At 43.2% G+C, this 57,671-nt stretch carries 54 protein-coding genes, 3 tRNA genes and 2 pseudogenes (2 of these 59 cut by a window edge); 27 read left to right on the forward strand and 32 right to left on the reverse strand.

What is annotated here, in order from left to right:
• The 3 genes in view from ACZ5O6_RS09460 to yjgA are tightly spaced (at most 39 nt apart) and all read left to right on the forward strand, a layout consistent with a single transcriptional unit that may run on beyond the window.
• A protein-coding gene (locus ACZ5O6_RS09460) for an HPr family phosphocarrier protein (protein ID WP_447091804.1) crosses the window boundary here: on the forward strand, positions 1-253 show its 3' portion. It extends 17 nt beyond the left edge of the window; 253 of the gene's 270 nt are visible here — the last part of the coding sequence; its start codon lies beyond the left edge, outside the window; it ends in the stop codon at positions 251-253.
• 39 nt (positions 254-292) lie between these two features.
• Positions 293-1,660 (forward strand): magnesium transporter, encoded by a 1,368-nt coding sequence (gene mgtE, locus ACZ5O6_RS09465; protein WP_447091803.1) that lies wholly within the window; start codon positions 293-295, stop codon positions 1,658-1,660.
• Between the two features lie 25 nt (positions 1,661-1,685).
• Positions 1,686-2,252, forward strand: a complete 567-nt coding sequence (gene yjgA / locus ACZ5O6_RS09470) for a ribosome biogenesis factor YjgA (protein ID WP_447091802.1) — start codon at positions 1,686-1,688, stop codon at positions 2,250-2,252.
• Here the strand turns inward: yjgA and ACZ5O6_RS09475 are convergent.
• The 4 genes from ACZ5O6_RS09475 to ACZ5O6_RS09490 form a co-directional block, all read right to left on the reverse strand.
• Positions 2,249-6,337, reverse strand: coding sequence for a YhdP family phospholipid transporter (locus ACZ5O6_RS09475; protein ID WP_447091801.1), 4,089 nt, complete (start codon positions 6,335-6,337; stop codon positions 2,249-2,251). The two genes, yjgA and ACZ5O6_RS09475, sit on opposite strands and share 4 nt — an antisense overlap.
• 103 nt (positions 6,338-6,440) lie before the next feature.
• On the reverse strand, positions 6,441-6,911 hold the full coding sequence (gene mreD / locus ACZ5O6_RS09480) for a rod shape-determining protein MreD (RefSeq protein WP_447091800.1): 471 nt from the start codon (positions 6,909-6,911) through the stop codon (positions 6,441-6,443).
• Entirely contained in the window at positions 6,911-7,852 is a 942-nt protein-coding gene (mreC, locus tag ACZ5O6_RS09485; protein ID WP_447091799.1) for a rod shape-determining protein MreC, read from the reverse strand. Before mreC ends, mreD begins: the two co-directional genes overlap by 1 nt.
• 102 nt (positions 7,853-7,954) lie before the next feature.
• On the reverse strand, positions 7,955-8,986 hold the full coding sequence (locus ACZ5O6_RS09490) for a rod shape-determining protein (protein WP_447091913.1): 1,032 nt from the start codon (positions 8,984-8,986) through the stop codon (positions 7,955-7,957).
• 337 nt (positions 8,987-9,323) lie between these two features.
• Between ACZ5O6_RS09490 and gatC the strand changes: the two genes are divergently transcribed.
• From gatC to cysZ, 5 genes are all read left to right on the forward strand, one after another.
• A complete protein-coding gene (gene gatC, locus ACZ5O6_RS09495; protein WP_447091912.1) occupies positions 9,324-9,617 on the forward strand; it encodes an Asp-tRNA(Asn)/Glu-tRNA(Gln) amidotransferase subunit GatC in 294 nt (97 codons plus the stop codon).
• A gap of 71 nt (positions 9,618-9,688) precedes the next feature.
• Positions 9,689-11,152, forward strand: coding sequence for an Asp-tRNA(Asn)/Glu-tRNA(Gln) amidotransferase subunit GatA (gene gatA, locus ACZ5O6_RS09500; RefSeq protein WP_447091798.1), 1,464 nt, complete (start codon positions 9,689-9,691; stop codon positions 11,150-11,152).
• Between the two features lie 26 nt (positions 11,153-11,178).
• Complete coding sequence (gene gatB, locus ACZ5O6_RS09505; RefSeq protein WP_447091797.1) at positions 11,179-12,639, forward strand: Asp-tRNA(Asn)/Glu-tRNA(Gln) amidotransferase subunit GatB; 1,461 nt, start codon at positions 11,179-11,181, stop codon at positions 12,637-12,639.
• Between the two features lie 10 nt (positions 12,640-12,649).
• Positions 12,650-12,946: a PA4642 family protein gene (locus ACZ5O6_RS09510; RefSeq protein ID WP_447091796.1), complete on the forward strand. Its 297-nt coding sequence runs from the start codon at positions 12,650-12,652 to the stop codon at positions 12,944-12,946.
• Positions 12,947-12,976: 30 nt separating this feature from the next.
• The gene (cysZ, locus tag ACZ5O6_RS09515) at positions 12,977-13,768 is read left to right on the forward strand and encodes a sulfate transporter CysZ (RefSeq protein ID WP_447091795.1); all 792 of its coding nucleotides are present in this window, start codon (positions 12,977-12,979) and stop codon (positions 13,766-13,768) included.
• A 6-nt stretch (positions 13,769-13,774) separates the two neighbouring features.
• On the opposite strand, the gene ACZ5O6_RS09520 is transcribed toward cysZ, so the two are convergent.
• From ACZ5O6_RS09520 to ACZ5O6_RS09540, 5 genes are all read right to left on the reverse strand, one after another.
• A complete protein-coding gene (locus tag ACZ5O6_RS09520) occupies positions 13,775-14,575 on the reverse strand; it encodes an outer membrane lipoprotein-sorting protein (RefSeq protein ID WP_447091794.1) in 801 nt (266 codons plus the stop codon).
• Positions 14,576-14,622: 47 nt separating this feature from the next.
• A complete protein-coding gene (locus ACZ5O6_RS09525) occupies positions 14,623-15,810 on the reverse strand; it encodes a hypothetical protein (protein WP_447091793.1) in 1,188 nt (395 codons plus the stop codon).
• Between the two features lie 20 nt (positions 15,811-15,830).
• A complete protein-coding gene (locus ACZ5O6_RS09530) occupies positions 15,831-18,170 on the reverse strand; it encodes an efflux RND transporter permease subunit (RefSeq protein ID WP_447091792.1) in 2,340 nt (779 codons plus the stop codon).
• Positions 18,163-19,065 (reverse strand): hypothetical protein, encoded by a 903-nt coding sequence (locus ACZ5O6_RS09535; protein ID WP_447091791.1) that lies wholly within the window; start codon positions 19,063-19,065, stop codon positions 18,163-18,165. Before ACZ5O6_RS09535 ends, ACZ5O6_RS09530 begins: the two co-directional genes overlap by 8 nt.
• Positions 19,066-19,185: 120 nt before the next feature.
• Positions 19,186-20,592 (reverse strand): hypothetical protein, encoded by a 1,407-nt coding sequence (locus ACZ5O6_RS09540; protein WP_447091790.1) that lies wholly within the window; start codon positions 20,590-20,592, stop codon positions 19,186-19,188.
• A gap of 193 nt (positions 20,593-20,785) precedes the next feature.
• Here ACZ5O6_RS09540 and ACZ5O6_RS09545 point away from each other — a divergent pair, with 193 nt between their 5' ends.
• Together ACZ5O6_RS09545 and ACZ5O6_RS09550 are read left to right on the forward strand one after the other, a co-directional pair.
• Positions 20,786-21,010 carry a hypothetical protein gene (locus tag ACZ5O6_RS09545; RefSeq protein ID WP_447091789.1) on the forward strand — a complete coding sequence of 75 codons (225 nt, stop codon included), beginning with the start codon at positions 20,786-20,788 and terminating at the stop codon, positions 21,008-21,010.
• A 123-nt stretch (positions 21,011-21,133) separates the two neighbouring features.
• Positions 21,134-21,781 (forward strand): LysE family translocator, encoded by a 648-nt coding sequence (locus tag ACZ5O6_RS09550; protein ID WP_447091788.1) that lies wholly within the window; start codon positions 21,134-21,136, stop codon positions 21,779-21,781.
• 67 nt (positions 21,782-21,848) lie between these two features.
• Here the strand turns inward: ACZ5O6_RS09550 and ACZ5O6_RS09555 are convergent, their stop codons facing one another.
• The 8 genes from ACZ5O6_RS09555 to hemA all read right to left on the reverse strand — a co-directional run bounded on the left by ACZ5O6_RS09555 (position 21,849) and on the right by hemA (position 30,302).
• Positions 21,849-22,706 carry an Lcl C-terminal domain-containing protein gene (locus ACZ5O6_RS09555; protein WP_447091787.1) on the reverse strand — a complete coding sequence of 286 codons (858 nt, stop codon included), beginning with the start codon at positions 22,704-22,706 and terminating at the stop codon, positions 21,849-21,851.
• 39 nt (positions 22,707-22,745) lie between these two features.
• Entirely contained in the window at positions 22,746-24,038 is a 1,293-nt protein-coding gene (locus ACZ5O6_RS09560; RefSeq protein ID WP_447091786.1) for a response regulator, read from the reverse strand.
• A gap of 119 nt (positions 24,039-24,157) precedes the next feature.
• Positions 24,158-25,492: an ATP-dependent RNA helicase RhlB gene (gene rhlB / locus ACZ5O6_RS09565; protein WP_447091785.1), complete on the reverse strand. Its 1,335-nt coding sequence runs from the start codon at positions 25,490-25,492 to the stop codon at positions 24,158-24,160.
• Between the two features lie 100 nt (positions 25,493-25,592).
• Positions 25,593-25,913: a hypothetical protein gene (locus tag ACZ5O6_RS09570; protein WP_447091784.1), complete on the reverse strand. Its 321-nt coding sequence runs from the start codon at positions 25,911-25,913 to the stop codon at positions 25,593-25,595.
• Between the two features lie 144 nt (positions 25,914-26,057).
• On the reverse strand, positions 26,058-26,798 hold the full coding sequence (locus tag ACZ5O6_RS09575) for a HesA/MoeB/ThiF family protein (RefSeq protein ID WP_447091911.1): 741 nt from the start codon (positions 26,796-26,798) through the stop codon (positions 26,058-26,060).
• Complete coding sequence (prmC, locus tag ACZ5O6_RS09580; protein ID WP_447091783.1) at positions 26,791-27,657, reverse strand: peptide chain release factor N(5)-glutamine methyltransferase; 867 nt, start codon at positions 27,655-27,657, stop codon at positions 26,791-26,793. The genes ACZ5O6_RS09575 and prmC overlap by 8 nt, the downstream gene beginning before the upstream one ends.
• A gap of 13 nt (positions 27,658-27,670) precedes the next feature.
• Positions 27,671-28,753, reverse strand: a complete 1,083-nt coding sequence (gene prfA / locus ACZ5O6_RS09585; RefSeq protein ID WP_447091782.1) for a peptide chain release factor 1 — start codon at positions 28,751-28,753, stop codon at positions 27,671-27,673.
• A 127-nt stretch (positions 28,754-28,880) separates the two neighbouring features.
• Positions 28,881-30,302, reverse strand: coding sequence for a glutamyl-tRNA reductase (hemA, locus tag ACZ5O6_RS09590; protein WP_447091910.1), 1,422 nt, complete (start codon positions 30,300-30,302; stop codon positions 28,881-28,883).
• Between the two features lie 155 nt (positions 30,303-30,457).
• Between hemA and ACZ5O6_RS09595 the strand changes: the two genes are divergently transcribed.
• The 11 genes and pseudogenes from ACZ5O6_RS09595 to ACZ5O6_RS09645 all read left to right on the forward strand — a co-directional run bounded on the left by ACZ5O6_RS09595 (position 30,458) and on the right by ACZ5O6_RS09645 (position 39,369).
• Positions 30,458-32,269: a tetratricopeptide repeat protein gene (locus ACZ5O6_RS09595; protein WP_447091781.1), complete on the forward strand. Its 1,812-nt coding sequence runs from the start codon at positions 30,458-30,460 to the stop codon at positions 32,267-32,269.
• A 41-nt stretch (positions 32,270-32,310) separates the two neighbouring features.
• Positions 32,311-33,012, forward strand: coding sequence for a lipoprotein insertase outer membrane protein LolB (gene lolB, locus ACZ5O6_RS09600; protein ID WP_447091780.1), 702 nt, complete (start codon positions 32,311-32,313; stop codon positions 33,010-33,012).
• 1 nt (position 33,013) lies between these two features.
• Complete coding sequence (gene ispE, locus ACZ5O6_RS09605) at positions 33,014-33,889, forward strand: 4-(cytidine 5'-diphospho)-2-C-methyl-D-erythritol kinase (RefSeq protein WP_447091779.1); 876 nt, start codon at positions 33,014-33,016, stop codon at positions 33,887-33,889.
• A 26-nt stretch (positions 33,890-33,915) separates the two neighbouring features.
• Positions 33,916-33,990 (forward strand) — tRNA-Gln (locus ACZ5O6_RS09610).
• Positions 33,991-34,126: 136 nt separating this feature from the next.
• Entirely contained in the window at positions 34,127-35,056 is a 930-nt protein-coding gene (locus ACZ5O6_RS09615; RefSeq protein ID WP_447091909.1) for a ribose-phosphate pyrophosphokinase, read from the forward strand.
• Positions 35,057-35,195: 139 nt separating this feature from the next.
• Positions 35,196-35,840, forward strand: coding sequence for a 50S ribosomal protein L25/general stress protein Ctc (locus ACZ5O6_RS09620; protein WP_447091778.1), 645 nt, complete (start codon positions 35,196-35,198; stop codon positions 35,838-35,840).
• Positions 35,841-36,002: 162 nt separating this feature from the next.
• Entirely contained in the window at positions 36,003-36,590 is a 588-nt protein-coding gene (gene pth / locus ACZ5O6_RS09625) for an aminoacyl-tRNA hydrolase (protein WP_447091777.1), read from the forward strand.
• A gap of 109 nt (positions 36,591-36,699) precedes the next feature.
• Positions 36,700-37,791 carry a redox-regulated ATPase YchF gene (gene ychF / locus ACZ5O6_RS09630; RefSeq protein ID WP_447091776.1) on the forward strand — a complete coding sequence of 364 codons (1,092 nt, stop codon included), beginning with the start codon at positions 36,700-36,702 and terminating at the stop codon, positions 37,789-37,791.
• 679 nt (positions 37,792-38,470) lie between these two features.
• Positions 38,471-38,713: pseudogene (locus ACZ5O6_RS09635) on the forward strand (methyl-accepting chemotaxis protein); the annotation flags it as partial.
• A 105-nt stretch (positions 38,714-38,818) separates the two neighbouring features.
• Positions 38,819-39,136: a CZB domain-containing protein gene (locus ACZ5O6_RS09640; protein WP_464283555.1), complete on the forward strand. Its 318-nt coding sequence runs from the start codon at positions 38,819-38,821 to the stop codon at positions 39,134-39,136.
• 156 nt (positions 39,137-39,292) lie between these two features.
• Positions 39,293-39,369: transfer RNA gene (locus tag ACZ5O6_RS09645), tRNA-Met, on the forward strand.
• A 330-nt stretch (positions 39,370-39,699) separates the two neighbouring features.
• Here the strand turns inward: ACZ5O6_RS09645 and ACZ5O6_RS09650 are convergent.
• Positions 39,700-40,866 carry an ISL3 family transposase gene (locus tag ACZ5O6_RS09650; RefSeq protein WP_464283505.1) on the reverse strand — a complete coding sequence of 389 codons (1,167 nt, stop codon included), beginning with the start codon at positions 40,864-40,866 and terminating at the stop codon, positions 39,700-39,702.
• Positions 40,867-41,021: 155 nt separating this feature from the next.
• Positions 41,022-41,189, reverse strand: a complete 168-nt coding sequence (locus tag ACZ5O6_RS09655) for an alpha/beta fold hydrolase (protein ID WP_447091404.1) — start codon at positions 41,187-41,189, stop codon at positions 41,022-41,024.
• A gap of 228 nt (positions 41,190-41,417) precedes the next feature.
• Here ACZ5O6_RS09655 and ACZ5O6_RS09660 point away from each other — a divergent pair, with 228 nt between their 5' ends.
• Positions 41,418-42,371 carry a glutaminase gene (locus ACZ5O6_RS09660; RefSeq protein WP_447091403.1) on the forward strand — a complete coding sequence of 318 codons (954 nt, stop codon included), beginning with the start codon at positions 41,418-41,420 and terminating at the stop codon, positions 42,369-42,371.
• A gap of 25 nt (positions 42,372-42,396) precedes the next feature.
• Here ACZ5O6_RS09660 and ACZ5O6_RS09665 read toward each other — a convergent pair whose 3' ends face one another.
• Positions 42,397-42,606, reverse strand: coding sequence for a hypothetical protein (locus ACZ5O6_RS09665; protein WP_447091402.1), 210 nt, complete (start codon positions 42,604-42,606; stop codon positions 42,397-42,399).
• Positions 42,607-42,932: 326 nt separating this feature from the next.
• Here ACZ5O6_RS09665 and nhaD point away from each other — a divergent pair, with 326 nt between their 5' ends.
• Complete coding sequence (nhaD, locus tag ACZ5O6_RS09670) at positions 42,933-44,381, forward strand: sodium:proton antiporter NhaD (protein ID WP_447091401.1); 1,449 nt, start codon at positions 42,933-42,935, stop codon at positions 44,379-44,381.
• Positions 44,382-44,611: 230 nt separating this feature from the next.
• On the forward strand, positions 44,612-45,433 hold the full coding sequence (locus ACZ5O6_RS09675; protein ID WP_447091400.1) for an HDOD domain-containing protein: 822 nt from the start codon (positions 44,612-44,614) through the stop codon (positions 45,431-45,433).
• A 134-nt stretch (positions 45,434-45,567) separates the two neighbouring features.
• On the opposite strand, the gene ACZ5O6_RS09680 is transcribed toward ACZ5O6_RS09675, so the two are convergent.
• A complete protein-coding gene (locus ACZ5O6_RS09680) occupies positions 45,568-45,972 on the reverse strand; it encodes a hypothetical protein (RefSeq protein ID WP_464283506.1) in 405 nt (134 codons plus the stop codon).
• Between the two features lie 36 nt (positions 45,973-46,008).
• Positions 46,009-47,451, reverse strand: a complete 1,443-nt coding sequence (gene pyk / locus ACZ5O6_RS09685) for a pyruvate kinase (RefSeq protein WP_447091398.1) — start codon at positions 47,449-47,451, stop codon at positions 46,009-46,011.
• A 304-nt stretch (positions 47,452-47,755) separates the two neighbouring features.
• On the opposite strand from pyk, the gene ACZ5O6_RS09690 reads away from it, so the two are divergent.
• Together ACZ5O6_RS09690 and ACZ5O6_RS09695 are read left to right on the forward strand one after the other, a co-directional pair.
• Positions 47,756-49,054 (forward strand): aspartate aminotransferase type Ic, encoded by a 1,299-nt coding sequence (locus ACZ5O6_RS09690; protein ID WP_447091397.1) that lies wholly within the window; start codon positions 47,756-47,758, stop codon positions 49,052-49,054.
• A gap of 77 nt (positions 49,055-49,131) precedes the next feature.
• Positions 49,132-49,590: a hypothetical protein gene (locus ACZ5O6_RS09695; protein WP_447091396.1), complete on the forward strand. Its 459-nt coding sequence runs from the start codon at positions 49,132-49,134 to the stop codon at positions 49,588-49,590.
• Here the strand turns inward: ACZ5O6_RS09695 and ACZ5O6_RS09700 are convergent.
• The 6 genes from ACZ5O6_RS09700 to ACZ5O6_RS09725 form a co-directional block, all read right to left on the reverse strand.
• Entirely contained in the window at positions 49,578-50,504 is a 927-nt protein-coding gene (locus ACZ5O6_RS09700) for a TIGR01777 family oxidoreductase (RefSeq protein WP_447091395.1), read from the reverse strand. The genes ACZ5O6_RS09695 and ACZ5O6_RS09700 overlap by 13 nt on opposite strands.
• Positions 50,505-50,577: 73 nt before the next feature.
• A complete protein-coding gene (locus ACZ5O6_RS09705) occupies positions 50,578-51,375 on the reverse strand; it encodes an alpha/beta fold hydrolase (RefSeq protein ID WP_447091394.1) in 798 nt (265 codons plus the stop codon).
• Positions 51,375-51,725, reverse strand: coding sequence for a DUF1820 family protein (locus ACZ5O6_RS09710; RefSeq protein ID WP_447091393.1), 351 nt, complete (start codon positions 51,723-51,725; stop codon positions 51,375-51,377). Before ACZ5O6_RS09710 ends, ACZ5O6_RS09705 begins: the two co-directional genes overlap by 1 nt.
• A 67-nt stretch (positions 51,726-51,792) precedes the next feature.
• Complete coding sequence (locus tag ACZ5O6_RS09715) at positions 51,793-53,148, reverse strand: sensor histidine kinase (RefSeq protein WP_447091392.1); 1,356 nt, start codon at positions 53,146-53,148, stop codon at positions 51,793-51,795.
• On the reverse strand, positions 53,145-53,825 hold the full coding sequence (locus ACZ5O6_RS09720; protein ID WP_447091405.1) for a response regulator transcription factor: 681 nt from the start codon (positions 53,823-53,825) through the stop codon (positions 53,145-53,147). The genes ACZ5O6_RS09715 and ACZ5O6_RS09720 overlap by 4 nt, the downstream gene beginning before the upstream one ends.
• Positions 53,826-53,939: 114 nt before the next feature.
• On the reverse strand, positions 53,940-54,395 hold the full coding sequence (locus ACZ5O6_RS09725) for a Spy/CpxP family protein refolding chaperone (RefSeq protein WP_447091391.1): 456 nt from the start codon (positions 54,393-54,395) through the stop codon (positions 53,940-53,942).
• A gap of 290 nt (positions 54,396-54,685) precedes the next feature.
• On the opposite strand from ACZ5O6_RS09725, the gene ACZ5O6_RS09730 reads away from it, so the two are divergent.
• A tRNA-Arg gene (locus tag ACZ5O6_RS09730) sits at positions 54,686-54,762 on the forward strand.
• 44 nt (positions 54,763-54,806) lie between these two features.
• Here the strand turns inward: ACZ5O6_RS09730 and ACZ5O6_RS09735 are convergent.
• From ACZ5O6_RS09735 to ACZ5O6_RS09750, 4 genes and pseudogenes are all read right to left on the reverse strand, one after another.
• Positions 54,807-55,094: pseudogene (locus tag ACZ5O6_RS09735) on the reverse strand (integrase core domain-containing protein); the annotation flags it as partial.
• On the reverse strand, positions 55,058-55,603 hold the full coding sequence (locus ACZ5O6_RS09740) for a hypothetical protein (protein ID WP_447091390.1): 546 nt from the start codon (positions 55,601-55,603) through the stop codon (positions 55,058-55,060). The pseudogene ACZ5O6_RS09735 and the gene ACZ5O6_RS09740, both read right to left, overlap by 37 nt.
• A gap of 34 nt (positions 55,604-55,637) precedes the next feature.
• On the reverse strand, positions 55,638-56,783 hold the full coding sequence (locus tag ACZ5O6_RS09745) for a hypothetical protein (protein WP_447091389.1): 1,146 nt from the start codon (positions 56,781-56,783) through the stop codon (positions 55,638-55,640).
• A protein-coding gene (locus tag ACZ5O6_RS09750) for an alpha/beta hydrolase (RefSeq protein ID WP_447091388.1) crosses the window boundary here: on the reverse strand, positions 56,776-57,671 show its 3' portion. Its footprint extends 3,895 nt past the window's final position; only the last 896 of its 4,791 coding nucleotides appear in the window; its start codon lies beyond the right edge, outside the window; its stop codon occupies positions 56,776-56,778. The genes ACZ5O6_RS09745 and ACZ5O6_RS09750 overlap by 8 nt, the downstream gene beginning before the upstream one ends.

The following is a 57,671-nucleotide window of genomic DNA, read 5'->3' on the forward strand; positions in this document are numbered from 1 at the left end:
CATTATCATCAACAAACTTGGCCTACATGCGAGAGCAGCCGCTAAATTAACTGGTGTAGCATCACGCTTCAGTGCCTCAGTCACACTGACAGCTAATGGCAAAAACGTAGACTGTAAAAGCGTGATGTCACTTATGCTGCTGGCCGCTACCAAAGGAACAGAGATTGAAATTACTGCCGAAGGCAGCGACGAGAATCGTGCACTAGAAGCTGTCTGTCAGCTCATCAATAATCGCTTTGATGAAGACGAATAAAGACCGCGCTCATATCATTTACTGCAATATACCAACATTATGCATACGATTGACGAACAGAGTATAAACCAAACACAGGCACAGCTTAGTCTTGTTGCCCACGTGTTAGAAAACGATGGGGAAATGCGCTCCGTCAAACGTATGCTCAATGGGTTACGACCTATTGATATTTCTCGCTTGCTAGAGTCCTCCCCACCGACAACACGTAAAGTCATCTGGTCAATGGTCGAAGATGATGTTCGCGGAGAAATATTACAAGAAGTGCCCGATGAACTGACCGGGCAAATACTCAAAACCATGAACACTCAAGAGGTCGCGGATATTACCGAAGACCTCGACGTTGATGATGTAGCCGATATATTACAACAACTACCCGACCGCATTATCCAAGAAGTTCTAGAGGCGATGTCAGTACAAAATCGCTCTAGGGTTGAAACTGTCCTCTCTTATGAAGAAGACACTGCCGGCGGCTTGATGAACACAGATATCATCACCATTAAACCGCGCTTTACACTCGATGTTGTCGTACGTTATTTACGCCGCCACAGTGAAATTCCCAATTCAACGGATCAGCTCTTTGTTGTCAACCAAGACGATGTCTTTTTAGGCACTTTATCAATGAGCAAATTACTGACATCAGATCCAAATGTTAGTGTTCGTGAAATCATGCGGACAGATGTAGATGCCCTACCTGCCCACATGCCTGATAAGCAAGTAGCAACGCTTTTTGAAGAGAATGATTGGGTATCTGCAGCAGTCATAAACGACGAAGGGAAAATTGTTGGTAGAGTCACGATTGATGACGTTGTTGATGTCATTATCGAAGAAGCTGATCACTCAATTATGAGCCTTGCAGGCTTAGGTGATGACGAAGACACATTTGCGCCCCTAATTCGCACAACACCTAGACGAGCCATTTGGTTGGGCATTAACTTACTTACGGCAATACTCGCATCTTCTGTTATCAATATCTTTCAAGACACGATTGATAAAGTGGTCGCATTAGCGGTGCTCATGCCCATTGTTGCTAGTATGGGGGGTGTGGCTGGCAGTCAAACATTGACCGTTGTCATTCGCGGTATGGCACTAGGAAAAATCGTACCCACAAACCAAGAGTGGCTGTTGCGTAGAGAAATACTCTCTGGATTACTCAATGGACTATTGTGGGCAACCGTATTAGGCGCCGTCACCTCTTGGTGGTTTAACGATATCACCATGGCCTTTATTATCGCGGCAGCAACGGTTATTAACTTGATCACCGCAGCAGTTGGCGGAACACTATTACCTGACATTTTAAAAAAACTCGGCGCCGACCCTGCGCTATCAGGAGGTGTCGCGCTAACGACACTGACGGATGTTGTTGGTTTTATGTCGTTTCTTGGGCTAGCCACTATCTTTTACCTGTAATACCTCTGGAATCTCTGTACACGCTATGAATAATACACCAACAAATAATGAGCACGAACAAGGCGATGAAGAATATATCGAGAGTCGCACAGAGCAGAAAAAATCCATGCAACAATATGTTGATATTGGAAAGCAACTCCTCAATCTCAGCAATAAACAGCTCAGCGCTATACCTCTCAATAACGAAGTACTCGATGCCTTAGAGACGGCAAAAAAAATTAGCGTAGGCAATGCCTTAAAGCGGCAACTATCTTTTTTGGCAAAACTGATTCGTAAGAGTGATTATGAAAGTATTCAAGCAGCGCTTGATAGCATTCAATTAAAAGACAAACAGTATGATCTAATAACGCAAAAAACAGAACAATGGCGCGACCGATTATTAGAGGGTGAAGCTGGGGTTCTTAGCCAATTTATTGAAAAGTACGCTTGCGACGAACGCCAAAAATTAGGTCAAATAACTCGGCATGCGATCAAAGAAGCTAAAAAGCAGCAACAAGAAAAAGACACCAATGGAAAAATAAAAACACCGAGTAAATATAAAAAACAGTTATTCTCTTTACTAAGAACACATATTGCCAACCGGCCCTATTAATTCAGTCCTCGTTCATTGAGACTTGCATCACTGTCTATCGAGTCGTCAATATAAGGGTTATTGTCAAAAATATTAATGAACTCTAGCTTAGGTTCCGCCCAATTGCCCTTAACGGAATAAGTCAGGCTTGAGACTTTATCAACTTGCGATTTAAAGATTTTATTAATAATAAATACACCAACTGCTGCAGGTAAGCCTGCAACTAACGCCGTCGCAAAGGTTAAATTCCCCCCCACGGGCAATGTTGTCACCAGTACTGCGTCAATATTCTCTTCAGAAGAGTCTATCTTGCCAGCCATGGTAAACTCACTCGATGGCGCCTTCACAATTAAGGGCTGTTGAAAATAAATATTATTTCGATCAAAGAGTAAGCGTGCTGTTAGTTGATCGTAAGCCAGCCCCTTTTGGTAAAAGTCAGAGAAATCTAGACGCATCCTACGCGCCCAAGTATTGAAATTAAACAAACCCAGCAACCGCAATATACCGCTGGCATTATTTCCTGCACCTTGACTAAAGATACCCTCACGTAATTCTACGTCCAGTGTGCCGCTCATTTTTTCAATAGCAAAGGTCGCAGGCGAACCTGCCCATGAAAGATCGGCATCAAAAGCCATCACTTGACTCGTTAATAATGCTGGCGCGCCCAAACGTGTAAACAATGCCTCAACATGTGTACCGGTTAACCGTCCACGAAATGTTGTACGTGCATTACTTTGCTGCCAAAGCAACGTTGCACCCTGCGATAGATCGTTACCATGCAAATTGATGCCCTGAGCTTTTGCATATAGTTCATTCACCTCAATACCTTCAGAGACTGGCTGCAACGAAAATCGCCATTGACCTAACGACTCTTCCCCGTAATACAGCTTATCAATAGACACATTGGTGAGCTTTAACCAAGACAGGTCAACACCGGCTAAAGGATCGATTATTTCCTTTGCGAGAAAATCAGATTGTGCAGCGGTATCAAGCACTTCTCTTTTTTCATCAGGCGCTTTTTTTGGAATAGTCAGGTAACGAAAATACGCGTTATTGGGCACAAGAGGATCATCATGTACGGTTAACTCAGCGGCAAAAAGTTCATGAGACACATCGCTACGCCATTGTGCTTGAACTCTCTCACCCGACACACTCACATTATTCAATGTATGTTTTTCTGTCAATAATGCACCCATAGAAACATCATAAAGCAAGCGCATTGCATCAGTAGGCGACGAGTATTTCTCAATATCAACAATCTCTTGCAAATCATCTTTGACCGCAAGCCATTGCTCAACATCTAATTGATCCACTTTTGCGGAAACAACAAACACATTATCCGCTACCGGCGCCGACAACGTATCATTAACCAGTAAAAAACCCGACGCAGTATTAGCCTTTTTATGCTGCTGGGAAAACTTGGCGTTAAGTGTATTCCCTAATGTCACTCTATACTCCGATGAATCTACAGATTGATTAACATTAATGGTCAATGCGTCTTTTACCTGTTTAGCTTTGTTAAACGGTTTTGGCAAATCAACTAAAATACCTTCCAGTGTAGAAGTCATTGTGAATGCTAGTTGATCGGAGACCGGCTGCGATAGCTTGTCACCATCATTAAACGGCATCGTCAACGATAACTGGTAAGGTGCTCGCCCAGAAAATCGCTGAGAACCAGAGCCATTTAGCCATTGTAAAATGGCATTAGGCGATGCGACCCCTTCGCCGGTAAGCACCAATTGCCTACTGGTATCCGCCTCTGATGTTTGTAGCTTCACCTGTAGAGGCTCATTAAGGACTTGCATCGCCAATTCGGAAGACGAGACTCCTGTCAAATTCGAATACGACAACGCACCTTCTACTTGAGACAATCCTATATTGGGCAATGATGACAAGCCCACGTTAATATCATTAGTCAAAAAATTAACAACGATAGATTGCTCATAGGCATTTGAATTTTCGACTGCAGTATTTTCAGATTTTCTTACCGTGCTTTTTTCCGACTCTACGATCGGTATCCAAACATCAATCAGCGTTTCTATATCACCGGCCACACTAACATCATCTAATAAGCCATCAAACCTTTCTCGCAATGGCGTTTCGGTAAGTAGCCGTAACCCAGATTGGGCAGAAAGGCGTGTGGCGCTGCGCACATTTAATTGACGCTGCCCATCACCGGGCCATGCAATCGATAATGAATCAACCGTTTCATCAAATAGTTGCGCATCTTTTGTATTAACAACAATTGACTGATTATCAACGAGTAAATGACCGTCTATCCCTGTTAACGATGGCCAATCTTGACTATATTCCATATCGGTATTTTGCATATCAACGGCTAACTGAAAGCTGCGTGTATTACTATCACCCGAAAACCCACCACGATAAACAAAACCTGCCTGACTGACTTCTCCCGCTTTAATACTATTCCTTAACCAAGCTCTTACATTTTCAGGAACTTTATTGGGTGTTAATAAAGCGTGATAATCCGCTTTGCTATTCACCAACCCCACGCTTAAGGAAAAATCACTTTTACGCGGCCCGTCATCCAGTGGAATATTTAATAGAAATTCACCACTGGCACGCCCAAAGTTAGCAAGCCCACTGAGAACATTACTATTAATCCACAAATCGCGACGAATAGTGTCAATGTCCCACGCCACTTGCCCCAGCAATTCATCAAACACTATCGGCTCATCATAAATTTTTGCGGGCCAAAACCCTACATTTTTTGACTCGATATTGATTACACCCGTTAAACCCTGCGCTCTCACATATCCGGTGATGTTCGACAATGCAGGAATATTATCGAATGCATCAATAGAAAAATTATCCGCTTCAAATTGCCAAACCGATTGCAAAAAATCTTGAGGATCAACATCAATTTGAACCGAATGAATACGACCCTTAGGGGACAAAAGCGCCAATACTCGAGAAGCATCATGAGAGAGTACAATATATTTTTTTGCAAATACCGATAATGATTGCAGATCTAGTTGCTCTACTTTTATCACGGCATCATGAGCACTTTTTGTTATCACCACATCGCTCAATAATGCCTGCCCATCTACGGTTGGTTGATCAACACGTATTGTTATATCGCCTGCACGATTAACGTCCCCTCCAACCAGTATGGACAACGGTATTGAACGCTTACCCACAAAATGATCACTACTTAACAATGCCTTACTAGACGCTATAACTTTCAATCTATCATTCGATAAAAAATCTAACCATACCTGACCACTAAAAGTACTTTGCAGAAAGGATTTATCTTGTCGGATAGAAGCGGCCAATCTGTTCGGTAAAAAAGCAGAAAATAAATCTGCAAGGTCATCAAACAATATATCTGAGAAAGAAACGTGAACCGTTGCCTTAGCTTTGTCAGTCTCATCACTAACATGTAAGTTAGCATTACGTTCAAACACTAACTCTACCGAGGGATTTTCGTTAATGACTAATTCAGCCGTAAGCCGTTGAAAATGACTATTTTCAGAATTTTCTGTATGAATGCGAGGCAATAATAGAGAAGTTTCATCACTATTTAATGGCGCTATATTAATGCGCACATTTTCTATCTCGACATCAGGAATATAATCTGACCAACGAAGAAAATCGCTGTAAGGTAACGAGTCACGATCATTAGATGACAACAAAAAGCCAGCAAAAAGCCACTGTTTTTGATGGTTCTGCTGAATGTAAACATCCGCATCACGCAATGATAGCTTTTCCCATGCCCACTCACGATTAATAATACTCGCGATCAGGTCGATCTGTATCTCTGCGTACCGCACATTCAAAAAAGACTGACTGTTATTTTGTGTGTCTAAGGCACTGACCACCGTATTTGCGCCACGCAATGTGATATCTTCAACGATAAAATGAGGGCTAAGACCTACCCACTGCGCCTGCAAACGGCCAATAGAAAGATTGGCATTCAGATGAGTACTGATTGTTTTTTCAATAGAGGGAAGTCCATGGTGCGCATAAGATGTCAATAAACGTGCGGCCTGCAAAAAAACAGCCAAGCATACAATAACAATAGCGACTATAAAAAATAGTCGACCTAAAAAAAATCTCAGTTTATAGGGTATTGCTTGAGACATAAAAATTTAACTATCGTTATACATCCGCATGGTGTTTTTATTGAGAACAGTTGAGCACGGCTTTGTCCTAAAGCACACCCATACACATTGTCAGAATAAGGCTCTAGCTTGGTAAGCGAAAACGAATTCTTATTTTTCTCAACACAACAACAATGAACGGGAATAATATGGCTGTGGCAGCAGCAGTTCCCAAAGAAACGATGGTATCAATATTCCTTCCCATAAGCCCCATCACCCAGTTTGAAAACAATTGATAAATACCGACTAAAATCAAGGCCCACATAGCTTGCTTCCACAGGGCGTAACTTCTCATACGCTGGTAAGACAGATGCGCAATATAAGCGACCACAATAAGCCCCAAAGTACTTTGCCCTAAAGCATTTAACAATATGATGTCTGTGATCATACCGCACACCCACGCGGAGAACACGCCAAAATATTCAGGGGAATATGTCGCCCAGTAAATAACTAACAAGGCGATAAACTCTGGGCGCCACGCTCGTGCATCAAAAGGCAGTGGCAGTATCGAAAGCAACAACGCCAAGATAAAGGAAGCAATAATAAGCCAACGCATTATTCACTGCCCGCTGATGTGGTGATTACTGGCTCACCGCCACTATGCTCGCTGTTATCAGTCATGTGGCTTTCCACTAAGGAAGATGTAACCACGCCCTCCTCTGGTTGAACTCTGTCAGCAGGAAATACGAGTAACACATGGCGACTACGATTCAATTGTGCCGTCGGTGTCGCAATCACTCGAACAAAAGACTCACCGGGATCCCGGTCAATTTCACTGACCGTCGCGACGGGGTAACCAGCGGGAAACCGCCCACCCAAACCAGAGCTCACCAGCAAGTCACCTTTTTCAATATCCATAGAACTTGGCACATAGCGCAAGCGTAATCGATATAAGTCACCGATACCTTCGATCACTGTGCGCACATTATTTCTAATTAACTGAACCGGTATCGCATGCGCATCATCGGTAATAAACAACACTTCAGAGGTATAAAGCGTAACCGCAACAATTTGCCCCACTAGACCGTACGCATCTAGCACTGCCTGACCAATATAGGCGCCATGTTGCGACCCTTTATTAATAATCACCTTATGCACTTTGGGATCAGGAGATATCCCTAATAATTCAGCAACAACAACATTATCATCCAGCAGCTGAGAAGAACCCATTAAGCCACGCAAACGATTAGCTTCATTAGAGATTGCTGCCATTTTTTGCAAACGAGCTTCTTGCAACAAAACCTGTCGGCGCAAACGCGCATTATCTTCTTCTAGAGTTTGACGGGAAGTAAAAGTGTCATCAAACCAAATACCCAATTGATTTGGCACATTTCCTATCCAATAAAAAGGAACAGCAATGTTATTCAGGTAGTAACGAGCATGAGAAAGGTAATCTGTATAACGGCCGACCGCTAACAGAATAAAAGTGATCAATACGAAAAGTACTAAACGAGAAAAATAGGAGGGGCCTTTGCTAAATAACGGTTTAATAATCAATCTCCACCTAGAAGCCCGTTAAGTAACAGGCTTCTTATGAACCATTTTTATAAGAACTCAAATACCCTCTAAACAACAAACAGGGCTAAAGCTCAAAAACACTTAAAACTCTAAAAAGTCCATTGTTCTATCGTCCATCCACTCCATCGCAACACCGCCACCGCGCGCAACACACGTTAGGGGGTCATCCGCAACAATGACTGGCAAACCGGTTTCTTCAGCTAGCAACAGATCTAAATCACGTAATAACGCACCTCCGCCCGTCAACACCATACCACTTTCAGCAATATCAGAGGCTAATTCTGGAGGAGACTGCTCCAATGCACTTTTCACCGCTTGAACAATACCAGCCAATGCTTCTTGAAGCGCCTCTAGCACTTCACCACTGCTTAGCGTAAAACTACGTGGCACACCTTCAGCAAGATTACGACCGCGCACATCAATGTCGCGTGACTCACTACCCACAAAAGCACAGCCAACTTCTTGTTTAATGCGTTCAGCCGTAGCATCTCCGATCACGCTACCATAATGACGACGCACATAATTGACGATAGCCTCATCAAAACGGTCGCCACCAATACGAACAGAGTCAGAATAAACGACCCCATTAAGAGAAATAACCGCAATCTCTGTAGTGCCGCCACCAATATCAACCACCATTGAACCACTTGCTTCTGATACTTTTAAACCCGCACCAATAGCGGCCGCGCGAGGCTCTTCAATAAGGCGCACTTCACGAGCACCTGCACCTAGCACTGACTCGCGAATAGCGCGCTTCTCCACCTCAGTAGACAAGCAAGGAACGCAGACCAATACCCGTGGGCTAGGCTGAAACCAGCTATTTTCATGGACTTTACGCATAAAGTGTTGCAGCATTTTTTCAGTCACTTGGAAGTCAGCAATAACCCCATCTTTTAAAGGGCGAATCGCCGTAATATTACCTGGGGTTCTACCTAACATACGCTTAGCTTCTACACCAACCGCTTGCACTTGCTTTTGGCCATTATGTGTACGAATAGCAACAACCGAAGGCTCATTAAGAATAATGCCTTTTTCACGAACATAAATAAGCGTATTAGCAGTACCTAGATCTATAGACAGATCATTAGAAAACAAACCTCTGAGGCGTTTCATTTTAAACATGGATTTTCTTCACCTAAATGTAGCCAATGGCTAATGTATACGAATAAATAGACGTTAATTGGGAATACAAAAACATTAACGTAAAATTTTTATTTTGATTGTAGATATAATCGGTCAATGATACGCGACTGTCATCACGACATCAATTTTGAGAGAGTAATTTGACACGAATTACCCCTAAGAACCGCCTGAACAAACTTCACTCCGATAAAATCGCTATTTTAGCAGCCCGAAGCAGAAAACTAATATAAAATACCCCCCAGCTTTGAATACTAAAGCCGTATTTAGCGAAAACCTCAAACGACAATCAACGTCAGCATATAACGGGATGGAAAATACAGTGAAGCACGATGACATCACCGCACTCGCGCACCTAGCCAGAATTAATATAAATGATGACCTTATTGATAATGTCACCGACAATATCAATAATATTTTAGGGCTTGTTGACCAATTACAACAAGCCAATACTGACGGTGTGGAGCCGATGTCTCACCCTCTTGATGCGACCCAACGTCTACGACAAGATAACGTCACCGAAAAAGACCAACGAGAAGCATTGCAAGCCAATGCCCCCGCAACAGAATCGGGCCTTTTTCTTGTTCCTCAAGTTATAGAATAATTGCCGAAACACCATCAAGAAACAAATAGCTCGCACAGGCATCATTACGGATTTTTAAGAGATACACACTCATGCACCATTACACCATTGCTGAACTCACTGTCGGTTTACGTGACCGCGAATTTTCTAGCGTTGAGTTAACACAACACTATCTCGATCGCATTAAACAATACGATACATCATTCAACAGCTATATTACGGTCAATCATGAGCATGCCTTAAAACAGGCAGCGCAGGCTGATCAACAACGAGCGAACGGCAATGCCGGTGATCTTTGTGGCATCCCTATTGCCCATAAGGATTTATTTTGTACCGAAGGCACATTAACTAGCTGTGGCTCCAAAATGCTGAGCAACTTTGTACCCCCTTACAGTGCGACCATCGTTGAAAATTTAGCCCATGCTGGCAGCGTGAGCTTAGGCAAAACGAACATGGATGAGTTTGCAATGGGCTCCTCCAACGAGTCTAGTTTTTATGGCGCAAGTAAAAACCCCTGGAATACCGATTGTGTTCCCGGTGGCTCGTCAGGCGGTTCAGCCGCCGCCGTCGCCGCACAATTGGCCGCTGCCACCACTGGAAGCGATACGGGTGGCTCTATACGTCAACCAGCTAGCTTTTGTGGCCTCACCGGATTAAAGCCAACCTACGGCCGCGTTTCTCGCTGGGGCATGGTTGCCTATGCCTCAAGCCTGGATCAAGCGGGCCCAATAACACGAACCGCTGAAGATGCCGCCATAATGCTTAATGCAATGGCCGGCTACGACGCCAAAGACTCTACATCTGTTGACATTGAAAAACCCGATTATACCGCTCATTTAAATGACTCACTTCAAGGCTTGCGCATCGGCGTTCCAGAAGAATATTTTCAAGAAGGCCTAGATAACGAAGTCGCAACACTCATCAATGCCGCTCTTGCTGAGTATGAAAAGCTCGGAGCTAGCCTACATCCGATTTCATTACCGCACACACAGCTCGCGATTCCAGCGTACTACGTCATAGCCCCTGCCGAAGCATCTGCGAACCTATCGCGTTTTGACGGTGTGCGTTACGGCCATCGCTGCGATGCGCCAAAAGATTTAATGGACTTGTATAAACGCTCACGAGAAGAAGGATTTGGCGATGAAGTTAAACGCCGAATACTCGTCGGAGCCTACGCCTTATCAGCGGGTTATTACGATGCTTATTACCGTAAAGCCCAACAGGTGCGCCGCCTCATTAAGCAAGATTTTGTCAATGCTTTCGATACAGTTGATGTTATTGCCGGGCCTGTTGCACCTAACCCCGCCTTTGGTTTAGGCGAAAAATCAAGCGACCCGGTTTCTATGTACCTAGAAGATATTTACACACTCCCAACAAACTTAGCTGGCTTGTGTGGCATATCAATCCCTTGTGGTGTTGCAAGCAACAATAAACCGGTTGGTTTACAACTTACTGGTAATTATTTTGCTGAAGCCAAACTACTGAACGCCGCGCATCAATTCCAACAGCATACTGATCACCATAAAAAAACTGCGCCAAGCATTAATGATCAATAATTAGATAACGAGACTGAGAAATTATTATGGAATGGGAAACCGTTATCGGCTTAGAAGTTCACGTACAACTAGCCACAAAAACAAAAATTTTTTCCGGCGCTAGCACACAATTTGGTGCAGCACCTAACACCCAAGCATGCGCCATCGATCTTGCCATGCCAGGCACCTTACCCGTCGCTAACGAGCAAGCATTTCGTTATGCCATTATGTTCGGTCTCGCCATTGATGCGGAAATCGGTAAACGCTCCGTCTTTGAGCGCAAAAACTATTTTTATCCCGACTTACCTAAAGGCTATCAAACCACACAATTAGATGAACCTATCGTAGGCGCCGGCACCATTGAAATTGCACTGAATGACGGCTCGACCAAGTCTATCCGTATTCACCATGCACATTTAGAAGAAGATGCTGGCAAATCATTACATGAAGGCGATTTTGAACAAGGCATGTCAGGGATCGATTTAAACCGTGCAGGCACGCCGCTGATAGAAATTGTTTCTGAGCCAGACATTAGCAACGCAGAAGAAGCCGTAGCATTTGCCAAAAAGCTGCACTCACTCGTTACCGCTCTTGGCATTTGTGATGGAGAAATGTCACAGGGCTCAATGCGATTTGATGTCAACATCTCCGTACGCTTAAAAGGCGACGATACGCTTGGTACACGCACAGAAACCAAAAACTTAAACTCGTTTAAGTTTATGGAAGAAGCCATCGCCCTGGAAGTAGAACGACAAATTGATGTACTTGAAGATGGCGGAGTGATTCGCCAAGAAACTCGTCTGTACAATGCAGACACTAAAACTGCTCGCGCCATGCGTAGTAAGGAAGAGGCAAATGATTACCGCTATTTCCCTTGCCCAGATTTACTGCCCGTTGAGCTAGACGATGAATACATAGAAAGCATACGTCAAGCAATGCCAGAACTCCCTGCGACACGGTGCCAACGTTTTATAGAGAGCTACCAACTCTCTGCATACGACGCTAACATCCTGAGCGACAACACACATGTCGCCTATTTCTTTGAAGAAACCGTTAAGCAATGCTCTGACCCAAAACTTGCTGCCAACTGGATTATGGGGGAGCTAAGCGCACATTTAAACAACGAAGAAAAAAACATAAAAGAAAGCCCTATAACACCACAGCAATTGGCCAACTTAATTGAGCGCATTAAAGACAATACCATCTCAAGCAAAATTGCCAAGCAAGTATTTGAGGCCTTATGGAAAGGCGAAGGCAATAGCGCCGATCAAATCATCGAACAAAAAGGCTTGAAACAAGTATCGGACAGCGGCGCCCTAGAAAGCATGGTAGACGATGTAATCGCCAACAGCAGTGCCCAGATAGAGAACTACAAAAAGGCCGATGTAGAAAAACGCCCTAAAATGCTAGGTTACTTTGTTGGACAAATCATGAAAGCTTCCAAAGGGCAAGCCAACCCCAAAATGATCAACGACATTTTAGTTAAAAAATTGAACGACTTATTATAAAGGTAAAGACATGACGCTTAAGAAAGACAAACAAAAAGTACTCGGTGAATTTTTTGATGACGAACGCATCCGGTCATTTTTTATCTACGAATCGGATGACACAGAATATGCAGACTTCCATTTACTTGAAAAAGCCTATCGCGGGATGATCGCAGAAAACTTTTCTACCTTCACCACCTTCTTTTTAGAAGCCAAGAAAGATATTAACGCCGTTAACCAATACGGAGAGACTTTTTTACAGACTATAAAAGAGCACAAACAAAGCGAAGATTATATAACCGCACTACAGAAAGCTGGCGCACATTAAGCACACTCTTCAACGGCAGAATAAAAAACAATGTCCATTAACGCTAAAGAAAATACAATAAGCTCTGGCTTTTATTACTTAACACGTGGCGCCACATTATTAACAACAAAAGGGATGAAACGCTTTGTACTCATTCCCTTTGTGGCCAATTGCATTGTTTTTATTATTTTAACATTTTCGTTAATTAGCCACTTTGCCAGCCTGCAAACTTGGTTCGCAGACTTATTTCCCGCCTGGTCTTGGATATCTTATCTTGTCGCATTTTTAACGGGCCTATTTATATTTTTTGTTTTACTGATATACGGCTATAGCTTTACTCTGCTAACCAACATTATTGCCGCACCCTTTTATGGCCGACTCGCTGAGAAAATAGAAGTGCATTTATGCGGTGAAAGCCTGCCAGAAGAAAGTATTAGCAGCATGATTTTTCGTACATTACGGCGGGAAATGGTTAAGTTATTTTACTTTATTACGCGCGGCTTCTTAGTCATGATTGGTTTGTTTTTATTGTCATTTATCCCTGTAGCCAATTTTTTTGTTCCCCTACTCGCACTACTCTGGGGAACATGGGTAATGACGCTTCAGTATATTGACTACCCTGCGGACAACCACCAAATGCCTTTTAGTGCTTTACGTGAACGGTTAAAACAGCAACGATTTTCATCCATTGGTTTTGGTGGTGTTATTATGCTGGCAAGCATGATCCCCGTCATCAATATTTTTATTATGCCTATCGCCGTTGCTGGGGGCACTTTATTTTGGATTAATGAACTACGCCAACAAGCCATCGAAACTAAAATAATAAACCATGACAGCCAATAAAAATGTTTAGCGTAAACGTTTCAGCGCATTGCGATTAAAGTCTCGATCCGTCAGTCCTTTTCGAAATACATAGTCTTCCCACGCCAATACAGTATTTTTTCCCGTTTGATGATTATCCATAAACATCATCGAAGGGTACCAGTAAACACCTAGGTATTGCTCAAAATCGCTTGAAGTAAGTGTCTTTAAGTGTCGATCTTTACGGTCATAAAACTCTACTTTAACCGGCTGCCTATAGTCTTTATCTAACCACTTAACTAACCGCTTATAACCAGAATATTTGTAAGTGGGGTACTGCTCAATAACATCGGTTAGCCGACCATCAATCGCCTCCTCTTTTAACCAACGATAAGTATACTTTTCTGTTTCTGGCGATGTTAAATCCTCATAGGCAAATTCACTCCCCAAAAAAGGGCCCGATTTATTATTCGAGCTAATGCGCTTAATCCGCTTAATTGCAGAGAGGTACAACCATTGATCGTCTGCTTTTAATGTATGTGTATGGCTAAGTAACGCCGTACCACGAATATCGCCCGGGCTATCAAAAACAATAATAGACTTGTCACCATCACCCTCCACTTCCTTCGTTAGCATACGCATGGTAAATACGTTTTCTTCACCTTGCTTATTGCGCAACGTTAACCGCAACTTTGCTTCAAAATCTTGCCATCCTTGATTAAAAGCATTCTCTTCTTGCGTTAACCGTAAACCCTTTTCTTCTGGTGTCTCCCCGATAACCAGCCCTGAATACACCAAGCCAACAACAATACTTAGCACCTTAATTAGCCACCCACGATAACTACACACGATAAACTCCTCGGTAAAAATAATTTTTCATAGTGCGATTATGATTTTTAAAAATAGTGAGACAATGTTATTTCTATATGATCATCTTGACTCACATCGTACCCCGAATCACCCACACGCTGCCCATTAAAAAAGCGGGCGTCAAATACTAACGACCAATCATCCGCAATGCGCTGACTGGATTCAATACTAAAAATGGTTCCATTGTTGTTAAGATCATAGACAAAGCCCGCTAAAATCGCCGTTGACTTTGCATCGCGCAAACCAAAGCGCACACCAAAGCCAATATCTTGATCAAAGGTACGAGAGTTTTCTCCTCGGCTATCCGCGTGATACTCACTCAGTAAGCTAATATCCATCGTGCCACTCCCGTTATCGGGCAAGGTATATTCAAACCCACCACCGGCTGCCGTATACGATTCTGTAGAACTATCACGATAAATGCCTTCAAACTTCCACAGGATATGTTCTTTAGTCACCTGAACATCAATACCCAACTGATCAATCAGCTCATAAAACGGCACCGTCACAGGATTATTACTAGCATCAACCTCGTCTAATAAATCAGGAGAACGATCAGTACCCTTGAAGTAAGACAAGCCCACATCCCAGTCACCAAAGTAATGAGAATACCGTAAAGCATAATCGATGTTTTTTTCTTCATCGGAGGATTCATAACGCACACGATCTTCATTCACAAAAGGCTGATTACGCAAACGCCCTTTAGGTCCTGCATAGTTGCGTTCACGAAAATAGGGCATCACAAAAAAATCGACCGTACCCCAGTCTTGAATAGCCGCAATATTAATCATCGGCTGCCCTAACTTATCTTCTGTATCGATATTATCTACAAGGTCGGTTTGATTAATAATATCCACTAGGTGCTGAAACTCCGTTACTCCCCAAAACACTTTGCGTAAACCAATACGTACATCCCAATTATCGTAAGCGGTCTCCCAACTAAGCTCTCGAATATCAATATGCGTACGTTCATTATCATTTTGATCGACACGACCAAACCCTACAAAGGCAAAAGATGAACGACCGTTATTCCAACGATGACGATACTCCGGCTGCACATAAACTGAAATATTTTCATTGCGATGCTGCTGTGAATCTAAGGGGGTCTCAAAATAAAATCGCCCTTCTATACCTGCCTGCCCTTCCCAGTAAGATAGCGCACCAGTAGAAAACAACCCCGTTATAAAAACGACCAGCCAGCGAAATAACGACATATACTGTGCAACCACCACGACTAGACTCTTTTCAGTTTCATTAACACCGCAGGCAAAAACAGCAAGTCCACTAATAGTGCAATGGTAATCACAATGGCCGTTAGCAAACCCATACCAGAATTAAGCTCGAAACCTGAACTCGCTAGTACTAAAAAACCTGCAACGAGCACAATCGTCGTCGTCACTAACGCGTTACCCACCGTTTTATAAGCATAGCGAATCGCATCCTCAACCGAATGGGTTAATACACGCCTAGCATGATGATACTTCGTCAAAAAGTGTACCGTATCATCCACGACAATACCCAATGTCATTGCTGAAGCCGTAGACAACGCCAACCCCACCTCGCCCACTAACAACCCCCACAAACCAAAACCCATCGCAGCAGGAATTAAATTAGGCAGCAAGCTAACAATACCTAATGGTATCGATTTAAATGCGGCCATTAGCACCAATGAGATCAACACCAAAGCCACCGTTGTACCTAATAGCATACTCACGATATTACGCTGACCAATATAGGAAAACATCATCACCGTACCAGTACCGACACTCGAAGAAACATCTGGCGAATAATTTTTGAGCCATTGTTGAGCGCGCGACTCAAACGCAAGTACGGCACCTGTCGATAGTGTTTTAATTGTCACCAGCAAACGTACCGATGATTTATCAACATTAATTTGATTATTTAAATCTAAGCCATAAGGCAAAGACATTTCATACAGTAAAATATATTGTGCCGCTAACTCTCGATCCGTAGGTAAACGATACATGGACTCATCATCGTCGAACATATTCTTGTTCAGTCGCTTAATGATATCTGTAACAGTATTAACGTGAATCACCTCTGGCTGTTCTCGCAACCATGTAGAAAAACTATCCACTTGCCGCAAAAAGTCCGGTGCATAAATACCATTCGTCTGACCCGATTCCATTGAATACTCTATATTATAAAACCCGGTCAGATTATCTAATACAAAATCGGTATCTTGGCGGAATTCTGATTGCTCATCAAAATAGTGTACAAAAACATCATTTAACTCATTTTTTGAAATCGATACGACAAGCATCACCGCAATAATGCCCACACCCCAAAATAGTTTTTGATAATGGCGAATAACACCTTCAGCCAATCGCACCATAGGAAATAGTGTGACACTAAACGGTTTACGACCACTAACCGGTAATACAGAAAGTAATGCGGGTAAAAAACTTAGGGAAAACAGTAAAGACAACATAACTCCCATCGCCACTAAATTACCTAAGTGCTGAAAAGGTGGAACATCTGACAAATTCATACTCAGAAAGCCAATCGCCGTGGTTGTACTCGCAATCGTGATCGGCTTGATATTTGCCGATAAACTATAGTGCAATGCCGCGTAGCGCTGCTGACTAGCCGTTTTTCCAGAATCAACGGCAGACTGAAAAGACTCATAATACTGTTCACGATAAGTTGTGAGTAAATGCACGCAATTGGCAATAGCAATTGCTAATATAATAATCGGGGCAGCCACCGACGGCGGCGTGAGAGGAAAGCCAATATAACCGCCCAACCCCATAGCGCCGGCGATAGAAAAAGCGATGACAAATAACGTACCCAACGTGCCCACTATGCCGCCAACAAGTACCGACAGCACCAACAACATAACCACAAAAGACAACGGTATTAGCGTATCAATATCCTTTTTTGTTGCTTCAACAAATGCATTATCCATCATCACGCCGCCTGTCAAATAGGCATCGAGAAATGGATAGTCAGATTCGACGTCACGCAATAACTGCTGGGCAAACGCAACCACTTCGGGCAACTCTTTCTCTTCATCAATTCTGGGAAGTAATATAGCGACATTGACCGCCGTTACTTTTCCATTTGGGGAGAGTAACTTATTTATCAAAAAAGGTTCGGCAAGTGCAATCTTTTTTATTCTGTCTCGCTCTAGATCATTAAGGCCACCAATAACATCACTTTCTGGAACAAGACTTTCGATAATTAAATCGCCTTCACTAGAGTAAGAGTGCTGAAAATTAGCAAGAGAGTCGACACGACTAGAATAAGGCATTTGCCATGCCCGCTCAGTAATATCACTTAATGCAGCAAGTACCTCTGCGGTAAACACATCACTGTCTTTAGAGGAAAAAACAAAGGTGACATTATCATTTTTAGCATATACCTTTTCCATTTTTTCCAGTGCAACTAACTGCGGATTTTCTTCACCAAAATAAACACGATGGTTATTACTAAATGCTAAATGCCCTGCACCATAAGCAGCCACTATTGTCATCGTTACACATAGCAGCATCACCCACCAACGATACCGTAGAACCCATGTTGCCCATTGCTGGTTTTTTTTCTCACACATGTTCCGCTCCATCGCGCACTTGCTGATTAACTTCTCGCTGCCACTGGCGAAATTCTCTTACATGATAGAAAGGGACTTTTTTAGAAAACACCTGACGATAGGATGAAAAAACAGGGGAAAGATGATTAATATGCTCTAATACAGGTTGCCCCTCACATCGCTTACTCCATTGCATAGAGAGCGTGGAAAAACCACCCAATAAACCTAACGCTGTATTAAATAGAACCGAGCGAATACTGACGTCTACTGTATGCAAAAAAGAAGTAACTACTGATGGCGCAATAGACGATAAACGATGGCGTATCCGCTGAACTGAACCACGTAACATCAAGTCATCTGCCATTCGCGAAAGTGACGTAGCGCCTCGCGGATTAATGCCGCAAAGCTTCGCAATACACATAACAAAATGAACGCAGTTGTGCTCGCAAAGATCAAAGGCCAAGCTACCATGCAAACGATTAAGTTGCATGTTTTCTATGGTGTTTTTTACTTTATAAAAATCATCACAGGTGATTTCGTGACGAACTGTTCGTAAGTTCCACCCTTTTTGGTAATGCTTTTCATATTTATCCGGGGACAATAACATCCCGGGCATACGCAACCCAGGTACTTCATCTGGCTCCACACGAGTACTTTCATCGGGATAAAAACCAACGCTATATACCTCACCCGTTGGCTCAACCAACCGCACCCATGCATGCCCATGATCTCGAGTTAAGCCTGGCTCAACACCTCTGCAGATAGATAATAATTCTAGGCAATAGCTATTAGAACGCTCGCTTTTATCTAAGATAAAACTTGGCGTTAAACACTCCCATTGAGAATTGGGGAAGATGCGAGCAGAAGAGTGACTCGCCAATCGACTAGCCTCTCGACTAACAACCACTTTAAACATCGATCGAACTCATTATTATTGTTGTTATAGCGATTATACTAACGCGGGCATTTCCATTATAAAAAAACCCGCGCTAATACTTTATAACCTATTATTTTTTATTTAAAAATAACAGAAACACTACACGGTTTCAGCAACTCTCTCTTCCTGAGCGGTACTAGTTGCGATTTTTGATAAGTAACTTGAATCATTCACTACTTGCAAGCCATTTTTAACAAACATATCGATAAAACTTTCATGTAAATCATAGTAGTGCTTAAATTGTTCACCATCCAAAATTTCTTTCTTGGTAATATCCTCTTCATCAAATCCGTGAGTACGTTGAAAATTAACAACATCGACCTGTGCATCTGCGTCATTCAAGCCAACGAGATAAGCACCCGGCGCAATTTCAACTTGTGTCGACGTAAAGCATGCGGCAGTAGAAATACAATCTTGCTGAATTTCGGGAGCAACACGGCCATTAGAAAACACCCACGCTTGATTATCAGGGAAGGCCAATAAATAAAAGGCTGACAACAATTCGAAATTATTTTCCGTATCAAAGTCAAAGCCCTCATCCATACGCTGATCTGTTTCCTCGGTTAAAATCGCATTCCACGCAGGCATTCCAATAATCATCGGTTGAACATGATCACCATAATGATCAAGTAATTTCTGTCCATGCATCACGACAGAAAGAATATCGGCTTCAGTGGTGGGCGAAAGTCCGATCATTGCACCTAACCCAGCCTGTAAACCTGCACGAATAGCAAATTCCTGAGACTGTAGACGATGTAAAAAGCCGACACTTTTATCCGTTTTCTTTTGTAATTTAAGGTTTTCATCAACACCCCAGGCTTTAGGGCCAGAAGGAATATGATAGTTATATAAATCTTCGTCGTATGTTTCCTGCCATGTCAAAACGCAATCTAATCCTACAGACTTTAAGCTGCTGTAATTATCTTCATACATAGGCACAAGACAAATAGATACGCGAGAAGTAGGATTAACTTTTGTCACTTCCGTTTTTAATGCATTAACTAAATCAGGTAAGTTTTCCTTGAGTAGTTTTAAGTCATCACCACCTGCAATTTCGAAATGAGAAAAGCCTTTTGTTGCTAATATTTTAGCCTGCTGACGGATCGCCTCGGTTGTAATCGAAAGTCTTGCCATATCTTTATTATCTGCACGCCATCCACAAAATTTACACGTACTCGCGCAGAATGAAGACACCTCAATAGGCACCATGGTTGCTACAGTGCTTCCAAAGGTACGTTTCCTTTGGGCTTTAGCCGCCGCAATAACTTTGTCGCGCAAAGTTTTATCGGGGGAGGTTCGCACTAAATGTAGCAAGGTTGCCGCATTTTCTGGCGAGAGACCTTTGAGGGGATCACGCGTAGCAAGAATACTATCTACTTTTTCACTTAATACAGACAGGTCGGAGACCTCTGACTGCTGCGATAAGAAAAGGTTTTTAGCATCGGAAAAAATGGAAAAATAAAAGGATTCTGAAATAGGATTAATTTCTGACATAGGTGTCGACATAACTGCAGCCTCAATTGTTATTATAAGTAGATAGCTTCAGGCATGAAAAACATTAACTTCAATATCATCCTAACTTATGAATAACGTACTCAGGCCCAGTACTAAACCATTAGAACGGCAATGGAAATAGTTGCTTTATTATTATTTTATGAAACCTCTGAATAAGTTTGAATGAAGTTTTCGGTGAGATAAAATGAGTGTATTTGAGACGAATATTGAAGGTAATAGCGAGCTATTGGCGAAATATTCAACGAAAAATACGCTTATTTTAGCCAGCGAAAAATCACGCATGACTTGTTCAGATGTTCCTTATATCCGCATGATGTTTTTTATGTTGAGAAAAGGCACTTCGACATTAACTGCGCTAATACGACAAGCCCAACAATTGATTAGAAATAATCATCAAAAACGGTGGTAGAATAGGAACACAAAAAGTAAGGGCTTGCAATATTTTTTATTTCAAAATGACGAGCTCCGCAAATTTATTATCATACTCTTTCGCTAAAAGAAAAATAATCACCTACAACTGAGATCATTTATTATGCTTTTAAGTCACTGGCTTACTTTTCTGGTGCTTACTCTATTAGCAACAGCATCACCTGGACCCAACTCTATTTTGGCGCTATCAAATGGTTTATATTATGGACACAAAAGAGCACTTTTAACGGTAGCCGGAAGTTTGCTGGGCTTATCTATATTATTAGCAGCCACGTTATTTGGTCTGCATACCCTATTACAAACATACCCTTTCTTACTTCCTATTATTACTACAGTAGGGATTTCTTACCTTATTTTTTTAGGTATTAGCAAGTATGTAAGCACACACACTAAAAAAGAAAATGAAAATAGATTCGCACCTAAACAGCATTTATCTAATGTCGCATTATTTAACGAGGGATTTTTAGTAGCTATAAGTAATCCAAAAATATTATTATTTTTTTCAGTATTCTTTACACCGTTCATTTCACCTCATGACTCCAAAGCATTGCAAATTGCTATCCTATCCGGAACTTTTTTTGTATGTGAAGCCCTGTGGCAAATCATATACAGTGGCTGTGGAAATCAACTCAATCGTTTTTTTCAACATCCGGTTCATTACGTTAGATTTAATAAAATAACCGGAATATTTTTTATTGGATCGGCATGCTTTATTACTTACACACTTATTGCAGAAGAATTTTTACGCTAACCCATCACGCACCAAAAATCATTGTTGAAATAGATGACAGCTTTAATCGCCAATAAGCGACAAGTCATCATTCAAGGTGAATTTCATCGTGCAACCATAAAGCATCGGTGACCAAACGGATGCGATAAGGGATACGCTTTTCACTGATGTAAGGAAAGCCATCCTTAAAATCAACAGCCCACGCTAACGACAATAAATTAGGCGTTTCTGTTCTAGACCAATAATAAGCAATTGCTGTATTTGGAAAAAAAGTGGTGTCTATATCGGGATAGTACTGATCTTGATGATCTAAATAACCAAGCTCATGGGCGTAAGGCAATCGCCACTGGCTAGAACCACAAATATTGGCATCATTAAATGCCTGATTATAATGGTAAGTATCACAATAAACGTCATAACATGTTCCGCCATCCGCTTTACCGCGCTTAGGATCATAAGGTAGGTCTATTGCCTCACTACCTGCCACTAGTGACAGCTCTTCTATTTCTTGAGCGCTCGGCTGAAACCAAGAATACGTGTGCTCATTATCCTGCCAACTACCATCACTGACTTTTACTTCCCATAACAAACCTGTCAGGTCGTCGTAGACACAACTCCACGACACCGACTCTTGCGGCAGCACACCCCCATCGTTATCAATTTTATAAAATCGGTTATCAACGGTTTTATCCGACAGCTCTGTCTCTGTCCAGAGTTTATAAGCTGATGCTGCTTGTTGCTGCTTCTCAGATAATTGAGAAGGTTGAGGAGGAGTGTCACTAAGGGTGATCGTAGTCGTTTCAACAGTCGACGGAGAACTTTCTAGAATTGGGGTGGGATCAGGCGTCGTCGGCGCTGCCTTCGAGAACAAGACGATGACTGAAACCAGCAATGCCATCAAGGCAAGAAAAGTAAACAATAGGAGGATATATCGTTTTTTAATCATAAAAATATCGTAGCGTAGAACAACGATAATGGTCAACGATTATTCAAAATCTTCATCATCCTCCTCATCTCCCATCACAATATCTTTACCCGCTTGCTTTGCACGACTAACACATTTCTCAGCGGTATCCACTTGATCACTCGTACGCGCACCCAATATATTTGATACACCCGCACTAAAGGTCAATGATAGTGGTTCACCACCAGCAGAGAAAGTTTCGGAGGCGACAATCCGCCTCACCTGATCTAGAAATGTTAATGCCTTATCATTCGACAAACCACTCATCAAGCAATAAAACTCTTTACCCGACGAACGCGCCAATAAAAAACGAGAGAGTGCTTTTTCGATTAACGTTGAGAACTGCTTTAATATATCGTCACCAATTTCTGGGCCGTATTCGTCGTTGACCGATCTAAAATCATCAATACTTAATATCGCCAATGCAAGCGGCGAATCATTTTTCTGAGACTTTTCCCGTAACAATTCACTTTGTTCAAAAAAGTAACGGCGACTATAAAGATTGGTCACATAATCTCTATTGGCAGAATCTTTAATTTGCGCAATAAGATCCAAAGACTCAATATTATGATTAATGCGACAATAAAACTCTTCTGGGTTAAAAGGCTTACTTAAAAAGTCATTGGCGCCGGTTTTAATCAGCTTTGCCGATAAGCCATTTTCACCCTCAGCAGACAAACCAATAATTACCAAATCAAATTTTTCATACTGGCAACGTAAATTTTTAACCAATTCAAAGCCGTCCATATTGGGCATATTGTAATCTGTGATTAGCAACTGAATATCGGGATGCTGCAAAATCACTTTAATCGCATCAATACCGTCAATCGCTTGGTAAATTTCAAATTGGTGACGCGATAATAAATTAACAATATGATTACGCATTGTTGTTGAATCTTCGACAACAAGTACTTTGATATTCTGATTTTTTTCTAATCGCTGGATCGCTTTAACAGCGTATTGATAAGAATACTTCCCTTCTTTCGTCACATAATCAACGATGCCCTTTGAAAGCAGCTTTTCTCGGCGAGCATTATCAATTGAACCCGTCAGTACAACCGTAGGAATTTTTTTGTCTAAAGTATAGTCGACAACTTCACCATCAGGCGCATCGGGCAAGTTTAAATCAACCAATGCGGCAAAAATATCTTGGCCATACTGCTCACACACTTCTCTTGCTTCAGCAAAGGTTTTGGCGAGCTTAATAACAAAATGTAGCTCTTGCTTCACAATATGCAAAAGGATTTTTGCGACGATGGGACTATCTTCGACAATTAGAATGGTGTTGGCGGTATTCTTGACTGAATTTTTCACTGCATTATCCCACGTTGCCTATTTTTGCTGACTCATTAATAGAGTGTAGTCAAAAATAAGCATTCAGTGAGAAATAAGGAAAAAAGTGCTACTACCTAGTAAGCTATCGCTACCGTAATTTACAGTAATGACTTTGGTGGCTGCTCACAATCCAGCTTCTTACCCAATAATTCTTCAATCGCAGGGAGTAAAAAGGCATCGTCTTCACAGGCAAAGCTAATAGACACCCCCAATTTGCCGGCTCGACCAGTACGCCCTATACGGTGTACATAGTCTTCGGGCTCTTCAGGAAGAGTGAAGTTAACCACGTGGCTAATATTATTAATATGAATCCCCCTGCCCGCGACATCGGTCGCCACCAGTATTTTAAGCTTGCCGGTTTTAAATCCATCTAATGTTTTAATACGTTTATTTTGAGCAACTTCTCCTGACAGTAGACCCGCAGAAAAGCCATGTTTTACTAGCTGCTCATGTAAGCGGCGACATTCGTCACGGCGATTAGCAAACACAATTAAGCTCTCAACATCATCTTGGCGCGCAAGGTTTGTCAACAATTTGTATTTTTCGTTGGCGGCAACCAGATAAACATGCTGCTCTACAGTATCTGTGGCGACGCTTTCAGGCTCGATCTCAACAGAGCATGGGTCAAGTGTCCATTGCTCCGCCAATCGCATGACATCATCGGTAAAAGTGGCAGAAAAGAATAATGTTTGGCGATTTTCTCTTCGTGGCGTCAAGCGAACAATACGCCTAACTTGAGGAATAAAACCCATATCCAACATGCGGTCAGCTTCATCTAACACCAAGATTTCCACTTGATCGAGGTGAACATCTTTATTACTCGCAAAATCGAGTAAACGGCCCGGTGTTGCCACTAGTATATCGACGAACTTATTACGTACTGCCTGCTGTTGCTTGGTGTAATCCATTCCACCAACTAGAGTATGCACCGTCAGATCAGTATATTTAACGAGTTGCTTAGCATCGTCAGCAATTTGCACAACGAGCTCACGAGTAGGTGCAATAATTAATGCGCGTGCTTCGCCGGCATAACGTTCATCTTCTATCGGGTTTTTCAGTAAATCATCCACAATAGCGGTGAGAAACGCCGCGGTTTTACCCGTGCCCGTTTGTGCTTTCCCAAGCATATCGTGACCATTTAGGGTATTAGGTAAGGATTGCGCCTGAATGGGTGAACAGTATTCGAAACCCAAATCGGCAATCGCATGCATTAATGGCAGTTCTAAACCTAAGTCATGGAAACGCGTTTTGCCCGACACCTCAGGAACGGCAAATTGACTAATATCCCAAGCAGGCTTTTTAGGCTTATTCGGCTTGCGAGAACGGTGATGTTTTTTATTATCAACGGTTTGCTCGGAAGGCTGTACCGTAGTGTCAGAAGAAGATGGCTGCTTAGCCGCTGAAGAGCTTTTATTAAAGAGCTTTTTAAACAAGCGAAATACCTAATTAAGAGTATGAGAAAGCGAGTATAACACGTGTCTAGATTCTACGAGGACGCTACATGAACCTATTACATTTTGCCCCACCGCTGCATCACTCTACTTTATCGTTATCAAGCATCTCCTCTATATAACGCTGTACATAACTTTTAGCACGATAGGTAGATGTAATGACGTATAGACACAAAATACTCACACCAACCACAATAGGTAATGCCACAGAAGAGAAGACGAACGCTAATACACCGCCAAAAACAATAATTAAACACATCGCGAAAAAAGCGTTATGTTGAAGGCGCCGCTGGCATGTCTCTGCTTTTTCAACGGTATCAACATTCTCACGAACCAATGTTTCGCGAGTAACCAAAAAGCCTTTTTCGCGTTTGCGAGCCACGCTATTAAACATATTCATCATTGAGCATCACCATAGCATTATTCGAATGAAGATTAGTTAGCGCCAATCTCATATAGCACAGCACTCAAAACAATGAGAAGTTCTTATGACTAACTAAGTGTAAAAATAACCATTTCGGCTATGCCGCTTTATATCGTTTCAATACTAAGAACACACTGTACAAGCTGGATCTTTCGGTAAGTTCAAGGTTCGCCACTGATGCGTTTTGGCGTCGAACAATAATAAACGCCCCACCATCGATTCTCCAATCCCAGCAATCCACTTCACTGTTTCCAACGCTTGCAAACTACCAACAACGCCGACTAATGGTGACAATACACCCGCTTCTGAACAAGTTAATGCGTCATTAACTTCACCACTATAAAGACATTGATAACAAGGAGATTGTGCATTGCTTGGATCAAATACGGATAACTGCCCTTCAAGGCGAATTGCGGCTCCCGTAACAAGCACCACCTGCTGACGCTGACACGATGCATTAATTGCGAGACGAGTCTCAAAGTTATCCGTACAATCGACCACCACATCATGCGTTTTCACCAGTGCATCCCAACTCTCGTTATCTACACGCTGCACAATCGCATCGACGCTAACACTCGTGTTCAATGCCCGCACTGATCGCTGAGCCGAGACTGCTTTATTGTGAGTAATATCTGACTGCCCGTGGATAATTTGCCGCTGTAAATTAGAGACATCCACATCATCAAAATCGACCAGTGATAAATGCCCCACACCTGATGCCGCCAAATAAAGCGCAACCGGGCTGCCCAAGCCGCCGAGACCAACAACTAACACACGGGCATTTTTTAAGCGTTCCTGCCCTTCAATATCAACATCGGGTAATAATATATGGCGGCTGTAACGCAGTAATTCATCGTCATTCATCATGGCTGCCGTTCCTAGCTCGCTGACCTATAGTGGCTCTAGGCTGCCCCGCTAAATCCTGAATCGTGCGACATTGAACATAGCCATTGCTTTCTAAAATCGATATAACACGACTTCCCTGCTGATAACCATGTTCAATCACAATCCAGCCATGCTCACTGAGAATAGACGCAGCCTGAGCAGCAATTTTTTCTATATCCGCAAGCCCATTATTTTTTGCCGTTAAAGCCGATGCAGGTTCATACCGAACATCGCCTTGGCAAAGATGCGGATCATTTTCAGCAATATAAGGAGGGTTACTAACAATCATATCTACATCAGTAGCCGTAATAGACGACAACCAATCTGAACAGATAACTGATACATTATCTAACTGGTGACGCACGCGATTGCGTTCGGCCAATTCACACACTGTTCGATTATTATCGACAGCAATAATTTTCCAAGCTGGCTTTTCACTCGCTAGAGCGAGGGCAATAGCGCCCGTTCCTGTACCTAAGTCGATAACGCTTCGGGGCTGCTCTGGCACATCATCAACAAATAATTCTAGTGCTGTTTCAACAATGATTTCAGTATCAGGGCGAGGAATCAACGTATCGTTACTCACCCATAAATTCAACGACCAGAATTCTTTTTCGCCAACAATATACGCGATGGGATCACCCTTGATTCGCTGCTGCATATATTCATCAAATTGATGTTGATGCGCTGGTGTCAACACTGATTCGGGCCATGTATATAAGTAGGTACGATCTTTATTAAGCACTGCAGCTAACAGCACTTCAGTATCCAAGCGCGCACTATCTGATACACCCGACAAAAATTTACTTTGTTGTAGATTTTCAGCAATGGTTTTCATAGAGAAAGATAACTTAAGATGATAATGCCGCCAGCTGATCCGCTTGGTGCTCATTAACCAAGGGCTGAATCACTTCATCTACTTCACCTTCCATCACTTCATTCAAACGATATAACGTAAGATTAATGCGATGATCGGTAACACGACCTTGCGGGTAATTATAAGTGCGTATACGCTCAGAACGATCACCACTACCGACTAAATTTTTTCGCTCATCAGCCATTTCTTTTGCAGCAACTTCATCTTGGGCACTTTGCAAACGCGCGGCCAATAAAGACATAGCACGCGCACGGTTTTTATGTTGCGAGCGCTCATCTTGGCACTCCACAACAACCCCTGTAGGTATATGCGTGAGGCGAATCGCTGAATCAGTTTTGTTCACGTGCTGTCCACCAGCACCACTTGCCCGAAAAGTATCAACGCGTAAATCCGCTTTATTAATCGCAATTTCTGCCTGCTCATCCGCTTCAGGCATAATCGCTACCGTACAAGCAGAGGTATGCACTCGCCCTTGCGACTCAGTTTCAGGTACACGCTGAACGCGATGCGCGCCAGATTCAAACTTTAATTGTGAATAAACGCCTTGCCCGACGATACGAGCGATGACCTCTTTATAACCACCCTGATCGCTACGGCTTTCACTGACAATCTCTACTTGCCATCGGCGCTTTTCAGCATATTTACTATACATTCTAAACAAGTCACCGACAAAAATAGCGGCTTCATCACCTCCAGTTCCCGCGCGAATTTCTAAAAATATATTTTTATGATCATTAGGATCTTTAGGTAATAATAATTTTTGCAACTCAAGCTCTAACGGCTCCCGTTCTTCTTCTGCCGATTTTAGTTCCTCCTGCCCCATCGCGCGCATATCAGGGTCGCTATCTTTTAACAGCACCGACGCTTCTTCTAAATTATCTAGCACTTGCCGATAGTCGTTATAACATTGCACGACAGGCTCAATTTCTGCATATTCTTGTGATAGCTCGCGAAAGCGGTTTTGATTAGCAATCGTATCTGGATCGCTTAATAATGCGCCCACTTCAACATAGCGCTCTTGCAATAAGTCGAGTTTTTCTAAAATAGATGATTTCATAAATTACAGTTCATGGTTGTTGCGTAACATAAATACATTGAAGCAGTGATATTATGCATTTAATAATTATAAAGCCTCTCCTTTCTGCTAGAGGCCTTTCTGTATTGCGTGGTTTTATTCTATATCGCTAGGGTGAATCAATACTTTTTCGTTGAGTCGCTTGTGCTTCATCAGCGATATTATTTAACGACTGGCTCCCTCGTTGATCATCCATTGCGACAATCGACACATCAGCAGAATGAGAACGGCTGTCGTCAACGGTAAATAATTTTTGCGTGAGCGAAAGCAACGCATGATCGCCTTCGGTACTCGCACGTTTTAATTGGTGCGTAGGAGCATGCAACAATTTATTCGTCAGGCTATTCGCCATTTGCGCCAGCACTTTGTCCGGCGATGCGCCATTGTGTAAATCACGCAAGGCCTTATCTAAGGTTTGATCACGTAAACCTTCGGCATACTGCCGATATGTTTTAATGGCCGACACTGAGTGGCGCACTCGCGCTTCTTGCATATAATCGGCTAAAAACTCATCGATCAATGCATGCGCCTCATTAGCCGCATGCTCTCGTGTTTGCTTGTTTTCATCAATCACTTCGCGCAAGTCATCAACCGTGTAAAGATACACATCGGCCAGATCACCTACTTCGCTCTCAATATCTCTAGGCACAGCAATGTCGACCATAAACATAGGTTTATGTCGACGCAGCTTTAACGCAGACTCAACCGCACCTTTACCTAAAATCGGCAACTGACTGGCTGTCGACGAAATCACAATATCTGCTTGCGCCAGCTGTTCAGGAATATCCGACAACAGCACCGCTTTTGCCCCAAACTCATCCGCTAAAATCTGAGCACGCGCCAATGTGCGATTAGCAAAAATCATCTGAGCAATACCTTGTTGGCGCAGATGCCGTGCCACCAAGTCAATCGTCTCACCCGCACCAATCAGTAGTGCCGTATCTTGCTTAAGATCGGAAAAGATATGCTGCGCTAAATTCACTGCTGCATAAGCAACCGACACAGGATTTTCCCCTATAGCCGTATTGGTACGCACTTTTTTAGCGACACCAAACACTTTTTGAAACACATTATGCAATTCACTTGATAGCGTGTTGGCTGTTTGTGCCACGGCATAACTTGATTTCATTTGACCCAATATTTGCGGCTCACCTAATACTAGCGAATCTAATCCACTAGCGACTCGCATCATATGTTTTACTGCATCACTACCTTGCGACACATAGTAACAATCACGTAGCAGCTCGCTATCAACCGTATGATAATCACCTAACCACTGTAACAAACATTCCCCCAATGCCGAGCTATCACCGTCTTTAATGGATTTTGACGAACCCCATTGATCGTCATGACCGGTTGAAATATATAGCTCTGTGCGATTGCATGTCGACATGATGGCCGCTTCGGTTGCCGGCGTACTGTTTATCAAATGCTGTAAAGCACGCTCTATCGTTTCGGGAGCAAAGGCCACACGCTCGCGCAACTCAATAGAGGCGCTGTCGTGATTAATACCGAAGACAAATAAAGGAATCATAAAATGTGCTAGAAAGTGAGTCTATTGCTGCTGAGTGTTCGTAATTAACTATCGTCGTGATCGATAGCGCGCATTGTAGCACGACAGGCACCACGAAAAATAACCCTTACCTGCCTCTTGGCTTGTCTGATCTGGCGGTTTACACTGACATTATGAATATTTTTTCTTCGGTAAAACGCGCATATTGCATCACACTCATTGTTTCTGCAGGACTTGCTGGCTGCAAGTCCTTGCCTAGCAAACCTCAAGCGTTACCAGACCCTCTCACTCCATCAACCAATAGCACGGCTTTACCCGCAAAGACGCCGCATGCTTCGGCTGCAAAGACAGCTCGCCTTCCTACCGACACTCTGTACTCGCTACTCGTTGCAGAAGTCGCGGCTTCTCGTCAGCAATACGATATTACTGTCGACAATTATACCGCTCAGGCCAAAACAACCGATGCATTACCGATTATTAAAAGAGCGGCAAGGATCACACAATTTTTGCGCACTCATGAGTCATCACTAGATATGGGGCTGCTCTGGTTAGAACAAGAGCCTAACAACAGCGAAGCATTAGCAACAGTCGCCAATGCATATATTGAATTACAACAACCCTTAAAAGCCATTGACCATATAGAGCGATTAATGGCCCAAAAGGCACAGGCGACAAACAATATTGAGAGGGTCAGCACGCCCAATATTGATGGTAGCGCGCTGATTGAAACACTGGCGAACCGCAATCGACAAGCAGATAAAAACACCATCGACACACTGGTATCACGCCTATTGCCACTCGCCAACAACTACCCTAATGCTGCCGGCGTCCATGTTGGTATCGGCTCACTCTATCAAGCAATGAATAATAGCGCCCTGGCACGCGAATGGATAGACAAGGCGCTCGCCATTGATAACACTCGCACCAGCACTATTTTACAAGATATCCGTTTACTACAACTTAGCCATCAAAATGAGGCCGCATTAAAGAAACTCAAAACGTATGTTGAACAGTCACCAGACAACCATCGCCTGCGCCTAGTCTATGCAAGACTGCTTTCTCAATCGGATCTCACTGGAGCTTACCAGCAGTTCACTATTTTGGCAGAGCAGTCACCTAATCAATTAGACATTCGCTTCTCTCGCGCGCTACTGGCAACAGAATTAGAAAAAATGACGGTAGCAAAACCGCTTTTTGAATCGTTACTCAACGTTAATTATCAACCCGATAACGTTAATTTTTACCTTGGTCACATTGCTGACTTTCAAGAACAAACGGATACTGCACTGGCCTACTATCTTGCGGTTAAACAAGGTGATCATTTTTTATCTGCACAGTACCGTGCAGCGAGTGTGTACCTAGAACAAAACAACATTAAACGTGCGCAACACCTATATACTACATTGCACGCACAGCACCCCGACAAAACGGAACAACTCTATGAAAACGAGGCCAGCCTGCTCGTTAAGTACAATGCTGACATCCCCGCAATGGCTCTCCTAAATAAAGCTATTGCTGCATTTCCAGATAACAGCAACCTGCGCTATGATCGCGCCACGCTTTATGAGCGCAAAGATCAAATAGCATTAATGGAACAAGACTTTCGACATGTGCTCGAAAAAGACCCCGATAACGTTGCTGCGCTAAACGGTCTAGGCTATCTACTCACTATTCGCACTTCACGCTACGACGAGGCCTATGCACTCATCAAAAAAGCACTGTCACTGAACTCAAATGACGCCGCCATCATTGACAGTATGGGCTGGGTCTTATTCAAAATGGGACGCACTAAAGAAGCGATTAGCTATTTACAAAAAGCCTACAAACAATACCCTAACCCCGAAGTTGCTGCTCATTTGGGCGAAGCATTATGGGCGAATAACGAGCAAGACGCCGCAAAAGCGATATGGCAAGAAAGTTTAGAGCAAAATCCCGACGCACAAGACATACCTGACACACTCAAACGACTAGGGATCACGTGGTAACACAAACACCAGTGACCGGCCTCCCTCTCAAAAGAATAATAATGATGAAAAAACCCATAACCACCGCCAGATATGTACTCGTCACGGGTCTTATCAGTTTATTATTGTTGAGCGCCTGCAGCACACCGCAATACTCTCCAACGCTCAACACGCCAGCGGCTGACGCGACAACGATTCCAGACTCATGGACATTGCACGCCAAGCTTGGCATTCGCAATGGCGAAGATAGCGGCTCGGTCACTTTACAGTGGCAGCAACAAAAAACCGCCTACCGCATTAGAGTCAGCGGGCCATTTGGACAAGGAAACGCTCTATTAATCGGAAATGAACAGTATATTTCGATTGAGCGCCCCGGCAAAGAAACAGTGCTGTCTTATCAACCAGAATTACTGATTAAAGAGACTTTTGGCTGGCACTTACCTATCCAGCAATTACGCTATTGGGTTTCTGGGCTGCCCGCACCCGATTCTCCCCTACCATCAAACGCTTCTCAGCTAACACTATCACCAAGCACCGATAACAATGAACAATTTAACAACGCCGGCCTACTTAGCCAACGTCAGCAATATGGGTGGACTTTAGATTATTCTCGCTATAAACCCGTTGCATCATTGGGCAACCAATTACTGGCACATAAAATACGCGCACAGCAAACATCTGCAACACTGACGCTGATTGTTAAAGAGTGGGATTTCAACAATCACTCGGCTCTTCCCCCTGTAAAAACAACGACACCACCATAACATGACCACATTGACACTACCTTCGCCGGCCAAGCTCAACCTGTTTCTTCATATCACAGGTCAACGTGCCGACGGCTATCACGACCTGCAAACGGTTTTCCAATTACTTGATTATAGCGACAGCATTAGCTTTACCTTAAGAAGCGACAATAGGTTTGTGCTTCATCACGATATCCCTGATGTAAACGATGAAGACAATTTAATCATCAAAGCGGCGCATCGATTAAAGCAACATATAGAACAGCACTCTCCGCCCGAACAGTTACCAGTAACGACTTACGGCGTTGACATCACCCTTGAAAAACATCTACCCATCGGCGGCGGTTTAGGCGGCGGCAGCTCGAATGCAGCGACCACTCTGCTGGCACTTAACCATTTATGGCAGGCTCAGCTTCCCATCGACACATTAGCGCACCTAGGGCTAGACCTAGGTGCGGATGTCCCCGTCTTTGTGCATGGCTACTCAGCTTGGGCAGAAGGCGTCGGTGAAAACTTGCGCCCTATTGAATTGCCAGAACAGTGGCACCTTGTTATTAAGCCTAACTGTCATGTCTCTACCGCCGAAATTTTTTCAAATCAGGAATTGACAAGAGACACCGCCGCCATTACAGTAGCGGCCTTCTTCGAACAGGGTGGTCATAACGATTGCGAAAGCGTTGTTTGTCAGCATTATCCTGATGTGAAAAAAGCACTTATGTGGTTGAATAATCACGAAAATGCTCGACTCACGGGAACAGGTGCGTGTGTGTTTGCTAGCTTCGCGACGAAAGCGCAAGCAGAAGCAATATTAAACAACACACCAACCGAATGGGAATGTTTTATAGCCAAAGGCATAAATCAATCTCCACTTCACCATCGGCTCCGTGATTCTCTTTAGAAGAAGAGGCGGAGAAGACAAGTTATTGGGGTGTAGCCAAGTGGTAAGGCAGCGGGTTTTGATCCCGCCATGCGGAGGTTCGAGTCCTCCCACCCCAGCCATATTCTTTCACTGTTGTTAATACCTATATCGTGGCATTGTTAGCCATTAGCTAGCAACAGTGAAGCATGACAACATATCCATTCATTCATCTACACCGATGGCCGGTGATCAAAAGGTATTCTTGTGGCTGACTTCATGGTTTTTACTGGGAACGCAAACCCAACACTGGCACAAAACATCGTCGATAAACTTGGTATGACGCTTGGCAAAGCCAACGTGTCACAGTTTTCAGATGGCGAAATTGCCGTAGAAATTCAAGAAAATGTACGTGGTCGCGACGTATTCGTTGTGCAATCAACCAGTAGCCCCACGCACAAGAATTTAATGGAGCTATTAATTATTGTTGATGCATTGCGCCGTGCCTCTGCAGGTCGCGTAACCGCTATCATCCCTTACTTTGGCTATGCTCGCCAAGATCGCCGCGTTCGCTCTGCACGCGTACCTATCACGGCTAAGCTGGTGGCAGACATGATGGTAGGCGTTGGTATTGATCGCGTACTCACATTAGATTTACACGCCGAGCAAATTCAAGGTTTCTTTGATGTACCCGTCGATAACATTTACGGCGCCCCCATCTTATTAGAAGATATTCGCCGTCAACAACACGAAAACCTCGTTGTTGTTTCACCCGATATCGGCGGTGTTGTTCGTGCACGCGCCGTCGCGAAAGAACTCAACATTGATCTTGCTATCATTGATAAACGTCGCCCTAAAGCCAATGTCGCCGAAGTCATGAACCTTATTGGTGAAGTTGAAGGTCGCACATGCCTATTAGTTGACGATATGGTTGATACCGCCGGCACCTTATGTAATGCCGCAGCTGCACTAAAAGAAAAAGGCGCAATCAAAGTTGTCGCTTACGCAACACACCCCGTATTATCCGGTAAGGCTATCGACAATCTTAATAACTCAGTAATGGATGAGCTGGTCGTCACTGACTCCATTCCACTCTCTGAAACTGCAAAAGCGTGCTCGCGCATTCGACAGCTTTCCCTAAAAGGTATGCTGTCTGAATCTATCCGCCGCTTAAGCAACGAAGAATCCCTTAGCGCTATGTTTAACTAACCTCGTTGTAACGTATTTAGGCAACATGCACTATGGAAGACCTGCGATGCTACAAAGCACGCATTAATCAATATTTATAACACTCAATATTCTGGTCGCGGATAGTTATAAATTAACCTACTCAACAGAGGACATCACAATGTCAAATGAAGACTTTGTATTGAATGCCGAGAGTCGCGAATTAACAGGGAAAGGTGCGAGCCGCCGCCTGCGTCGCGAATCAAGTAAAGTACCCGGCATTATTTACGGCGGTAGCAAAAAGCCACAAATGATCAGCCTTCTACAAAAAGATCTGGTCAAACATCTCGAAAATGAAGCGTTTTATTCGCATATCATTTCCGTTAATGTTGACGGTGCTGCTCAAGACGTTATCTTAAAAGATTTACAACGTCACCCCGCTAAGCCAACAATTTATCATGTTGATTTACTTCGTGTATCTAAAACGAAGAAATTCACTACACGCGTACCGCTTCACTTCATTAACGAAGAAAAGTCCAAAGGCGTTAAAGTACAAGGTGGCTTGGTATCTCACAGCATCTCTGAACTAGAAATTAGCTGTTTGCCTGCTGACTTACCAGAGTACATCGAAGTGGATCTGATTGATGTCGAAATCGGTCAAATCGTCCACATTTCAGATCTCGACTTACCTAAAGGTGTTGAATCAGTACAGCTAAGCCACGGTCACGACCATGACTTGCCTGTTGCCACGATCAACAAACCTAAAGGCGCATCTGCTGACGATGCAGATAGCGAAGAAAGCAGCGAAGACGCTGGCGAAGAATAATTCTTCTATCATTTTTGTTGCGGCTACATAGTTAGCCGCAACAAAAACCTCTCTTAGCACTCCTTTCTACGCTCAACATTATCTTCATCGCACTACCCTATCATTGACACAACACTCTATAATGCGCGTCCGATACTTCTGTGAACTATTCGAGCTAGCTTTATGAACACGCCCATTAAATTGATTGTTGGCCTAGGTAATCCAGGCAGTGAATACATCAATACACGACACAACGCTGGCGTTGATTTTGTCATTACTCTTGCACAGCAATACAACATTAGCCTCACACCAGACAGCAAATTTTTTGGCGCAGCCGGGCGCGGCGTGATAGAACAGCGTGACGTTCGCCTATTACTTCCAGCAACATTTATGAATCTTAGCGGCAAATCCGTTGCAGCACTGGCACAATTTTACAAAATCTCCCCCGATGAAATTCTTGTCGCTCACGACGAATTAGATCTTGCACCCGGTATCGCACGGCTTAAAATCGGTGGCGGACATGGAGGGCACAACGGCCTAAAAGATATTATTAGCCGTTTAGGCAACAATAAGAATTTTGCCCGCTTGCGCTTGGGTATTGATCACCCAGGCAACGCCAAACTCGTCAGCAATTATGTACTTAAAAAAGCCCCGAAAGCCGAATTTGAAAAAATAGAAGATAGTATTTATCAGGCATGCAAAGTAATGCCTCAAGTGCTTGCAGGCCAATGGAATGATGCGATGAAAACACTACACACCCCCGCGCAATAACACGCTATACCACGCCACCGCTTGCAGGCAGAAGACGAAACCGATAGCATACGCGCCTTTCGCACAACACTTATTCGATTACTTTTTAGCTATCCTACAGGACAACATCATGGGTTTTAATTGCGGTATTGTTGGTTTGCCCAACGTCGGAAAATCAACACTGTTTAATGCACTGACCAAAGCGGGCATTGGCGCAGAAAACTTTCCCTTTTGCACCATTGAACCTAATGCCGGCGTTGTTCCTGTTCCTGATCCCCGCATTGATAAACTCAGCGCCATCGTAAAACCTGAAAAGATTATTGCGACAACGATGGAATTTGTCGATATTGCTGGCCTTGTCGCGGGGGCATCAAAGGGTGAAGGCTTAGGCAACCAGTTTTTAGCCAACATTCGTGAAACCGATGCGATTGCACATGTCGTACGCTGCTTTGATGATGAAAACGTCGTACACGTAGAAGGAAAAATTAATCCTGCGAGCGATATTGATGTCATCAACACCGAGCTAGCGCTAGCAGACCTCGATAGTGTAGAAAAAGCGATTCAGCGCTTTGCAAAAGCCGCTAAAGGGCAAGATAAACACGCAATGGCAATGAAAGCATTGCTGGAAAAAATCCAACCACACCTTAATGAAGCATTGCCATTACGCTCATTTACACTAACCGATGATGAGCAACAACAATTAAAGAGCCTCAGCTTACTGACACTCAAACCCACTATGTATATTGCCAACGTGGATGAAGAAGGCTTTGACAACAACCCCTACCTCGACACCGTTAGATCTATTGCCGCGTCCGAGCAAGCAGTCGTTGTCGTTATCTGCAATAAATTAGAAGCTGAAATCTCTGAGTTAGATGACGATGAGCGAGACGAATTTCTAGCTGACTTAGGCATGGAAGAACCCGGCTTACACCGAGTCATTCGCGCCGGTTACGACCTACTCGATCTACACACCTACTTTACCGCAGGCGTTAAAGAAGTACGCGCTTGGACAATCCCTGTCGGCGCAAGCGCACCACAGGCAGCCGGTAAAATTCACACCGACTTTGAGAAAGGCTTTATTCGCGCTGAGATTACCGCTTATGATGACTTTATCGAATATAACGGTGAAGCTGGCGCCAAGGAAAATGGAAAGTGGCGGCTAGAGGGTAAAGACTACATCGTGTGTGATGGTGACGTTATTCACTTCCGCTTCAATGTCTAAACTGAACGGTCATTACGGACGAAAAAAACGCTAAACCACCACACAGTATTTTGATAACGGGTGGCTGAGTAAACCTTTGCTCAACCGCCCTATTCACACCTCTCACGCCCAGCATTCACTCCTCTCGCAGGCAGCTTTAAATGACCATTATCAAGGCTACCCAATTAGCCTCAACATTCTCTGTATAAAAAAACTGGGAAAGCCCAATATCTTGCCTATACTCAATTATAGTATTCATTAACATTCAGTAGCGGGCTTATTTATGTTTTGGCAAAACTCTAAAGAAATCGATGCACTACGGGCAGAAAATCAATCACTGATCGAAGCAAACCAGCAACAACAAGCAGAGATTAATGCGCAACTAGAAAAAATAGCGGATATGGGCGCGCAATTAGATGAAAATAATGGAATGAAATGCCCAATCTCCAATAGCGGCCTTATTATCGATAGTTATAGTGGTGTCAATGAGGTGCGTGAATCTCTTGCTCATTCATCAAGTACATTACGAGAAAAAACAACCGAGCTATTAAGCTCGAATATTACTTATCTAGAAATGAAAGATGAGCTGAAAAAAACACACGAAGATCTTTCATTAATCGGCGAAGGCGCTAAAAAAAGCCACGATAGTGTGACTAACTTAAAAGGAGCCGCAGGAGAAATCACCAAATTTGCCGACATAATCAATACTATCTCAGAGCAGACCAACCTACTGGCATTAAATGCCGCCATTGAGGCCGCCCGTGCTGGTGAAGCAGGCAGAGGTTTCGCCGTTGTCGCCGACGAAGTAAGAGCGCTGGCACAACGTGCCGGTGAAGCCAGTGGTGAGATTGCCGAGCTCGTCAAAAAAATTGACTTAGACACACAAACCACCGATGAAAACATCCGCTATACCCACGACCACTGCGAACAGCTACGCGGAAAGTCAGAAGCTTCGATTACCAATATTGAGCATGTTTTAGGTTTATCGCAATCTATGCACGACCTAATTGTTAAGGAAACAGAATCCAGCTTTATTCAAACCGTAAAGATGGATCATCTTTGCTACAAAGCCAAAGTCTACAAAGCATTTGAAGAGCAACAATACGACACCTCTGGGTTCGACGATCATCACGCCTGCCGCTTAGGGCAGTGGTATTACGAAGGCCAAGGTCAAAAAGAACATTCAGGCAAGGCGGAGTTTCAGCAGATTGAAAAACCCCACAAAAAAGTACATGAGCAAGCAATGAAAGGACTTAATGCCGCCAATAGCAACGACCTACAGACTTCTTATGACAGCTTCAAAAAAATGGAGCAGGCAAGCGCAGAACTCATGCATGCACTAGATAGACTAGCCGCAAAAATGTAAAACGAACGTCGGCTCAAACAATCCGTCTCACTCAAATGAAACATAAAGTAAATTAACGCATTTTGTTCAGCCACCTACCTTGACAGCCTATAACGAGATCGCCATAATACGCGCCCTCAGCACAGGCTGTCATGCCTGTACAGCTACCTTTTTTATGGCTACGTAGCTCAGCTGGTTAGAGCACAGCATTCATAATGCTGGGGTCGCTGGTTCAAGTCCAGCCGTAGCTACCATTTCCCCCTTTAAAATCAACAACTTAAAAATCTACCTGGCAAAAAATATAAAAAAAACCAAAAAATTGGGCTCTGTAACAGGCTCTGTAACATAAACGGGGGATAGGCATTTATCTCACTCGGTTAATAATACCATCCCAGCCACAATGAGCTAGAACTCTTAATCGATAATTTGGCTCTGTAACATAAACGGGGGATAGGCATTTATCTCACTCGGTTAATAATACCATCCCAGCCACAATGAGCTAGAACTCTTAATCGATAATTTTCAAAGGCTCTGTAACATAAACGGGGGATAGGCATTTATCTCACTCGGTTAATAATACCATCTCAGCCACAATGAGCTAGAACTCTTAATCGATAATTTTCAAAATTCCTAAAGCCATAAGCTCGTCTTGATATCATCTCCATCTTGTTGTGAAACCCTTCCGTAATGCCATTACTTTTACTAAAACGCCACATGGCGACAATAGGCTCCATCCACGAGGTGAGTGTGTTGGCGAGCGTCCGTAGCGGACTATTTTTCAGTTGCTCCAACAACTCAAAATAGCCGGGTAATTTTTCACGTGTACGGCGGGCTGTGAGTGTTTTGAGCAGTATAAATCTCATCAGTTTTTGCTTTGCTTCATACAGCGTTTTTAACACCGGAAAGTCACTTAAATAATCCATCAGATTCGCTTGCTGTTCGGGAGTTAATCGCCATTGGTGACGACGCATCAAACTGATGAGCCCTCGGTTTTTTCTTCCCTCTGCATCATGCTCTTTCCACACTTTCAAAAAATGATGGTTAATCAGTCGAACCACATGAAAGCGGTCTGCCACAATAATCGCATTAGGAAAGTAACGCTGAGCAATACGACGATAAGTCTCAGACATATCCATCACCACCACTTGTACCTTGTCGCGCTCGTTTAAGCCCTTTAAATACTGACGTAAGCTGGCTTCTGAGCGCCCCAACTTGACGTCAAACACCTTGTGATTTCTCAAGTCTACAAACGTAGTCGCATAGCCTTTCTTACGCGTAAAGAAGTGTTCATCGATACCCAATACACGAGGGCAAGGACGGTGACTCATTTCAGATCGCTTGAGGGCAATGTGGTGGTGATACCAGCGCTCAACCGTGGCAGGGCTTATCTGGTGTGTCCGTGATAATTTACGTTGAGTGACCCCACCATCATGTGCCTCAAAGACTTCCAATCGATACGCTTCAGACGCGCGATAACGAGGACGTATGCCCGTGAAACGGTGACGAAAATAGCGATGGCAATGCGCACAGTAATACTTGGGCACTTGGAGATGAATAGTCATCACCTGATTGCCTTGTCGAGTGTGTTTAATGGTGCGCTGGTGAGTCGCCTTAATGGTTAATCCATGACGATGACAATACAAGCATTGAGGTCGATGAGTGGGCTTAGCCCAGACTTCAAATGCAGGTTTACGGTAAACACGTTCTATTTTAAGACCGGGAAGGCCTATAATGGTTTCTGCGTGGGACATCGGTTGCCTCTATTAAATTGATCGTCAGAAAATCAAGTTTAATAAATACCGGTGTCCCCCGTTAATGATGTAGAGCCGCTACGTTTACTGGTCATACAACACTCCTGAGGACTATATTGTCCCTCATTAAGAGTGTCCGTTAAACTGTAGCAGGTTCAACCTGACCCCGTGTAGTCAAATAAAATAACCTTATAATCCTCTATAAAATCAGGCACCATAAAACGCCACATATTTTGATCACAGCCAAAGCCGTGAGCAAACATAATCGACTTTTCTCCCTCGCCCTTAACGATCACATTATTTCTTTGAACAACACTTTCCATCAGCCAATCCAGCCTTTGAGTGATAACAACCTTGAGTATAATACATAGATATAGATATTACCGTCTCAAACCATCAACCACACCACTTAGCTGACAATATCTCAACAATCAAAAACACCAAAAAATCGCATCTATGATTCAAAACCCACTAAAAACGGTGGATTAGCACCAATAAAACACTCATAATTGTGCGGCGATACTTATCACAACATACTAGACTTACTGATCATGAAACACTGCCTTCCCCACAACAACTCACCACTCGATACTTTAGCTCTACCGGATATCCTGGCGCGTATTCACGATGAAGTAGTGACTGAATATGGCAAAGGTAATGTCGCTGATTACATTCCCGCATTAAAAGAGGTGAATCCCAACCAATTTGGCATGGCATTACGCACTATTGAAGGCGAAGAGTTTTGTGTAGGCCAGGCAAACACCGCCTTTTCGATACAAAGCGTATCCAAGTTGTTTGCATTAATGCTGGCATTAGACATCGCGGGTGACGATGTCTGGAAACGAGTAGGCAGAGAGCCTTCAGGCATGCGCTTTAATTCTTTACTCTTATTAGAGTCTGAAGGCGGTATACCTAGAAACCCATTTATTAATGCTGGCGCTATTGCCATCTCCGATATTATTGCGACACGCAGCTCGATCCCCAGCAAACGCATTGAAGATTTTATTGCTTCTTTATCGGGCAACATCAACAATCGCGTTGACCCGGAAGTCGCTGCGGGAGAAAAAGCGACAGGCTTTTTAAATACAGCCATTGCCAATTTACTGAAGGCCATGGGCAACTTACATGGCGACGTCGACAACACGTTAGATTGCTACTTCAAGCAATGTGCGATAACCATGAACTGTATTGATTTAGCGCGTGCGACAGAGTGTTTAGCCAACAGAGGCAATTCAACCTTTCAAGAAGGTGAACATCGGCCATTTGCCGATAAAAGAATTAACTCGCTAATGTTAATGTGCGGGCTGTATGACGCGGTAGGTAATTTTGCCTACAACGTCGGTTTACCCGCGAAGAGTGGTGTGGGCGGAGGGATTGTCGCTGTTGCACCCGGGCAATATACCGTTGCAGTATGGTCGCCAGAGTTAGATGACTACGGAAACTCAGTATTGGGACAGCTCGCGCTGGAAAAACTCACCACCTATACCAAAACGTCGATATTCTAAACAAATCTACCGATATAATGAGCTATTAACCAGCACTGGCCTTTTGTCCATGGCAGAGTTCGTTAACATACTCTAATCCACAGCGTAGTAATTGCGCCTGCTTTAGAAAGCTCATTTCTGCATTAATGATCGGCCGTATCTCTTTAGGATTGAACCATGTACCACTAATGAGCTGAATAACATAACCCGTATCATGCTCTTGTAAAGTATCGTTATCAATAAAACGCCAGTCCATCTTGTACCTCTCTTCTTATCTATTGGAGACTCATTTGGGTCGCTACTAACCACGGTTAAAATTAAGTATTTATTAACAGCAACGAATCTATAGGCACATTATGAGCTGTCCAGCGTGAGTGATCTGTAGGATATCTCCTAAGTTTACGTAAGAGAAAATGACAAAGAAGGCCCTCATATCATCTAAAAAAACTAAAACCACTCAAAAAATAGGGCTTTAGTGCCTTTTTACAATAAAGCAGTACTGCAAAGCGAGCCAATATAGTAAGATGCGCGCGCTTAATAATGATTACTTTTTTTCATTCATTCGAATAGGTCAATGTAATAATGTTTATGTCTATTACCCCTCGTATTTTATTTATTTTGATGGCGACACTCGCGTCGCCATTTGCTGCCGCCAGTGCCGCTGGTGCTGATATGACTTCGTCAACCGTGGGTTATATTTGCTTAGCGATTTTTGCTATTGCTTACATCCTCGTGATTGGAGAAGAGTACCTACACTTACGCAAGTCAAAGCCCGTATTATTGGCCGCTGGCCTTATATGGATTTTGATTGCGATGACATATCAAGGCAGCGATGATTCTAACCATGTGATTGGCGATGCGTTACGCCATAACCTACTAGAATACGCCGAACTATTATTGTTTTTACTCGTTGCCATGACTTATATCGCCGCTCTAGAAGAACGACGTTTATTTGATGGTTTGCGCGTATGGTTAGTCTCTAAAGGCCTTAGCTTTAGACAATTGTTTTGGACGACCGGTATATTAGCGTTTTTCATCTCTCCTATTGCCGACAACCTCACAACAGCCCTTGTTATGTGTGCGGTTATTCTAGCCGTAGGTGGAGACAACAAAAAGTTTGTTTCTGCTAGTTGTGTCAACATTGTCGTTGCTGCCAATGCAGGGGGTGCATTCAGCCCTTTTGGCGACATCACAACACTGATGGTATGGCAAAAAGGGATTGTTGACTTCGTGCAATTCTTCACCTTATTTGTGCCATCACTAGTTAACTTTTTAATCCCAGCTGTCATCATGAGCTTCTTCATCTCAAAAGAACAGCCAGCATCGAACGGCGATAAGGTAGAACTAAAGCGTGGCGCCAAGCGTATTGTAGTGCTCTTTTTAGCCACCGTTGCAACCGCGATTTTGTGTCACACATTCTTACATCTACCGCCAGTATTCGGCATGATGACAGGTTTGGCTTATTTACAATTCTTTGGCTTTTTCCTCAAAAAGACATTACCCAAATCATTGGAAAAGAAACGTCAAGCCAGCTCTAACGATCCTAAAAAGCTATCCGAACTTAACCAAATCGCACCGTTTGACGTATTCAGTCATGTACAACGTGCAGAGTGGGACACACTGATGTTTTTCTACGGTGTCGTTATGTGCGTGGGCGGCCTAGGGTTCTTGGGCTACTTAGGCATGGTATCCGAAGTCATGTATACGCAATGGAGCCCGCTCTATGCCAATATTTCTGTTGGCGTACTGTCTGCGATTGTCGACAATATTCCGGTCATGTTTGCGGTACTCACTATGCTGCCTGATATGGATTTAGGCCAGTGGTTACTTGTCACCTTAACAGCGGGTGTAGGCGGTAGCTTACTATCTGTCGGTTCAGCAGCAGGTGTTGCATTAATGGGGCAAGCCCCAGGCAAATATACCTTTTTTAGCCATCTCAAATGGACACCGGTCATCGCATTAGGCTATATCGCGAGTATTATGACTCACCTGTGGATCAACGAAGCGCTATTCAATAACGTAGTACTCTAATAGAACAGCATATTGAACGTAACAAAAGGCCGCTTAGCTACCACTAAGTGGCCTTTTTTATGTTGTGTCTTAACTATCATCCCACCCCTTCCCTCTAAAGCCTACAGCCACCTCACCACTTATCGTGCTCAGCTATTTTTCCATAATTATTTTTTGGAATAGTTTAGCAATTTTTACCGCTTGTTCTATGCTGAAAGAAGACTTAATCATACGTAGTAGAGGACAACACTGTGGACTTACATAACCTTATTTCGAATGCCGAACACATGCCCAATATCCCCAAAGTCGTTCAGGAACTGATACAAAGTTTCGGCGATGAAGGGGTCGATAGCACTGAAATCGCAGCCAAACTCAATAAAGACCAATCAATGACTGCCAAAGTACTACGCATGGCAAATTCATCGAAATATGGTGGTCATCGAACGGTCGGATCGGTCAATGATGCCGTTGTATTACTGGGATTCAATGCGTTACGTACCATGGTTCTTGCATCGGGTCTCACATCAGCATTCCCGACTCCTGAAGGTTTCAATATTAAAGAGTTTTGGGTAAGAAGCTTTAGTGTGGCTTCATTGAGTAAGTGGGTTGCTAAACATGCCCCTGATGTCGATGTAGAAATCGCTTTTACCTGTGGCATGATCCACGACATAGGTGGATTACTCACACATATTTTAGTTAATGAAGAAGCACAAGAGATTGATCGTGTTGTCGAAAAAGGCGCTGATCGTGTAGAAATGGAAGAAAGCCACTTAGGCTTTAATTTTACAGAAGCCGGTTCAGAACTGGCGCATCGATGGAAATTTCCTGAAGACATCGTCGATGGCGTAAAACATCAAATGTCACCAGAGACCGATGATGGTTACAAAAAATTGGCTGGCATCGTATTTATTGCCAAATATCTCTACCTTCATCAGAACGAAGGTAGCGACTCCATCGTCGCCGACTTCCCCAATGAACACGCGAAAGCCTTAGGTATTAATGTTGTCACTATGCTAGACAGCATTGATGAAATTAACGAGCTTGATTCTGGCATTGAAGAATTATTGAGCTAAGTTCTAAGCAACCGCTTAATACTCATTTTTGATAAAAGTGAAATAAAAATACCAGACAATGTCTGGTATTTTTATTGATACGATATTTTTAGTACACGATATTTGAACCAGTCAATTAGTCGTTTAAATTTAATCTATCGAATAATTTCCATACCCAAATTTAATTGCACTAGTGTTACTGCGTATAGTATAAAACTGCATAATAAAACAACGTTAACAACAGCGGCTATGGGCTTTATATATCGATAAACGAGTTGAATATACGAGTAATAACGCGCCGTTTTATTCACCGCGTCACCTGCAATTAATACAGACATCATCACCATAACAATACCCGATACCAGTGCAGCGATACCCCAAAATTGCTCAAGGTGACGTAAGCCAAACCAAAGGCTATTCCACAATCCAGCCAATAACAGTAAAGCGGATATCACATGAGTTGATACTGGTCGCGCCGAGACAATACCAGCATGCAGCCATGGTACGGAGCAATAAGCACAGAGTCCCAGCAGCATAATGAACGTGACGACTATTCCCATACGAATAACTACCTCTATTAGTTAATGCACAACGGGTTATGCATCACCAACACGTAATACTTTAAGCCCATTGGTGCCACCTTGGAGGTTATCGTGGTCACCTTTGGTGATAATCACAAGGTCACCATCTTCAACCACACCTTTTTGTTTAAGCTCATCAATAGCACGTAAGTTAGTCGCATGCGATGTCATATCATGACTTTCAAAAGCTACCGACTCCACACCTAAAAATAGCGAAACACGCGCCTGAGTTTTTGGAATACGAGAGAACGCGTAAATAGGCAAATAAGAATTAATGCGCGACATCAATAAAGTGGTAGAACCCGTTTCGGTAAAAGCAATAATCGCTTTTACACCCTCAAGGTGGTTTGCCGTATACATTGCAGCCAAACCAATCGATTCATCAATAGCGTGAAATTGCTTATCGATACGATGCGTAGAATGGCGAACGCTTGGATCAATTTCCGCGCCGCCAATCGCTCTAATCATCGCTTTAACGGTTTGCACCGGAAAATTACCGGCTGCGGTTTCGCCTGACAACATCACCGCATCAGTACCATCGATCACCGCGTTAGCCACATCAAATACTTCGGCACGTGTCGGCAAAGGACTGTTAATCATTGACTCCATCATTTGAGTCGCCGTAATCACACACTTATTCAACATTCTTGCGCGAGAGATAATTCGTTTTTGTACGACCACTAATTCAGCATCACCAATTTCAACACCCAAATCACCACGCGCCACCATCACCGCATCAGAAGCACGAATAACAGCATCTAGATTGTCATTATTTGCAACCACCTCAGCTCGCTCAATTTTTGCAACAATACCTGCATTTCCACCGGCATCGGCCAATAAACGACGCGCCTGAATAATATCTTCCGCATTACGAGGGAAAGAGACGGCTAAATAATCCACATCAATCTTCGCCGCTAGCTCAATATCTTGCAGGTCTTTTTCCGTTAATGCTGGTGCAGAAAGGCCACCGCCTTGCAAATTGATCCCTTTATTATTGGATAAGGTTCCCGCGACATCAGCACGACAATGAATTTTATGCCCTTCGATAGACTCGACAAACAATACAATACGCCCATCATCCAGCAATAATGTATCGCCCGCTTTACAATCATCCGGCAACGCCTTGTAATCAATACCTACGGCCTGCTGATTACCGTCTTCTTTCCCTAGGCTGGCGTCGAGAACAAACTTATCACCAACAGCGAGCTCTATCGATCCTTCCGCAAAGCGTGAAATTCTAATTTTTGGCCCTTGCAAGTCACCGAGTACCGCTACTTGCCGATGATGTTTTGCCGCTAATGCTCGAACTTGTTCTGCACGATGCTGATGATCCTCTGCCGCACCGTGAGAAAAGTTCATTCGAACGACATTAACACCAGCCACAATAAGCTCCTCTAAAGTATTACCTTTATCTGTTGCTGGGCCTAATGTCGCGACTATTTTGGTACGTCTTTGCATGGAATACTCTCTGTTTTGTTCAGCGATGATGGAATAAATAGGTAGAAATGATAGATAGCATAACCTAAAGGATAGATATGACAAGATCATGAATCGACTTAGCTTCTCATCTTGCTCCTTTAGAGAGAACCACACCACTCTCAAAAGCGGTCAATTGGTACTATTGTCTAAAAAAATAACGAGTATTCACTCTAAGACGGTGATTTTACAAAAGCACACGCTATAATGTTGCGGTTTATATTTCATAATACTGGCAATAAGTCTTTGCTAGTACCCTCCTTTCTGCTTACTTCGAGGAATTCACTTGAACCTTCAACATGCATCAGCCGACGAGCTTCACCAGTGGGAAGCCGGCTTATCACGCGAACATCAGGCTTTTTGTCAAAAAAACGTGTCGCTCGATCTTACTCGCGGCAAGCCATCTAGCGACCAACTAACCTTAGCCAATAACCTAGACGGTATCTTAGAGGGTGAATATACGGCACCTGATGGCACCGACACCCGTAACTATGGCGGTCTTGAAGGGCTAAAAGATATGCGTAAGCTAGGCGCAGAAGTATTGGGCGTTAACCCTAGCGAAGTACTCGCGCAGGGCAACAGTAGCCTGACACTAATGTTCTATGCTGTATTAATTGCAAAAGAATTTGGCCTAGGCCAGCGAGGCGCTAATACCGCCGCTGAAACTGCATGGAAAAACACCAACGATAAAATCACCTTTATCTGTCCAGTACCGGGCTACGACCGCCACTTTAGCATTTGTGAACAATTCGGTATTGAAATGATCACCGTAGCGATGACACCGACAGGCCCAGATATGGACGCCGTCGAAGCGCTCATCAAAAACGATCCTTCCATTAAAGGGATGTGGTGTGTGCCCAAGTACTCCAACCCAACCGGCACCGTTTATAGTGATGAAACCGTCGACCGTATTGCTCAATTAGGTAATATTGCAAGCAGTAACTTTTGTGTGTTTTGGGATAATGCCTACGCGGTACATGATTTACAGGGTTATAAATCTATTGCCAACATCATGGATCGCTGTCGTGAACATGGCACAGAAGATTCTGTCCTTCAATTTGCATCGACGTCAAAAATCACTCATGCAGGCTCTGGCGTTGCGTTTATTGCCTCTTCGGAAAGCAACGTAAAACACTTTCTTGATGTATTAGGCATCTTAAGTATTGGCCCTGATAAAGTGAATCAGTTACGCCATCTCCGCCTATTCCCTGACTATGCCGCACTATTACAGCACATGGAAAAACATGCACAATTACTAACACCACGTTTTGAATGTGTACTTAAACATTTGAGCACACATTTTAGTGATAACAATTTAGGTGAATGGGAAAGCGCTGAAGGCGGGTACTTCATTTCATTTGATACGCAACCAGGATTAGCAAAAGCGGTGGTTGAACTTGCTGGTGAAGCAGGCGTTAAGCTAACACCTGCTGGCGCGACTTTCCCTTACGGGAATGATCCAGAAAACCGTAATATCCGTATTGCGCCATCAATGCCAACATTGGATGATATTGAGCAAGCCATGCAAATTTTTGTTAATTGCGTAAAACTAGCTTCCGTAAGACAAGCACTTTCTCAAGCATAATATCAATACGTCACATCATCAAAAGAGCAGCTTTATCTATTCGATATTGCTGCTCTTTTTATATCAGCCTTTTTAAAATGAGTACTATTAACAACGAGCACATTCAAATGGAATGGACAACAGAAAAAAACACCGACAATACACAAACTGTTTATTACTCACACTGCAAAAACAATAACGAAGCTGCGATAAAACATGCCGTTAATCAAACCCTCGAAAAAGCGATCAGCTATTTATACGACAATATACAAGATGACTCACTTTACTTTTTAGTCGAATGGAATAATGACGACCAATCATTAGCCGTCGTCGTCACCGATGATAGCAAGCAGAAAGAATCCAAACATAAAGTGCATTGTGATTTTTCGGAAATAGGTAATAGTAAAGTGGTTGACGAAAACACACCCTCACCGATCGATGTATCTTCTATTCAATATTGGGCAAGAGACTTGCTAACGACCGATACACAGTATATTCGTTTTTCCTTAGTCGCTATTTTTAGCCAAGGCGACCGCCAAAAAACTCAGTTGCTGTAGCCGTCAAATACACTAGAGGGTGTTTGAATAATATTATCAAGCGCGTCCTTTATGGTGGGGTAACGAAATGTAAAGCCTGCATCGAGCAGCCCTTTAGGAATGACTCGCTGCCCTTCTGTAAGTAGTTGCGACGTCTCTCCGAACAGCAACGCTAACACGAAAGCGGGCATTGGAAATACGTGTGGTCGTTTTAGTGTTTTTGCAAAAGTTTTGGTAAATTCTTGATACATAACTGGCGTAGGTGCGGTAGCGTTAAATACGCCTTCAGTCTCTGGGTTATCAAGTAAGAATAAAATGGCCTCAACCATATCGTGGATATGAATCCATGAGAACCATTGCTTACCCGACGCCACATTACCACCCAAACCCAATGAAAACGGCGTCCACATTTTTTGTAATGCACCCGCATTTTTATCAAGCACAACACCGGTACGCAATAAACACACCCGTGTGCCTAGCGATCTTGCTTTTAACGCCTCAAACTCCCATTCGCTACACAAACGACTAGGAAAGCACGAGCGAGAGTTTGCAAACTCATCTAATGCTTCCCCTTCAGGATGATTACCATAATAACCAACGGCCGACCCGCTAATCATCACTTTAGGGGGTGTCTCCACCTTCGATATCCATTTATTGAGGTGACGGGTAACCCCTATACGGCTAGAACGTAATTGGCTTCTACGCTTTTTCGTCCAGCGTTTATCCATAATCGGTTCACCCGCTAAGTTCACTACCGCATCAATGTCGATAAGCACATCACGAAAATAATAGACATAACTCACACTATCGCCGTACAGCCTGCGCGCCTTATCAATATCACGACAAAAAAGCACAATCTTGTGCTGCTGCTTTAATAAAGCGGCAACAAGATGACGACCAATAAAACCTGTACCACCAGTGATTAAAATATTCATGAAGAAAATTCTCGGTTCCCTTGTTTATCTCACAGAGATAAACATTAATATCCATTGCGTCAGGATCGACATATTAAGACAAAAAGCGTTTAACAATACCGACAAAAATATCGGGTTTTTCGGCATGCAGCCAATGCTGAGTGCCATTAATAACTTTTACGCTCGCGTTAGGAAAAAGGCTCAAAATAGCGTCACGATGCTCTGGCAATATATAGGGCGATAGCTCGCCCTTGATAAATAAAACAGGTGAAGTAAATGAGGGAAAGCCAGCAGAATTAGCATCAATAAGTTTATCGTAATCGCCCATTAAGCCATCAATATTGGCTCGCCAATACCATGTACCTTCTGTTGTTTTTTCCAAATTTTTCAGTAAAAAACTTCGTGTTGATAACTCACCCACATGGGGCTGCATCATTTTATCCGCATCCATACGTGACTGAATACTCGCTAAATCCACTGCACGAAAAGCAGCAAACACATCATTATGGCGTGCGTGATACGCTACAGGGGCAATATCAGCTACCATTAGCCGATCTACTTTTTCAGGATAGCGCAAGGCAATTTCCATTCCGACCTTTCCGCCTAATGAATGCCCCAATATATGTGCGCGAGCAATATCGTTGTCATCCATCCAGCTCGCGACCGCTTCAGCAAGGCTAACTAAACTAGTGCTATCGGTATGCGCCGAACGGCCATGATTAGGAAGGTCTAAAGAATAAACGCAGTAGTCATCCGATAATTTGCGAGCAATCAGCCCTAAATTCTCTAACGACCCAAATAAGCCATGAATTACCAAGATTGGGGGCGCATGAATATCGCCCGCTTGACGTGAATAAATTGCCGGTAATAGCGTAGTTGCCGACGAAGCCATTAAGAATCACTATTCGTTGGCTTGCCCGTGCGGTGCTCTCGCGTAGGGAACTGTGAAATATTTCCAGTGCCTTTAATATCAGACACTTTCACCTGTCCTTCTTTTTCCACTTCATCAATTCTAATAATTGACTGCATGGGAATATAAGATCGCTTCACCCCGGCAAATTCACCTTTTAGCTTCTCTTCTGCGGGATCAACAATGACTTGCGTGCGCTCCCCAAACAACAATTCTTCTACTTCGATAAAGCCGTACATATCGCTCTGATAGATATTGCGTGCGTAGATCTCGAAGACTTCACCTTCGTTGTAATAGATCACCTTAAAGATAGATGTAGTAGACTCGGACATAACTCTCTCTATTATTAACAACTCAACATGGAAGCTAATATGGAGATAAATAGCCGATATTACAAGCTTAACGCTCACCTAAAGCTGAAGAGGAAGGTAAAGCACAGGGTAAAGTGACGCGCACATCAGTACCTACCCCCTCTTGGCTGCTTATGACTAATTGACCGCCATGAGCCTCAGCAATGACTTTGCACAAATACAAACCCAAGCCATAACCACCGGTTTGCCTCTGTCTTGCAGGGTCAACGCGGTAGAAAGGCTCAGTGAGGTGCTCAACCACATCATTAGCGATGCCCTCGCCATCATCACTGATCTGTGCAATCACATGACCGTCCTGCACAAAAACCGACAGCAACACCTGCTGCTTTTTATAGCGCAGTGCATTGCTAAGAATATTTTTTAACAGTAACTTAATACGGGTTTTATCTACAGACAACATGATCGACGCGCTCGAAAAATCACAGCGCAGCGATTGCGCATGATCAGCATTTTTGGCGGATAGCGTATCAACGACCTCACGGCATAATTCAACAAAATCAGTGTCTATTTTATCCAAAGCTTGATGATTATTACTCAAACGCTCGGTTTCCAATATCTCGCTCACTAAATCACCCACCTCACCGATATCTTGCTTGAGCTGTTTTTTCAAGGCACTATCATCTAACATTTCAATGGCCACATTCGCTCGCGTCAGCGGTGTGCGTAACTCATGGCTAACAGCTAATAATAACTGCCGCTTCGCATCTAATATCTTTTCTAACTGCTCTGCCATCGCATTAACATCGGCTGCTAACACACCTAATTCATCGTGCCGCTTTACATCAATGCGATAAGCTAAATTGCCCGCCCCAATTTCTCGCACACCTTCTTTAATCACTAATATTGGATGGAATAATTTATGCGTGGCGTAATACAAAAGAAGCAATACAGCCAGCAAGAGGATCAAAGGAACAATAATGCGAGGGTGTTTTCTTTCATGCTTAAAATGCCCCAAGCCAAAGAAAAATGTCGTCTTAGCCGATGTCATCACGAGATAGTCCGTACCCTCTATTTCTGCATGACCATAACGGACACCTTTGCGACGAAAACGCTGCTCTATCTCGCGGGGATCAATCGGTTGAATACGAACATCAGAAGACCAACGGCCACGGGGATCGACAATCATAATGGTCATATTAAGCTTTTCTGCCAGCGCTGCAGCCTTAACATAATCGGCGGGAATACCTATATCCTGACGTACATACTCTAAATACTTACCCAAATACGGGCGCACTTTTTGCTTAAAATAATCCTTATAAAAATGATTTAAGCCGATACCAATAATCAATACAAATAGCACGGCAATCATCGCAAACAAAGCCATCAGCTTGCCGGACAAACCCTGAAATTTTTGCCGTATCGAGATAAAGCGAGACAAAATCATGACGAACTTTCCACAAAAATATAGCCACGACCACGCACCGTCTTAATCACCTGCAACGGTTTTAATTTTTGTCGCAAGCGACTCACCAAAATATCTACCGAACGAGAAAATAATTCCGTATCGACGCCTTTTAAGGCATGCAATATATCATCACGACTCAGCAGTACATGAGGAGACGAAGCGAACAACACCAGTAATTGATACTCCATCGCACTTAATAAAATCGCATCACCGTTAATCGTAACGTCCATTGATGATTGCTCAATACATAAGTCACCGTACTGCAAAGTAGATAACGACGACGCCTTAGATACTTTTTGGGTTCGTTTCAAAATTGTTTGAATGCGCGCTAACAACTCTCTAGGCTCAAACGGTTTGGCTAAATAATCATCCGCACCAATTTCTAGCCCAACAATACGATCCATCACATCACCTCGCGCCGTGAGCATCACAATAGGAATATCACTGCTTTTTCTAATCTGTTTACAAACCTCAAAACCATCTTGCTCCGGTAGCATGACATCCAAAATAACTAACTCATACGTCTGCGACTGCAATTGCTGATAACCCAAACTAGGCGTGACCGCATTCACACAGTCAATATCAAACCGACGAAAATAAGACGACAGCAACTCGCCTAGCTGGTTGTCATCATCAATTAATAAAATTTTTTGCATCACGTTATCAGTAACCTGTGATTGATATCATTCATATACCACCCATATTGGACGATCAAATATACAACTCAACGCGAGCACCCAATAAAAGTGCTCGCGTTGCATTAATGGTATTTACTGATCATGACCTTTACGTTTGTGTTTACGCTGCGACTTTTTCTCTAACACCTTACGCACCTCTTCCTGCTGCTCAGCATTCAGACTATCGTAAAAATCGGCTAATGCCGCCACCATTGCTGGCGACTGATCTCGTATTACGTCGGCTTTAGCCGTAAAGTGATCCAAGGCCAAGGGTTGATTCATCGTCTCACCCGATACTATCGCCGCAACACTTTCTCGCATCGCCCGCTTATGTTCACGCATCGCGTCACTGTACGCAATCGCCGCTTGCTTGGCTGCCATTAGCTTATCCGTCTGCCCGGAATCAAGCGAGAGCTTTTTCTCCACATGCTCAAACATACGATCAATACGTTTTTCCGCACCTCCATGCTTACCGCCATAGGCAAACGCTGTTCCTACAATCGTAAATACACCCAATATTACACACGCTATTTTCGTCTTCATTTTCATTGTCATCTCCAAAGTTATGTTGATTAATTTGACAGGGAGCATAATAAACAAAGCCATCCTCCCAAACTTTTCATACACGTAACCTTATGTAACAAAGTGTAACTATCTAGATAAGGCTTATTGCGCGACGAGAAAATAGCAGAAACAGAGCGGTCAAAAAACAACCAAGAAAGAATTTAGATGAAGAGTAGCCTAATAAATTAGGGCCTGAACGATTAGTTATTGAAAACACCCCCGTAACTAGTGTTAAATAGCGCCCTCGTTGAACAACAAACGTTGCAACGACCAACGCATCCGTAGCTCAGCTGGATAGAGTAGGTGGCTTCGAACCACTTGGTCGGGGGTTCGAATCCCTCCGGATGCGCCATTTCAACATCCAGCAAGATACCAAACCGTAACACACTGTTCTGGTCAACCCAAACAGGACACTTTTATTTCAGACAGTTCATAGTTAACCGGTGACATATCGTTGTTGCTCGCATGTAGCCGATCATTGTTATAGTAGCGGATATAATCCGCCACATCTTTTTTCATGTGGTTACGCGTAGGTTGATCTACTTTAAAAATTCAGTCATGTTTAAGGCTCCCGAAGAATCTCTCAACCATCACATTATCCCAGCAAGCACCCGTACTCCCCATAGAGGCTCTTACTCCATAACCTTTCAGCAGTTTGCGTTGTAGGCTTGCCAATGACGATCCTCATCGGCTAAAGGCACGAGTAAAGGGACGCGTAAGCTCGGACGACCATCGGCGGTGGTTTCAGCAAAGCTAGGGCAACTGGCATTAGGCACACAGGCTTGGTCTTTGGGTTTGCCGATCACGTGAATATAATAATGCTCGGCGGTACTGAGGTTGCTACCCACATTGACCACTTGGGTTTGTCGCCCCGGTGCGATCGGAAACTCGGCTAAATCGGCGCCTGCACCGACGCCTTGCAAGGTGTTGGCCGCAGAGACTTTGGCAAAACGCCCGGTTAAGCCATATTGCTCACCATTATCAACGGCTAAACCTTCCGGAAAAGGATTACCCTCATGATCGACCCATTCGGTAAAAATGGTGACGGTGGTATCGCTGGTTAATGCGGCGCCTTCCGCACCAATGGTATACGTACGTTCGCTCCCTTCGGTAAGGCCTTGTTGTATATCGTATTGGCGCTCGGCCCAGACTTTTAGGTTGGATGGGTATAGGGTGATATCGGGGACATTCACACTCAGCAGGCTGTAACGAGAGGGTCATCACACTTTAAGGAGATTTTGCTGAAACAAGATAAGGTTCACCTGTCGGATTCATTTTGTAGCCAAGGAAAATTAACGGCTCGCCATCATAACCCCCGTAAGGATCAAACCTTATTTCTAAGCTGCCATAATATTGATTATTGTTGGCGGTAAAATAAAAGCGCTTTTCAACTATTTTTTGATAATTGGATTCGCCCTTGGTCATACTTAAACGATAGAAGGGTTCGTAACCCTCTTTTGGAGCAACATTTAGATACAAATCTTGCGTTTCTTGAATACCACCCTCTATTGCTTCAATTTCTACCGCCCAATCATCAAAATAACGATGTTCATCACTGTCTTTACAAGAATAACGAACTCGTAATTGTCCCTCACCGATACCCTTTACTTTACGTTTAATTTTACGCGATTTAATTAAATTTAAGGTGTACTCTCCTCCTGAACAATCAAAACTAATTAATGTATTGCTAACTTGATACAGTTTTTTAGCCGTGTTATCACTGGTTTTACGCCACACCTTAAAAATATACGGGGTGGATGGATCGCTATGGTTTGTCCACAGTAAAGTATTGCCATTTTCAGTATGTTGATAACTGGTAAAATATGCACCTCCTTCTTCAATATCTCCATCAGGTGCAAACTTTCTATAAATATCTAAATTAGGGTGTTTGATAGGACCTATACTTAAACTACCACCCTCCCCCCTAACAGAAAAACGTCCATCTTGGCCGGTAACCACTCTTCCCTGCCCAGAACCTGCGGCTAAATAGCGCCCCCCAACATCCACGCTGACAACAGCGCCTGCTACAGGCTTATCATGCTGGTCTATCAACTGGCCATAAAAACGAATATCCTCAATGCCACTCTGAAAACCTAAAGCATAATATCGTTGTAATTTTTTAGGTAATTGTTGCAACAATTGGCTGAGTTTATTTTCTGCCTCTGTTGGGTGTGTTTTTTGTAATTCCTTGATCGCTTCGAGATCTTCTTGCCACGGTTCTTTCTGTGCAGTTATTGGTTTATCTACTATGCCAAGTTCTTCTTTTTTGGGTTCTACCACTGTATTTTTGTCAAAAAATACAGTGTAAACACTCCCAAAAACCACGATTAATACAGAAATAATGAGAATGAATTCTTTAGTATTTTTAGTCATTATATAAGCCCGAAAAGTCATTTTTATCTTTATTTAATTGAAGTGATGTCTCCAAAAATGTTTTCCAATATTTTTGCATCACCGCATAGGTATCATAGAACTGTTTGCTATGGCCTTGGTTGCTATTGGTAAAATTATAAGGCCCTATATCTAAATTAATCGATTGTTGAACAATGTTATTGCTCACGTCAGCTTGCCCCAATGCATGTGTTCTAGAAGGAATGATGTGACTGAGTATATCTGACTTATCCTGATTAATTGGTTGCCCTTCGTACCAATTTAACACCACACTACCACGTTGATATTGACCTTCTACCTGATTTTTTTCCCGCAAAAAATAAGTGTACCCCCATTCTTCACCATCCAAATAATCAGGCTTGGTGAGCTGATTAAACTCCCAAGCGTTTAATGCAGCATCACCTGGATTATAAAGGTTGATCACATTATTAACTTTGCTTGAAAGAGCGTAATAATACTCGTTACCAATATTTAAAGTAGGCATATTATTATCGTTTGTTGATCCATGAACTATGGGAACGGTATAACGAAATCGATCAGGTGGCATATCAAAGGGAGAATCATCATGTCTATTGTAACAACGCCACGAAGCCTCCGCCTTTAATAGCTCCCCTTCTTCTGATGAGCAAAGCAGTTTAGTTTTCACCTTATGATTGATCCTTCCCATATCCTGATCATAAGCCCCACCGACTTCTGCCGCTTGTGTCGCCGTATAACTCGCAATCGGTTGGCTGCCTTCATAATGTAACAATGCCTCACTAGCAACCACATTACCCATACTATGCGCCAACAAATGAATATCTTGATATTCATTTTTCTCGTTTAACTCACTCAACCAATTCGCTAACTCTACGCCGACCAAGCGCCCCG

It is taken from the genome of Eionea flava (assembly GCF_055393785.1).

Coding starts and splice junctions, on each gene's coding strand:
- ACZ5O6_RS09655 (WP_447091404.1), bottom strand. CDS start 41,189: ATGGAAAGTGTTGTTCAAAGAAATAATGTGATCGTTAAGGGCGAGGGA.
- ACZ5O6_RS09550 (WP_447091788.1), top strand. CDS start 21,134: ATGCTTTTAAGTCACTGGCTTACTTTTCTGGTGCTTACTCTATTAGCA.
- cysZ (WP_447091795.1), top strand. CDS start 12,977: ATGTCCATTAACGCTAAAGAAAATACAATAAGCTCTGGCTTTTATTAC.
- ACZ5O6_RS09545 (WP_447091789.1), top strand. CDS start 20,786: ATGAGTGTATTTGAGACGAATATTGAAGGTAATAGCGAGCTATTGGCG.
- ACZ5O6_RS09700 (WP_447091395.1), bottom strand. CDS start 50,504: ATGAATATTTTAATCACTGGTGGTACAGGTTTTATTGGTCGTCATCTT.
- ACZ5O6_RS09650 (WP_464283505.1), bottom strand. CDS start 40,866: ATGTCCCACGCAGAAACCATTATAGGCCTTCCCGGTCTTAAAATAGAA.
- ACZ5O6_RS09640 (WP_464283555.1), top strand. CDS start 38,819: ATGGATCATCTTTGCTACAAAGCCAAAGTCTACAAAGCATTTGAAGAG.
- pth (WP_447091777.1), top strand. CDS start 36,003: ATGAACACGCCCATTAAATTGATTGTTGGCCTAGGTAATCCAGGCAGT.
- gatC (WP_447091912.1), top strand. CDS start 9,324: ATGGAAAATACAGTGAAGCACGATGACATCACCGCACTCGCGCACCTA.
- yjgA (WP_447091802.1), top strand. CDS start 1,686: ATGAATAATACACCAACAAATAATGAGCACGAACAAGGCGATGAAGAA.
- ACZ5O6_RS09475 (WP_447091801.1), bottom strand. CDS start 6,337: ATGTCTCAAGCAATACCCTATAAACTGAGATTTTTTTTAGGTCGACTA.
- ACZ5O6_RS09575 (WP_447091911.1), bottom strand. CDS start 26,798: ATGAATGACGATGAATTACTGCGTTACAGCCGCCATATATTATTACCC.
- ACZ5O6_RS09705 (WP_447091394.1), bottom strand. CDS start 51,375: ATGGCTTCGTCGGCAACTACGCTATTACCGGCAATTTATTCACGTCAA.
- ACZ5O6_RS09490 (WP_447091913.1), bottom strand. CDS start 8,986: ATGAAACGCCTCAGAGGTTTGTTTTCTAATGATCTGTCTATAGATCTA.
- ispE (WP_447091779.1), top strand. CDS start 33,014: ATGACCACATTGACACTACCTTCGCCGGCCAAGCTCAACCTGTTTCTT.
- ACZ5O6_RS09620 (WP_447091778.1), top strand. CDS start 35,196: ATGTCAAATGAAGACTTTGTATTGAATGCCGAGAGTCGCGAATTAACA.
- ACZ5O6_RS09665 (WP_447091402.1), bottom strand. CDS start 42,606: ATGGACTGGCGTTTTATTGATAACGATACTTTACAAGAGCATGATACG.
- gatA (WP_447091798.1), top strand. CDS start 9,689: ATGCACCATTACACCATTGCTGAACTCACTGTCGGTTTACGTGACCGC.
- mgtE (WP_447091803.1), top strand. CDS start 293: ATGCATACGATTGACGAACAGAGTATAAACCAAACACAGGCACAGCTT.
- ACZ5O6_RS09595 (WP_447091781.1), top strand. CDS start 30,458: ATGAATATTTTTTCTTCGGTAAAACGCGCATATTGCATCACACTCATT.
- pyk (WP_447091398.1), bottom strand. CDS start 47,451: ATGCAAAGACGTACCAAAATAGTCGCGACATTAGGCCCAGCAACAGAT.
- prmC (WP_447091783.1), bottom strand. CDS start 27,657: ATGAAAACCATTGCTGAAAATCTACAACAAAGTAAATTTTTGTCGGGT.
- ACZ5O6_RS09615 (WP_447091909.1), top strand. CDS start 34,127: ATGGTTTTTACTGGGAACGCAAACCCAACACTGGCACAAAACATCGTC.
- ACZ5O6_RS09720 (WP_447091405.1), bottom strand. CDS start 53,825: ATGCAAAAAATTTTATTAATTGATGATGACAACCAGCTAGGCGAGTTG.
- nhaD (WP_447091401.1), top strand. CDS start 42,933: ATGTTTATGTCTATTACCCCTCGTATTTTATTTATTTTGATGGCGACA.
- ACZ5O6_RS09745 (WP_447091389.1), bottom strand. CDS start 56,783: ATGACTAAAAATACTAAAGAATTCATTCTCATTATTTCTGTATTAATC.
- ACZ5O6_RS09680 (WP_464283506.1), bottom strand. CDS start 45,972: ATGGGAATAGTCGTCACGTTCATTATGCTGCTGGGACTCTGTGCTTAT.
- ACZ5O6_RS09660 (WP_447091403.1), top strand. CDS start 41,418: ATGAAACACTGCCTTCCCCACAACAACTCACCACTCGATACTTTAGCT.
- prfA (WP_447091782.1), bottom strand. CDS start 28,753: ATGAAATCATCTATTTTAGAAAAACTCGACTTATTGCAAGAGCGCTAT.
- ACZ5O6_RS09540 (WP_447091790.1), bottom strand. CDS start 20,592: ATGTCGACACCTATGTCAGAAATTAATCCTATTTCAGAATCCTTTTAT.
- lolB (WP_447091780.1), top strand. CDS start 32,311: ATGATGAAAAAACCCATAACCACCGCCAGATATGTACTCGTCACGGGT.
- ACZ5O6_RS09510 (WP_447091796.1), top strand. CDS start 12,650: ATGACGCTTAAGAAAGACAAACAAAAAGTACTCGGTGAATTTTTTGAT.
- ACZ5O6_RS09695 (WP_447091396.1), top strand. CDS start 49,132: ATGAGTACTATTAACAACGAGCACATTCAAATGGAATGGACAACAGAA.
- ACZ5O6_RS09525 (WP_447091793.1), bottom strand. CDS start 15,810: ATGTCGTTATTTCGCTGGCTGGTCGTTTTTATAACGGGGTTGTTTTCT.
- ACZ5O6_RS09555 (WP_447091787.1), bottom strand. CDS start 22,706: ATGATTAAAAAACGATATATCCTCCTATTGTTTACTTTTCTTGCCTTG.
- ACZ5O6_RS09715 (WP_447091392.1), bottom strand. CDS start 53,148: ATGATTTTGTCTCGCTTTATCTCGATACGGCAAAAATTTCAGGGTTTG.
- ychF (WP_447091776.1), top strand. CDS start 36,700: ATGGGTTTTAATTGCGGTATTGTTGGTTTGCCCAACGTCGGAAAATCA.
- gatB (WP_447091797.1), top strand. CDS start 11,179: ATGGAATGGGAAACCGTTATCGGCTTAGAAGTTCACGTACAACTAGCC.
- ACZ5O6_RS09710 (WP_447091393.1), bottom strand. CDS start 51,725: ATGTCCGAGTCTACTACATCTATCTTTAAGGTGATCTATTACAACGAA.
- ACZ5O6_RS09570 (WP_447091784.1), bottom strand. CDS start 25,913: ATGATGAATATGTTTAATAGCGTGGCTCGCAAACGCGAAAAAGGCTTT.
- ACZ5O6_RS09530 (WP_447091792.1), bottom strand. CDS start 18,170: ATGTGTGAGAAAAAAAACCAGCAATGGGCAACATGGGTTCTACGGTAT.
- ACZ5O6_RS09725 (WP_447091391.1), bottom strand. CDS start 54,395: ATGAAAATGAAGACGAAAATAGCGTGTGTAATATTGGGTGTATTTACG.
- ACZ5O6_RS09535 (WP_447091791.1), bottom strand. CDS start 19,065: ATGTTTAAAGTGGTTGTTAGTCGAGAGGCTAGTCGATTGGCGAGTCAC.
- mreD (WP_447091800.1), bottom strand. CDS start 6,911: ATGCGTTGGCTTATTATTGCTTCCTTTATCTTGGCGTTGTTGCTTTCG.